The sequence below is a fragment of the Pseudarthrobacter sp. MOO13 genome (assembly GCF_058267655.1).
Map to the genome: position 1 here is coordinate 283899 of NZ_CM177848.1, position 57098 is coordinate 340996.

Below are 57098 nucleotides of genomic sequence, written 5' to 3' on the forward strand. Positions count from 1 at the left end.
ACCAGGACCACCGTGCTGGGGACGTGGCCCATCGCCTCCATCTCCTGCGTGAACGAAGCCAGGTGCAGCGTGGACTGGACCGGGGAGTCCGCCACGAACGTCCCCTTCGCCGGAACCCGCACCAAGTGCCCTTCGTTGACCAGGCGGCCGATCGCGGCGCGCACGGTGATGCGGCTGACGCCGTAGGAATCCATGAGGGTCCGCTCGCTGGGAAGCCGGGCGCCGGGCTCCAGCTCCTCCTTGGCAAGTTTGAGGATGATGAGCCGGAGCTGCTCATGCTTGGGGACCTGGGTGTTATTGATGGGCGCGGTGGCCGCCTGCGCCGTGTTGCCGGGTGTGGCGGACATCCAGCCCCTCCTTCGTCTGGAGCGGTCCGGTTAGGACCACTTCCTCGGATTATTCCACACGGAGCCGTCCAGGGAGAGGCGTGTTGGCGGCGGGCTGCCGGACGCCTGGCCGGCAGCGGCAGTAAAGACGGAAAGGCCAGGACCTCGCTGTCCTGGCCTTCCCCTTTTTTGCCTTTACCTGCCGGGCAGGATGCCCTACTGTGCCTTGCTGCCGAACCCCACGCGGGCACTCCCATCCGCCGGGAGTTCGGGGATGACGTCGCGGGTTGGCGCGCCGCGGAACTTCGGCGAAGGATCCTGGCCTTCGGTCAGGCGCTGCAACTCCTGGCCTTCGAAATCCTCTTCCTTGCCGAGCAGGATGGCCGAGTCGTGGTTGGTGATTTCACCTTTGAAGGCCCGCACCATGACGCTGTGGTCAAACTGGCCCTCCCACTTGGACACCACGAACGTTGCCACGCAGTTCCCCAGCAGGTTCACCACAACACGCATCGAGTCCATGAGCCGGTCGGCGCCGAGGAGGAGCGCGACGCCGGCTACCGGAAAGATGCCCAGAGCGGCGGCCGTGGCCGACAGGGCCAGGAACGACGACCCCGGGACCCCTGCCATGCCCTTGGATGTCAGCAGCAGTACGCCCAGGGCTGCCAGCTGCTGGCCCAGGTCAAGGTGGTGGCCGAAGGCCTGGGCAAGGAACAGCAGGGAGATCGACAGGTAGATCGCCGCGCCGTCCAGGTTGAAGGAGTAGCCGGTGGGAACCACCAGGCCCGTGGTGGCCCGGGAGCAGCCCGCGTTGGTCAGCTTGGTCATGATCCGGGGCATCACCGCTTCGGTGGAAGCCGTGCCCAGGGCCAGCAGGAATTCTTCCCGGGTGTATTTGAGGAAATGCCAGAGCGGCACCCGGGCAAAGCCCCAGGCCACGACGAACAGCAGGCCAATGAACACCAGCGCAGCGCCGTAGCAGGCAGCAATCAGGACCGCATACGTGCTCAGCGTATCCAGCCCGTATTGGCCGATGATGAAGGCCATGGCACCGAACGCGCCGAGGGGAGCCACTTTCATGATCCAGGCCATGATCTTGAAGATCAGTTCCAGGATCGTTTCCATGACGTTGACCACCGGCATGCACCGCTCGCGGCCGATCACGACGATCGCTGCCCCGAAGAAGACGGAGAAGAAGAGGACCTGGAGGAGGCTGTTGCTGGCGAAGGCGCCGATGACGCTGGCGGGGATGATGTCCAGGATGAACGACGCCGCATCCTTGGGTGCCGCGGACCCGGTCTTCGCATCCAGGTCCGCCTGGGAGAGGGTGGACGGGTCGATGTTCAGCCCGGCGCCCGGCTGGACGATGTTGCCCACGATCAGGCCGAAGACAAGGGCGAACAGTGTGGCCCCGGTGAAGTAGAGCAGGGCCTTGACGCCAACCCGGCCGACCGCCTTGACGTCGCCAACGGCCGATATTCCGGTGACGATCACCAGGAAGATCAGCGGCGCGATGATCATCTTGATGAGTTTAATGAAGCCATCTCCGAGGGGCCTCAGTTGGGATCCGAGGTCCGGCCAGAAATGCCCGATGAGCACACCTGCCACGACGGCGATCAGAATCTGGAAGAAGAGCGACTTGTACAGCGGCTTCCTCTTCGCGGGCACCGAACTCGCCTTCAGTGCCTCAGGGTTAGGGATCTTCATTGACCTTTGCCTATCAATTGGGAACAGCCCGTTTTCGGGGCTCGTTTCCAACGTAATCCCGGTCACACTATTCCGCAAGAGGAAAACCAAATTCCACAATACGGAAGGCTAATCCGGCTTTGTGACTGCAGGCAGGGTCAGCCGCGAGATTATGTCGGCTGCCAGTTCATGGGCCGGGACCGAAGCGTCCAGCTTCACGAACCCCGCGTACTCCGGCAGTTCCCGGTATCCCGACTGGAATGAGGCGAGGTCATCAAGGGTCTCGGAATCCGTGCCACGTGCAACGATGCGGCGGTATGCTTCGGCGGGTTCGATGTCCAGGTGGAAGATGGCGTCCGGTTCCGGGAGGCGGGCGAGCAACCATGGAAGCAACCGGCCCCGTGGCAGTCCATTGGCGGTTCGCAGCGCCAGCTGGCAGTAGAGGTGCCGGTCCATGACAACCAAGCCGTCGTAGCGGCTGGCGCGCAGGTGTGAAACCAGCACGTTGCCCACCCTGAGGACGGTTTCGACGGCGTCGGACAACCTGGCGGGCAAGCCAACTCCCAACCTGGCGGCCAGCAGGGACATGACACGCCGGCCCGCATGGTTGTTGAGCAACCGGGCCCGGCCTCCCCGGGCCCGGACACCGGCGACCAGGGCACGGGCCGCCGTCGACTTCCCCGATCCGTCGATGCCTGTCAGCACAATGATCATCCGGCCTCCTCCGATGCCCCGTTTAACGCCGCGCCGGGGCGCAACGTCCCGGGTGAGGCGCAATTCACAGGGTGGGGAACGGCCGGGGCCCGGGCAGGCCGCCCGGAGCCAGCCGCCTACATGACCCCGGTAGGTACCAGCAGTGCCCACGCCAGCGCCGGCGCCACCAGGACCACGCCGCCCGCATAGAACATCAGCTGCTTGTAGACCCGCGGGCGGTCGTCGTCGCGGGCGTTGGCCACCACCAGGGCGCCGTCGGTGGAGAAGGGGGAGACATCGACGACGGTGGCGGCGACGGCCAGCGCGGCAATGGTCCCGGAAGGGCTGAGCGAGCTCGTGGCCAGCAGCGGGCCGGCCAGCGGGATGAAGGCGGTCAACAGGGCGGTGGAGGAGGCGAAAGCGGAGCCGACGCCAATCACGTAACACAGGATGAGGGCGATCAGCAGCGGCGCACCGAGTGCCAGGGCCTCCCCGGCGAGAGTGTCGATCACGCCTACATGCTGCAGCAGGGACACATAGGTGATCATGCCGGCCACCATCAGGACGGTGGACCAGGAGATCCCGCCGATGAACGACCGGTGTTCCCTGACGTTGATGAAGGCCAGCAGGAGGCCCGCGGAGAGCGCAACGAAGCCGATGGGCATGTGGAAGCCGAGGGTACACACGAGCATGCCGGCAATCAGTGCCAGCGTCAGTACCTGCTCGCCATGCGGGCGGCCGGTAGCGGTGTCGATGTCCTGGCCCCGGACGCCCGCGCCGTCGCGCAGCCTGCCCAGCAGGGCGAACAAGGCGATGGTCAGCACCGAGAGGAGCAGGTTCAGCGCGAAGCTGGCCAGGAACAGGCCCGCCTGGGAGATCGGGAAGCCGTTCCGGAGGGCAATGTCGTGGACCAGGACGCCGGCCACGGACAGCGGTGAGAACCCGCCTGCGTGGGCGCCGTTAACGATGAAGGCGCCCATGACCACCGGGTGGATGCGGGATTCATAGGCGAATCCGATGGCGGCCGGTGCCAGCAGCGCAATCGCGGCGGGGGAGAACGTGCCCAGGGAGGTGAGGGCGGCCGCGATCAGGAAGAACACCCATGGGAGCAGCAGCATCTTGCCGCGGACCATGCGCACGCAGCCCTTGACGATGAGGTCGATCGTGCCGTTCCGCTGGGCCATGCTGAAGAAATACGTGACGCCAATGATGGTCAGGACGATCGTGGCCGGGAAGGCCTCAAGGATCTGCCTGTCCGACATGCCCAGCATGAAGTACCCGACGCCGAAGGACGCCACGAGTCCCATCACACCGATGTTCAGCGGCCACTTGGTGGCGGCAACGAACATCACCACGAGTATCACCAGCGGGATGATCTGGACTGCAGTCATGCTCGGCTCCGGGTTCTGGGTGGCCGGCTGGCCATGCCGGCCATCGTCCACAGCAGGATACGACGCCGGGCGGAGCCGGACCGGGATGACGTCAAGGTTTCATCGAATACGAAATCCCAGGCCGTAGGCTGGAAGCCGGTCGGGGGTTCCCCGGCCGGTACAGCAGTTCCCAGGTGAAAGGCAGGACCATGACCGTTTCCAGCGACGATCCCCAGAACACCGCAGACCTCCGCGGGCCGGGCGACCCGGACGGGGCCAAGGACGAAACCAAGGACGACGTCACCAAGGCCCCGCAGTCCGGCCAGCACCTGGAACAGCCGGGAGCATCCAACATCCGCGAGGAACAGCAGGGCCATGCTGCCGGAACGGTCCCGGCATCGTATGTGGGGGGCGAAGAGGCTGACCCGGAACAGAAGCCCGAAGAGGCGCTGGCGGAGCCGGGCACCTGGGATGACGAAGTCTGACAATGATCACCCGCGCTGACATCGACCAGGCCGCGCAGCGGACAGCGGGCCTTGTCCGCAGGACACCCGTCCTGCAGGCGGATGCCGGCACCGCCGCCGGCCCGGTCTGGTTCAAATGCGAATTCATGCAGCACACGGGCACGTTCAAGGCCCGTGGCGCGCTGAACCGGATCCTGGCCAGCACGGAACGGGGTGAACTGCAGGCGGACGTGGGGGTGGTTGTGGCATCCGGCGGGAACGCGGGCCTGGCAAACGCCTATGCGGCGGCCCAGCTCGGGGTGCCTGCAACGGTCTTCGTTCCTGAAGCGGCACCGGCCGTCAAAGTCGGCAAGCTCAGGGCCATCGGTGCCACCGTGGTCCAGGGCGGTTCAGAGTACGCGGCCGCCTATCAGGCCGCCATTGCGCACGCCGAGAAGACCAGCGCCGTCTACTGCCATGCTTACGACCAGCCGGAAATTGCCGCCGGCGCCGGGACCGTGGGCTCCGAGTTGCTGGAACAGGTGCCGGAGGTGGACACCGTCCTGGTGGCCGTGGGCGGCGGGGGACTGATGGCCGGCGTGGCTGCCGCAGTGGAAGGCCGCGCCAAAGTGGTGGCTGTGGAACCGGAAACTGCGCCCACCCTCCACGCCGCCCTGGCGGCAGGGGAACCGGTGGACGTCGCGGTATCGGGCGTCGCCGCGGACTCCCTGGGTGCCCGCCGCATAGGCGACATCGGCTTCTCCGTCGCGGTCCGCTGCGGCGTCAAAAGCGTCCTGGTCTCCGATGAACAGATCGTCGCCGCCCGCTCCGCGCTGTGGAACGACTACCGGATTGTGGTGGAGCATGGTGCCGCAGCCGCCTACGCCGCGCTGGCCTCCGGGGCTTACGTGCCCGGGAAGGATGAACGTGTTGCCGTGATCCTGTGCGGCGCGAATACAGACCCGGCGACGCTCTGAAAGGTCACCGGCCGCCCGGAGGGGCGGCCGGTTCCTTCACCCGGCAGCCTAGCCGGCGGCCTGGCCGCAGAACTTGCTGTAGGTGCTGCCGGCCTCCTGGTAGCCGGACTGGAGATCGGCGAGCTTGTCCTTGTCCGGGTTCTCCTTGGCCTGCTCATCCGTGTACGCAAGGATCGAAGCGAGGGCGGGCTTGAGATCGTCCGACGCAACGGCGTGGATGGGGCGGATCTGGTTGGCGAGGTTGTTCATGCCCGTCTTGCCGGCGTTGTTGGCGGGGTTCGACACAACAGCCTGGATCCGCTCACAGGTTTCAGCGGTGGTCAGTTGGTGCGAGGCGGAGCAGGCCGTGGCGGAGGCAACGAGGCCGGCGGCAAACAGGGCTGTGGCGAGTTTCTTCATGGGTCCCTCAGTAGTGGTCAGAGGTTTCGATTGTAAGCAGATCGGGTACCTCCCCGCCTTCGGGGCGGCTTTCATTGCTTCTTCCCTTGGTCCCTTTCTGCCCTGCAGTCGGCTCATCGAGGACCCGCCACGCGCCACCGAGCGCACCACTGGCCGGCAGGAGGACCTGCCGGCCAGTGGTTGAACCCGCTGCTGCAGGGTCAGATGGTCCGCGGGGCCTTGGCCAGGTTGGCGGTCAGCTCAGCGGCCGTCTGCCGCTTCACGTAGGCCGGGCGGTCACGCTCCACCCGCCAGCTTTCCGAGAGCGGCCCGACGTTGACCGTGTCGAAACCGAACTCGTCGTACAGGCGCGTGACCAGTTCGGCGGCCTCCGGGTAGTCGCTGGCGGTGGCCAGCGCACGCCGGTTTTCGGTTCCCGCCGGAGTTCCGTCTGAGGTGATGTCCTTGGCCATGATGTGGTTGAATCCCTTGGCCACCTTGGACTCGGGCAGGTGCTCCTGGAGCAGGCCGGAGGTGGTGGCCTCGCCGTTGTCCAGGGCGGGAATCCTGCCGTCCCGCTCCCAGTAGTAGTTGTTCGTGTCGATGACAATCTTGCCGGCCAGCGGCTCGGCCGGAATGTCCTTGTAGTTCTTCAGCGGCACCGTGACCACGGCAAAGTCCCCGGCGGCTGCAGCCTCGGCTGCGGTGGCGGCGCGGGCCTTGGGGCCAAGCTCAGCCACCAGTTCCTGGAGGGTTTCCGGCCCTCGGGAGTTGCTGATGACCGCGTCGTAGCCCAGCTCCACGGCCTTCCGTGCAACCTGGCTGCCAATATGTCCTGCACCGATGATTCCGATTGTTGTCATACGGGCGGCAACACCGGGCCGCGCCAGGATATTTCAGGGCCCTGCCAGTGCGTCAGTTCTGTGGGCTGCGGGAATGCTGTGCGGCCCGGTCCACGATTTCGTGCGCAATCGCATGGACCTTCTTGTTCAGCGACTGGCTTTGTTGGTTGATCAGCTCATAGGCTTCGTCCGCGGTGACGCCGGTGCGGCCCATCAGGATGCCTTTTGCCTGTTCGATGACCGCGCGGTTGCGGGCCGACGCGGCGACTGCTTCCGTTGCCAGCTGGTGCCGGTCCGTATGGATCGATTGGGTCAGATCCACCACCACACCCCAGACGCCCACCGGGGTACCGTTTTCGATGATGAAGTCCGCCGAGAAGAGCAGCTTGTGCTGCCGGTCCTTTCGGTCCCGGATGGACACGTAGATCGATGACGGGCCGCCCGATGCCGCCACGCGGTCCCAGAACGCCTGCACGGTGGGCCTGTCGTCCGGTTCGATGTGGGCGAGGGCCATGTCCATTGAGGGGATGACGTCGCCACGCTCGTAGCCGTAAATTCGGTACAGGTCATCAGACCAGCGGAAGATGCCGTCGGAGAAGAAATATTCCACCAGCCCGGTGGGGCAGTTGAGGTACGCGGGGCTAAGATCCTCCGCTGATTCCGGAAGTGAAGAGATGCTGTTGGAGGTCACAGTGGGGCCGTTCGACGTGCTGTATCCGGGCTCCCCTGGCCCGGAAATTCAAGTGAACAGAATATAGCAGTTCCCGTCTCGCCGGGATGGGCCCTTGTGCGCTTACATTCCCAGGTAGCGGCCGGGCCGGTGGTTCAGGGCCAGGACCAGGTTCAACAGGGTGGCGCCCACCGCGGACAGGACCACCATCAGCGGAGCAACGAGGACGAGGGATGCCAGGACGATGGCCACGTCAAGCATCATCTGGACGTAGCCTGCGCGCCACGCGAACTTCTCCTGCAGGAGCAGGGCCAGAATGTTGAAACCGCCCAGGCTGGATTTGTGCCGGAACAGGATCAGCAGCCCGACGCCGGCGAGCAGGTTTCCGCCCAGCACGCCGTACAGCGGGTCCAGGTGCACGGAGCCGAACGCGGCCGGGTGCACGCCGGCCAGCACCGAGACCAGTGCAATGGCCGCCCCCGTGCGAAGGGCGAAATCCCAGCCTTTCTTCCAGACTGCAAGGGCGAAGAACGGCAGGTTGACCGCAAAGAAGATGATGCCGAACGGCAAGGGCACGGTGTAGCTGACCAGCAGCGCCAGGCCGGCGGTTCCGCCCGTCACCGCCCCGCTCGACTTGAGCAGGAACAAGCCCAAGGACGCTGCGAAGGTGCCGGTGAGGATGCCCAGGACGTCCTCGACTGCCGAATGACGGACGGCCGACGACGGCCCTGGACGCGCCGCCGTCGGCCCTTCCTGGTGCCCGCGGCCGTCCATGCTGGGTGCGGCGGCGGTGGTTTCCGCGGGGGCGCTCACTGGGCCGCGCCCGACTGGGGCAGGAACCGTCCGCGATTGGCAAGGACGGCAAGCACCCTGTCGTTCGTGTCCGGGTCCGCAAGCGTAATCCGGACGCCGTCCTTGGCGTAGCCGCGGGCCAGGATGTCGGCCTCACCCAGGGCGGCGAGGACCTGTTCGCGGAGCTCGTCGGATGCGCGGAGCCAGTAGAAGTTCGCCTGGCTGTCCGGTACGTCCCAGCCATGGCCGCGGAGGGCGTCGATGACCCGGCTGCGTTCCGCCGCCACCGCCTCCGTCCGCCGGAGGATTTCGTCCCCGGCCGCAAGGGAGGCAACCGCGGCGGCCTGCGCCATCCTGTTCACGCCGAACGGCACGGCGGTGCGCCGGAGGCCCTCCGCGATTTGCGGCCGGGCGATCGCGTAGCCGATCCGCAGGCCGGCGAGTCCGTAGGCCTTTGAGAAAGTGCGCAGGATACAAAGGTTGGGGTACCGGCGGTAGAAATCCAGGGCATCAACGCCGGGTCCGCGCTGGAACTCGATGTAGGCCTCGTCCAGCACCACCAGCACCCGCGGCGGGACGGACTGGAGGAACTCCTCCAGCTGGCTGGCGCTGATGGAGACCCCCGTGGGGTTGTTGGGTGAACACAGGATCACCAGCCGGGTGCGGTCCGTGATGGCAGCCGCCATGGCGGGAAGGTCGTGCTGCTCATTGGCGAGGAGCGGCACGGGCACCGAAACGGCGCCGGCCACCGCCACCAGGATGGGGTAGGCCTCGAAGGAGCGCCATGCGAACACCACTTCGTCGCCGTGGCCGCACACGGCCGAAATGATCTGCTGGAGCACCCCGGAACTGCCCGGGCCGGCAGAGACTTCCTCGGCTGCGACACCGAAATGCCGGGCAATGGCTTCCCGGGCCTCCGGCGCTCCCAGGCCGGGGTACCGGTGGATCCGGCCCGCTTCCGCCGAAATCGCCTCCACAACCGACGGCAGGGGAGCGAAGTGGCTCTCGTTGGCGGCCAGGGCGGCCGTCAAATCAGTCTGCGCGCCCCTGCCTGCCACGTAGGCGGGCAGCTGGGCGACGGCGGCACGGAGTTCCGGCATGGCGGCATGGGGAAGGGTAGCGGTCATGGACAGCATGGTGGGGTGAGGCAGGACGTCTGCGCAACACAGACGTCCCGGGCAGGACAGATCAGGCACCTACTTGCCGGGAAAGTGGCAAAATGCTCACTATGCACCACATTGATGCCCTGGACGCCGAGATCCTCCTCACACTCGACCAGGACCCCCAAGCCACCGTCCTTTCACTGTCCCGGACGTTGGGCGTGGCCCGTAACACCGTGCACGCCAGGCTGAGGCGGCTGGTGAACGACGGCAGCCTGGCCCCTTTCAGCCAGCGGGTGCGCACAGCGGCGCTGGGGCTGCCGCTGGTTGCCTTCATCTCGATTTCCATCAGCCAGTCATCCAGCGACCAGGCCGTAGCGGCACTGCAGACCATCCCGGAAATTATCGAAATGCACGCCACGACCGGGGACGCGGACCTGCTCGCCAAAGTGGCTGCGAAGGACCCCGCCGATCTCCACCGGATCACCAACGCGATGCTGGCCATCGACGGCGTCGTCCGCACCAGCACCGCGATGTCTCTGGTGGAAGTGATGCCCACCCGGACCCTGCCCCTGCTGCGGGCAGCCGCGCGGAAGTAGCGGGACCGCCGTCAGGCAAGCTGGTCCAGGGCGTCGATGAGCGCGTCCACGAATGCGGTCAGGATGGCCGGCTGGGTGCGGCCGGTGATGGTCTGGATCTGGCCTTGGCGTTGCCGCAGCACCGGGTGCTCCAGGGTGACGGTCACCAGGTCCTCCTTGTCGCGCCGGTCCAGCGACAGGCCACCCACCAGCGAAACGCCGGCGAACGGAAAGAAACGTAACAGAACAATTTCTCCCATTCGGATCCCGTCAAAGCCTTGACTGAAATTGTCAGGCGCTGATAGACGTTAAGGGCAGAAAGCGTTTCCTCGCAGCAATCCTCCTCAAAATCACTCGTGAGGGGGACTGTCCACTGTGAATGAAACGTTCCAAAATGGCTGGGCGGTGCCCTGTGCTGCCGCCGCATCAAAGGAGATGTTCTTTTGGCAAACCCCTCAATGTATTCCCCGACGCCCCGGACAGGCAGGGCGCCTAAGGCTGCTGCCGCCGCCCTGGCGGCTGCAGCGATTGCGTTCACCGGCCTCCCGGCCGCGGCTGCGGACCCCGCGGCGCCGGCAAATTCCGGCTCCCCGGCTGTCCCGGCAGCGCCGGCAGGGCAGCAGCTGAAGCGGCAGGTGGAAAGCCTTGACCGGGCCCCGGTCGCCGTCCTGACGGACCAGGGCGTCTCGCTGGGCTGGCGGATGCTGGGCCTGGACAAGGACAGCGTGGGCTTCCACGTCATCCGCGACGGCGTCCAGATCACCGATCAGCCCGTCCGTGGCACCACCACCTACGTGGACCCCGCAGGTAAGGCGGACTCCACGTACGTCATCAAGACCGTGGGCAACGGCGAGGGGCAGGACAAGCTGAGCGCCGGGTTCAGTCCGCTGGCCCAAAACTGCCTGCCCATCAAGCTGGACAAGCCGGCCGACGGCGTCACCCCGGCGGGGCAGGCCTACACCTACAGTGCCAACGACTCGAGCGTGGCGGACCTGGACGGCGACGGCGCCTACGAAATCATCCAGCTGTGGAATCCCTCCAACGCGAAGGACAACTCCCAGTCCGGGTACACCGGAAACGTCTACGTGGACGCCTACAAGATGGACGGCACCAAACTCTGGCGCATCGACCTGGGCCGCAACATCCGCGCCGGCGCCCACTACACCCAGATGCTCGCCTACGACTTCGACGGCGACGGCAAGGCCGAAGTTGCCTTCAAGACCGCGGACGGCACCACGGATGCCGCGGGCACCGTCATTGGCGACCCGGCGGCTGACTACCGCAACAGCGCGGGCTATGTCCTGTCCGGGCCGGAATTCCTCACGGTGTTCAATGGGGCTGCCGGCACCGCCATGGACACCGTTCCCTATGATCCGCCCCGCGGCACCGTCACCGCCTGGGGGGACGGCTACGGCAACCGCGTGGACCGGTTCCTCAGTGCTGTGGCATACCTCGACGGCGAGCATCCGTCCATGATGTTCAGCCGCGGCTATTACACCCGTACCGTCCTGGTCAGCTATGACCTGGTGAACGGCAAGCTGGCCAAGCGGTGGAAGTTCGATTCCGACGCTGCCGGGGCTGAATACAAGGGCCAGGGCAACCACAACCTCTCCGTGGCGGACGTGGACCAGGATGGCAAGGACGAGTTCGTCTTTGGCTCCATGACCATCGACGACGACGGCCAGCCGCTGTACAACACCAAGCTTGGCCACGGCGACGCCATCCATACCGGCGACCTCGATCCCTCCCGGCCCGGCCTGGAAACGTTCGCGGTGCACGAGGACATGCGGTCGAGTGGAAACCGCGGTGCCACCTTCCGTGACGCCGCCACCGGTGAGGTCCTGTGGAGCATCCCGGCCTTCAAGGACACCGGCCGCGGCGCCACCGGCGACATCGACCCCCGTTTCCCGGGTTCGGAGAGCTGGGCGGTGGGTGGCGACGCCGCGTGGAACTCCACCGTCGGCTACCTGATGTCCGCCAAGGGTGAGCGGATTTCCGACAAGATTCCCGCCGCCAACTTCATGGCCTGGTGGGACGGCGACCTGCTGCGGGAGATCGTGGACCACGATTTCGACGCCGTGGCCGGCTATGGCGTGCCCACCATTTCCAAGTGGAATTGGGAAACGGAGTCCAGCGACCGGCTGTTGACCGCCACCGGCGCCCGCACCAACAACTACACCAAGGGCAACCCGTCGCTGCAGGCGGACCTCCTGGGCGATTGGCGCGAAGAGCTCGTGTACCCGTCGGCTGACAGCACAGAGTTGCGGATTTATACCAGCACCTCACACACCGACGTCCGGCTCCGCACCCTGATGCACGATCCCATGTACCGGACCGGCGTAGCGCGCGAGACCGTGGGCTACAACCAGCCCCCGCACCCGAGCTTCTTCCTCGGTGAGGGCATGCAGGCCCCGGCCTTGCCGGCGGTCTACTACGCCGGCAAGGCCAAGTAGCACGGAGAAGAAAGCGCGGCCGCTCCGCCCCATCCGGGGGCGGGGCGGCCGTCTTTTTATGTGCTCGGCCGCGGATGCATGATCCGCATCTGGTCCCAGGTCCGCTCCGAGGCCGCAATGCTCCGGGTGGACCGTTCACGGTCCAGGGAGGCCAGCTCGACGGCCACCGCCTGCACTGCGGCAACGGCTCCCGTGAGGGAGGGGAAGAAGCCCGCGCTTTCGGCGGGGACCACGATCTTATGAACGGCGTGCGCTGCCACCGGCGAACTTGCGGTGTCGGTGATGCTGACGATCCGGGCCCCGAGCTGATGGGCGATGTCCACGGCGCGGACTGTGCTGTCATAGACCCGCCAGAGGCTGATGGCAATGACCAGGTCGTCCGGGGTCAGGCGCGCGACCGCATTGGTCAACGCTGCCACATCGGCATCCAGCAGCCGGACGTCATAGCCGGCGATGATGCCGTTGTGCTCCAGCGCCTTGCCCGGAATGGCATAGCTGCCGGCGGCGACGATGAGGGTCTGCCGCGCACCTGCCATGGCCTCCGCAACGGCATGGATCACGGCAGGGTCCACGGTCCGCTCCAAGTGGGCCAGGTTGGACCGGTCTGTGGTCAGGGATGCCTGCGCCGGGCTGCTCACATGGCCGTTGTGTTGTGCGGCGATCTCCACGGCACTCAAGGAGGCCAGGAAGCGGGAGCGGAGTTCGAACTGGAACTCCGCCCAGCCCTTGAACCCAAGTGTCTGGGCGGTCCGGGTCACGGTTGAGGCATTCGACGACGCTGCGGCGGCTATGTCGCTGACGGAGCCGTAGGAAGCCAGCCGCGGCTGGGAGCGAAGGACGCCCAAGACCTGCAGCTGGCGGGCCGCAAGCTTCCGCCCCTGGGCCTGGCCATCGAGCCATTCGGTCAAGGTGGCGCTGTTAACTTCTTGTTTCACCTATTGACCTCCGCAAGTGATGCACGTAACTTCAATCTACATGCACAGATCTGTGCAAATCCTAAAAACTGTACAACTTGGCCCACTTCGGCAGGATTCCCAATGTCTCTCACAGCACGCCTGGACCGGCTCCCACTCAGTCGTCCACACTACAAGCTCCTCCTCATCGGAGGGCTCGGTTACTCCTTTGACGGCATGGATGGCGCCGTGGTGGCCTTCCTGCTGCCGCGCATCCAGGAGATCTGGGGCCTGAGCACCGCAAGCCTGGGCCTGGTCGGCTCGGCGGCGCCGCTGGGCTTCTTCTTCGGTGCCATCCTGTCCGGCTGGCTGGGTGACCGGTTCGGCCGGAAGAAGGTCATGCTGTGGGCGCTTGCCTTTTACTGCGCCATGTCCGTGGTGGCCGCCGTCGCCCCGAACTTCGAAGTCTTCCTTGTTGCCCGGGTCCTGGCGGGACTCGGGGCCGGCGCGGAGAGCGTCATCATCGCCCCGTTCCTTTCGGAGTTCATTCCGCCCAAGCGGCGCGGCTGGTTCATCGGGACCCTGGCCGGGTTCTTTTCGTTCGGCTTCGTGGCCGCGGCACTCATCGGCCGGTTTGTGGTTCCCCTGGGTGACGACGGCTGGCGGTGGGCCCAGGTCATTACCGCCGTCCCCATCCTCCTGCTTCTTTGGTGGCGCCGCAGCCTTCCCGAATCACCCCGCTTCCTCATGAGCCAGGGCCGTGCGGCGGAGGCTGAACGGGTGGTGGAAGGGTTCGAGCAGAAGGTGCTCCTCGCCACCGGCAAGGAGCTTCCGGTGGTGGAAGCCGGTGGGGAAGACATCACCAAACACGGGCAGAAGATCAGCATCTGGAACGCCCTGAAGGTCATGTGGTCTCCCGCCCTGCGTCGGAGGACCGCCGTGATCTGGCTGATCTGGTTCGTGATCACCTTCTCCTACTACGGATTCTTTTCCTGGATCCCCACCTTGTTGGTGGGGCGCGGAATTACCGTCACCAAGAGTTTCGAATACTCCATCATCATTTACCTTGCGCAGATCCCCGGCTACTTCTCCGCGGCCTGGCTGTGCGACCGGATCGACCGCAAGAACACCATCGCCCTGTACCTGGCGGGCTCGGCCCTCAGTGCGTTCTGGCTGAGCCAGTCCAACGATTCCGGGATGATCCTGGTGGCCGCGGCAACGCTGTCCTTCTTCCTCAACGGCACCTACGCCGGGGTTTACGCCTACACCCCGGAACTCTTCCCCACCTGGATGCGCGCCACCGGCGTCGGACTGGCCAGCGCGGTAGGGCGCGTGGGCAGCATCCTGGCGCCGTCCATCATCGGTGTGTTCGCCGCAACGCTCGGCTTCGGCGGCGTGTTCACCATGACCACAGTGGTCTTGGCCGTGGGCGTTCTCGGAGTCGTCATCTTCGGAACGTCCACGGCGGGCAAATCGCTGGAAGACATCAATGCCCGCACCGAACCCGAGCAGGCAGCCGTGTTGGGAGGCGGCAAATGACGCAGGATCCCAACCCCGCCTTCCAGGAAATCTACGAGCACCTCCGCCGCGAACCGGGCGTCATCCTGTTCACCGCGCTGCGCTGGCTGCCGGGGCCCTCCGTGCTCCGAAGGGTCTCCACCAGCCACCCGGTGGACTACCCGCTGGGTGCCGAAAAGTCGGTGGAAATCTCCGAAGGCTGGCTTGACACTGTCATAGCCAACCAGCAGCCGTTCCTCGCTCCCGATGCCGCCGCCCTCGCGGAGGTGTTCACGGACGTCGCCTTGATCCAGTCCCTGGGCTGCGGCGCAGTGATCAACATCCCGGTGACAAGCCACGGCGAGGTGGTGGGCGTCTTGGCATTGCTCGACGCCGAGGGGCAGTACACCGGCCACAGCCTGGACGCGGCGTCCGCGGCAGTGTCCGCTGCCTCCGAAAGGCTTGCCGCAGCCTTCATCGATTCAGACCAAACCATTACGACAGGAAAGGATGCAGTCCTCCCGTGACCTCCTCCACCGAACCACTCGTCATCAGGAACGCCCACGTCCTGGATATCCATGCCGGCACCTTCTCCTTGGCCGACGTCGTGACCTCCGACGGAAAAATCCGCAGCGTTGGGCCTGGTGCGGAAGCGCCGGATAATGCGCGGGTCATCGATGGCACGGGCAAATACGTCATTCCCGGCCTCATTGACGCCCACGTCCACGTGGTGGCTTCCAGCGCGGACTTCCGGTCCTTGACCTGGACGCCCGCCTCGTACGTGTACGCCCAGACTGCGAGGATCATGCAGGGCATGCTGAGCCGGGGCTTCACCACCGTGCGCGACCTCTCAGGCGCCGACTTTGGCCTGGCGAAAGCCCAGGCCGAGGGGCTCCTGGAGGGGCCGAAGCTGCACTTTTGCGGCCGCGCCCTCAGCCAGACCGGTGGCCACGGCGACATGCGCCTTCCCGGCGAGGACCACGAACCCAACGGCCGGGGATGCTGTGGCATCGGGCGGGTGGCGGACGGCGTGGACGCCGTGCGCGCCGCCGCCCGCGACGAGCTCCGCAAGGGGGCCCACCACATCAAGATCATGGCGTCCGGAGGGGTGTCTTCCCCGACGGACCGCATCGACTCCACCCAGTACTCGCTCGAGGAGATGCGGGCCGCCGTCGAAGAAGCGGAAGCGGCCAACCGCTACGTGGCAGCCCACGCCTACACGGCCCGGGCCATCAACCGCGCCCTCGAATCTGGGGTCAGGTCCATTGAACACGGCAACCTCCTTGACGACGAGAGCCTGCGGCTCTTCCTGGAGAGGGATGCCTTCCTGGTGCCCACCCTGGTGACTTACTGGGCGCTGAAGGAAGAAGGCAAGGAGTTTGGCTTGACCGAGGAGATGTGGGCAAAGGTGGATTCAGTCCTCAGCAGCGGCCTGGAAGCGATCGCCCGGGCGCACGAGGCCGGCGTGAAGATGGTGTACGGCTCGGACCTGCTGGGCGGGATGCACCGGCACCAGAACGAGCAGTTCCGGCTGCTGGGCAAGGTCCAGCCGGCCATCGACGCCATCCGGTCCGCGACCACCACCGCCGCCGAACTGCTGGGCCGCCCGGGTGAACTGGGAGTCATCGCCCCCGGAGCGGACGCTGATGTGCTGGTGCTCTCGGCGGACCCGGTGGAGGACATTGCCGTGCTGGCGGACATCGCCGACCACCTGGAATACGTAGTCCAGGATGGCACCGTCGTCGGCGGACGCGCCTGACGCTCCTGCGAACGGAAACGGGCGACGACGGCACCTGGCCAGGTGCCGTCGTCGCCCGTTTGTCCGCGGCGGTGGACTTGTCAGTCCAGGTACTTGCCCACCAGTGCCAGGTTCTGGATCACCGCCAGCCCGAACTGCGCCGTGTCATTGGTGGAGACGGTGGGTGCCTCGTCCACGGGCAGCAGTACGTGGGGTGGCTCGATCCGGCGCAGCGTGAAGGCGGACCCGTGGTTCAGGTGCTCGCCACCCTCGGTGAACTTGTCCCAGGCCCGGGCTGCGAGGTCACGATCCTGCAACCTTGCCGCCGCGTACGCCGTCAGCCGGCTGTGCGCCTGCGTCAGGTAGACGCCCTCCAAGGGCTGGCCGACCGCTTCCACTTGCTCCTCCTTGGTGGCCAGGAACAGGCGGCAGTACTGCAGCCAGGCCCGTTCGAAGTCCGCATCCGGCACCAGGTCCACCAGTTCGCTGCAGATCTCCACCAGCCCGAAGACGGCGCTGAGGTGTGAGACCTGGATCTGTTCGCGGCCAGTGTCGAACCGGCCTTTGTCCAGGTCGTACAAGGCTTCGCCGGTGAGGAAGCCGTACTTCAGCGCACCGATGTCCGCCATGGTGCCCAGCAGCCGGTCCCGGGACCATGGGTTACCGGTGCGTTCCCAGTCGGTGAGCCAGGTAGCGGCCAGGGATCCCCAGTCTGTCCCCAGCCCGACGCCCAGGGCGCCCCGGTTGGGCCGGTAGGTGGCAGCATCCGGGCGCACCTTGCGGACCGGATCCAGGCCCAGGAAGTTCCGGTCGCTGTCCACCAGTTCGCTCAGCAGGTCTCCGGTGCGCTCGTCGGCCGTGAGGTAGTAGTAGAAGCGGCGGTAGGCGGGGGTGCTGATCCGCAACTGCTTGGCGCTGCAGCCCCAGTGCTGGACGTTGTGCCGGGAACCCAGGCCCTTCCATGGCCCCAGGTGGTACACGTCCACCTCGCCGGTATGCCGGGTCATTGCCTCGGCGAAGCGGAAGATGTCTGCCCGGCCCGAGCGGAGGTAGGAGTACCACAACCACAGGTCGGGGGAGAGCTCGGAGTTGTCCCAGGCGTATCCGCCCACGTCGTAGCGCCACACGTGCCGGTCGAAGTCATACGTGTGCATCACGTCGCCGAAGTTCCAGAAGCCGTACCAGCGGCGCTGCTCCACCTGGCCGGCGTAGAAGTCGAAGAGGAAGTCCAGCTGGTCTTCCAGCCGGGCGCGTGCGGGAGTGCTGCGGTCCACCGGGTCCCAGTCACCGAAGACGCCCACGGAGTGCAGGTGTTCCGGCGTGGCCTGCAGCAGCGCCGGGGTGGACGCGGCGGCGGCGTCGGCGGCGAGGCCCACGGTGGACGGGGTGGCGTCATAGGCGAACAGGGTCACCTCGTGGGTGCGGGCAATGCCGGTGGGATTGCCGAATCCGGGTTCGTAGTCCTCGTAGGTGATCTCGAGCCCCTCGAGCTGCTCCTCGAACGTGTCCTGGCCCAGGCCGTCGTGGTAGAACCGCAGGTCCATGGGCTGGGCTTCCGGGGAGAACAGCCATGCCGTCAGGGTTGCCTCGCCGGTAGCAGCGCCGCGGATGTCCAGCTGGCCCGGGTGGGACTGCCAGAAATCCTTGATTCCCACGCCCAGGCCTCCGCGGGTGTCGCTCAGGGAGCAGAAGCCTGCCGAGCGGGTGCCGCCGGAGATTCCCACCCAGCCATGGCCGCCGGTGGTCCGCTTGCGCAGTTCGAATCCGTCCGCGTTGAGCTGGGTAAGGGTGTAGTCGCCCCAGCTGGGGATGAGGTGCAGCCGGCCTGAGACCTCGGGGTTCCATGCCTCCGCGGGGGGAGTGGCGCGGCCGGCGATTTGCGCCTCCCGTACGTCCGCGCCGGGGTCCCGGCGCAGCCCGGTCAGGCCGCGCACGGCCTCGGTGAGGAACCCGCCGTCGGCCCCGGCGATCCGGACGTGCCGGTCATGCAGTTCAGCCTCCAGCGGCACGCTGAACCGGACGCCGAGGCCGGCCAGGAAGTCCCGCTCCGGGTCCCCGTCCCAGATGAAGGAGTGCACCATGCGCACGCTGCGGGCGTTGGCGTGGAAGTAGAAGCGCACCACAAACGGCAGCCAGTCGCGATGCGCGATGTCCGCCAGGTCGGGGTGGTGGCGCCCTTCCAGCCGCACCACCGCGCGCACGGGCCCGGCTTGTTCCAGGACGACGGCGGTCACCTCGCCGGTGAAGGCCTTCCGGCCCGCGGTTCCGGCCCCTTCGGGAACGCCGTCCTGCAGCAGGCTGACCAGCCGTGCGTCGCGGGCAACGGGTCTGCCGTCCCTGGACAGGCTGCTGAACAGGGTGGATCCGCTGCGGTTGATCACCATCTGCAAGACGCCGGTATCAACTGTCAGCGCGCCGGCATCCTCGGTGACCGTGACGGCCGTACCTTCCGGCGCCTGCCGGCCTGCTGCTGCGGGCGTACCGGCGCCGGTCCGCACCCGGTAGGTTTCCGACGGGGTGTCCGTCGCCGGGAGGGCGATTCCCGCCCATTTCAGGGAGCCGTCCGGCCACGTGGCCAGCGGCCACGCCTGGCTGGGGAGGGGAGTGCCGGCGGCGTCCGCCACCGAAAGTGCATCAGCGCCGGGCACTGAGCCGCGGGCGAACGGCATGCCCCACGTTGTACCGCCGCTGATTTCTGCCGGGGCCTGTCCATCGATCCACCTGATGAGGGTGCTGTCCGTCATGTCATCCGATTCCACTGGTGATTGCCGCGCTCAGGGGTCCCGCCAGAATGCAGGAAAGCGCTTTCTCGATTATGACTACAACGTAATAGACGGCAATGCCGGGCGCAAGGGGTTTCTGCCTTCCGGACTACCTGCCCGGCTGGTGACGGTCACATCTGATGAGTGTTCGGTCTTCGTGGCCAGGGTCCTGGCGGCCCATGCGCCCGGACGCATCGACGCTTGAACCGGACAATGCCAAGCTTTCACGCTGGCGTCCTGCCGCGGGCGTGAATACGGATGGCCGCCGTCCCAGCGACAGCGGCCATCCGAGCTTGTTAGTCCAGCGGCAGGGTTACCGTCACGCTGGTGCCGCTGCCCGGTGTGGATGTGATCTCCACTGTGCCGCCGGCTTCCTGGACGGCCACCGCCATCAGCCGCAGCCCGTACCCGTGGTGCCGCCCGCACGTGGCGGCGTCCCGGTCAAAGCCCGCACCGTCGTCGGCCACCACCAGGCGGATCCCGTGGTCAACGGCCAGCAGCTGGACGGTCACTGTGGATGCGCCGGAGAACTTAAAGGCGTTGCTGAGGGCTTCCCGGGCCGACTGGTACAGCAGGGAGGCACAGTCCGCCGGGATCTCGATGCCCCAGTGCGGAGTATCCCAGTGGACCGTAATTCCGTGCTGGCGAAGCGGTGCCGTGAGCCGGTCGATGCACCCGGCCAGCCCCAAAGTGTGGAAATCCAGCGGCTGGAGGTCGGTCAGCACGCCTCCGACCGTGGTGACTTCGTTGTCCAATGCTGTCTTGGTTCCCATGACTTCCTGCTCCCCAAGCTGGTTTTGTCTGATACCTCCAGCGTGGACCTCAAATGTCTAGGGGGTGCAAGATTTGCCTCAAGATCGGATCAATTCTGCGCAGGGCACCATGAGGCGAAGGTGGTCTGTGGTGCGTGCTCCCGGAAGCATGAACGAAATAAGACGAAGGACGTCCCATCTCCTGTACACTAATGGAAGACGAGAGGCCGCCGCCCGGTGCGGTCAAAGGAGATGACGTGACAGTAGCATCCGCAGCGGTACCGCCCGCAAGGTTCAGTGCACAAATCCGGTCCCATGCCCTCCAGACCCGAATCATGGAGCTCATCCTGGAACGTGGCCTGGACGTTGGCGATGCGCTGCCCACCGAGAGCGAGCTGTCCGCAGAGCTCGGCGTCGGGCGGAACACCGTCCGGGAATCCCTCAAGGTCCTCCAAGCCCTCGGCGTCATCGAAATCCGCCATGGCTTTGGCATGTTCGTGGCACCCAACAACTTCAGCGCCCTGGTTTCCGGACTGACGTTCCGCGGCCGGCTGTCCCTTCGGCACAAAGGCGAAGAAGCCATGGAGCTCATCGACGTGCGCCAGGCCCTCGAGTCAGGGCTGATTGGTTCAGCCATCGACCTGCTGACGGAGGAACACCTCGCGGACCTGAAGTCCTCGATGGAGGCCATGCAGGCCGCCGCAGCCCAAGGTGAGCCGCTGGCCGAGCACGACGCGGAATTCCACCGGAAGCTCTATGCCCCCCTGAACAACGAACTCCTGATCAATCTCATGGATGTGTTTTGGCAGGTCTACCGGCAGATCCATGAGGCCCTGGGATCGGGGCCGGTCAACCTGGAGGAACAGGCCCGGATCCACTGGCACATCTACGAGGCCGTGGCCAACCGGGACAAGGCGCTCGCGGCCGAACGCCTGCAGCGCCACTTCGACGGCATCCGCCAAAAACTCAAGGACGTCGCGTCCGCCTAGCGGCGCAAACCCGGATCCACCACGCTTCCGCGGCAGGCGGCCCTACGCCGGCCGGCCCGGCTGCCGCATGCCCTGCTTAAGTCCTTCCTTACGAGAAAGCCCAGCCTTGGAAATCTTTGTCGTTCCCGATGCCGCCGCCACCGGTGTGGTCGCCGCCGGGATTCTTGCCGCCGTCGTCCGCTCCAAGCCAGCCGCCGTGCTGGGCGTGGCGACCGGAGGCTCTCCGCTTCCTGCCTACGCAGCCCTTGCGGGGCACCGGCTGGACATGTCCGGGGTCCGCGCATTCGCCCTGGACGAGTACGTCGGGCTGCCTGCCGGACACCCGCAGAGCTATGGCGAGGTGGTGCGGCGGGAGGTGACCGAACGGCTGGGAATGGACCCGGCGCTCGTTCGGGTACCCGCCGGCAACGCGGCGGACCCCGGGCAGGCAGCCGAGGACTACGACGCTGCCATTCGTGCTGCCGGCGGGGTGGACGTGCAACTCCTGGGCATCGGGCACAATGGGCATCTTGCCTTCAACGAACCAGGATCCGCTTTCTCCTCCCGCACCCGGGTGGAAGTCCTGGCCGAACGCACGCGCGCCGCCAACGCCCGGTACTTCACGTCCGAATCCGACGTGCCGCGCCGGTGCATCACGCAGGGACTCGGAACCATCCTCGAGGCCCGGCACTTGCTCCTGGTGGTGGCCGGAACTGACAAAGCCGGCATCCTCGCCCGCGCCCTGCACGGCGAGGTCTCGGAGGACTGCCCCGCATCCGCGCTGCAACTCCACCAGCACGTGACGGTGGTGGCAGACGAAGCCGCGGCGGCACTGCTGGCTCCCGGCAGCGGCCAGGTTCCCGTGCGCGTTCCCCGGGAGGCTGTTGGCGTCTAGGACCGTCCCTCCGTGTCCCGGCCGCCCGGCCGCCACCACAGGATCCTGCCCGTCGGCCCGTTGCTGCGGCACGACGGCGAAGGCTGCGACACGAAGGCAAAGCAAAAGGGCGCCCGCCTGCACGGTGTAGCGTGCAGGAAGATCAACAGCCTGAGGGGGCAGCGCTTGAATATCACCGAGTCCGTCACAGCCGTGCGTCCGGCGCACGGAGACCTCGGCAGCGGGCATCCATGAACGCCAAACGGCAGGCGCAACCGTTGACGTTGTTCTGGAAACTCATCATCACCCTCTCCGCCGTGGTGGGCGTGGGTACCTGCGCGGGTCTTTGGCTTATTTACACGCACTTCCTGATGGCAACGCCCGGGACCATGGCAGTGCTGGAACGGCAGCTGACCAAGAGCGACGCCATCCCGGCCATCCAGGACGAGGACGGCGAAGCGGTCATCCGTGAATCCCGGAAGCTCGCCTCCTATGAGTCCATGACCTACTACGCCGCGCCGGCCAGGACGTCAGGCGTCGCATGCCTGGTGGGGAAGTATGACCTGGACCAGGTGTCCTACTGGGAGGCCTGCGACTACATCCCCGACGGCCGGGACATCCTGGCGGAAGTGCAGGACCCCGACGGCAGGGACATTCTCTTTGTCCCCGACCAGTTTGATCACGGCCCGATGGAACGGGACGGCTGGGTCACCCTGCACCGCAACCTGCTGGTCATGCCCTTCACTGAACCGCGGCAGCCCCAAGCTCCCGAACTGCTGACCCGCAACGCAACGTTGCAAAAGACCGGTTAGCCGCGGTTAGGCCAAGGCGTCCACGAACCAGCCGGTGAGGGTGGCGGGGTGCGTTATGGCCGTGCCCACAACCACCGCGAAGGCGCCGGCGTCGAGGGCCTGCCGGGCTTGCGCCGGCGAATGGACACGGCCCTCGGCGATCAGCGGGACACCGAAACCGGCCGCTGCGATATCCGCCAGCAACTCCAGGTCCGGGCCGGCGGTCTTGGGGCGCTCGCCGGTGTAACCGGCCAAGGTGGTGCCGATGAGGTCCGCACCGGCCTCGGCGGCGGCGGCGGCATCCTGGAGCGAACCACAGTCCGCCATGACCAGGGCGTGGGATTCCTGGTGGATCCCGGCGACAGTCTGCGCCAGGGTCAGCCCGTCCGGCCGGTCACGGCGGGTCCCGTCCACCGCCACCACGTGGGCGCCGGCGTTGGCCACGGCCAGGGCGTGCCTGAACGTGGGTGTGATGAAGACCCCGTCATGCCCGTCTTTCCAGAGCCCAATGACCGGAACCTCGACGGCGGCGCGCGTGTACTGGATATCTGCCAGGCCTTGCACGCGGACCGCCGCGGCGCCGCCGATCACGGCGGAGGCAGCCACCTGGGCGGTGGTGCGGGGATCCCGCATGGGTTCGCCGGGGTAGGCCTGGCAGGACACGATGAGCCGGCCCCGCAGGGATTCCAGGGCTTCGGGGGACAGGATCATGGAGTGCTTCCTTGGCTGGTGTGGAGGGGCAGAAGAACCAGGCGGGCAGCGCCCACAAGGGCAGCGGCATTGCCCAGGGCCGCGGGTACCACCGGCAGGTCTCCCAGCGCCGGCAGGAGTTCGGCCCGGAGCGCTACCCGCATGGGCTCCCACCACCGCTCCCCGGCATCGGCCAGGCCGCCGGAGACCACAACGATTTCGGGATCGAGGATGTTGGCCAGGCCGCCCACCGCCTGGCCGGCGGCCGCAGCGGAGGCGTGGATGGCCTTGGCGGCAGTGGAGTCGCCGGCGCCGGCCAGGGCGAAGACGCCGCGGGCGTCGCGGGCAGGGGCGGTGCCACCCAGCCGGAGGTAGGCCTCCAGGACGGCCGGGCCGGAGGCGATCGCTTCGACGTGCCCTGACCCGCCGCAGACGCACGCCAGCGCAACGCCCCCGTGAAAGGCGTGCGGTGAGGCGAAATGGCCCACATGGCCGCCGGCATGCCGGTGTCCCAGGACGGGCCGGCCGTCCACCACGAAACTGCCGCCCACGCCCGTGCCGAACGCCACCAGCAACGAACTTGCAGTCCCTGCGGCCGCTCCGGTCCAGGCCTCACCCAGGGCGTGGGCGTGGACATCGTTCACTGCCCGGACGGACGACGCCGGCAGGTCCAGCCGGGCGGCCAGGCCTGCGGTCAGTGCCGTCCCGGCCCAGCCCCGGATGGCATCCGTGGCCGAGACCACCACGCCGCGGGCGGAATCGATCACACCGGCGGAGCCGATTCCAACCCCCGACACGGCCAGGCCCTCTTTGCGGGCCCGGCCAATCAACGCGGTAACCAGCGCAGCAGTGGCATCGAGGATGGCGGACCCGCCGTCACGGTTCAGCGTGGGGATGGTCTCCGAAAACAGGACCTCCCCCGCGGCAGAGACCACTCCCGCTGCAGTCTTGGTACCGCCAAGATCAACACCAACGGCGTACATCACCAGCGTTTTACACCAGGCCGTTGCGTTCGAGGATGACCTTGATCGCGGTGGTCTCTTCTTCGTTCAACGCCTGCATGGGTGCGCTCATGGTGTTGGATTCGATGACGCCCATGAGCTGCAGCGCCGTCTTGAAGGCACCCAACCCGGCCGCCCCTCCGGAGACTCGTCCGTTGGGGGTGTAGACGATCTCGAAGAGGTCGGCCAGGCGGTCTTGTTCGGCGGCGGCTTTCGCCCAGTCGCCGGAAGCTGCAGCGTCCACCAGGTTGCGGTAGCCGCGGGGATCCACGTTGCCCAGGCCCGGAACCACGCCTTGTGCGCCGCCGAGCAGGGCACCGTCCACCACCACTTCGTGTCCGGTGAAGATGTCGAAGTTTTCGATGCCACGGGCGGCGAGCAGGAGCTGGCGGAAGGCGACGTCGTCCCCGGAGGAGTCCTTGACGCCGGCGATGACGCCGTCGCGGCCCAGCCGGACCAGCAGGTCGGTGGGGAGCTTGAAATGGGTGCGCACAGGGACGTCGTAGGCGAAGACCGGGGCGTCAACGGCTGCATGGATGCTCCGGAAATGCGTTTCGGTTTCCTCGGCGTTGCCGATCGCGTAGTACATGGAGGTGACCACGATGGCATCCGCGCCAAGGTCCACCACCCGCTTGGCTTCCTCGATGACGCGGTTGGTGGTCTGTTCGTTGGCGCCCACGATCAGCGGCACGCGGGCTGCGCCAGCAGCAGAATTCGCCTCGGCGATGGTGCTGACCACCTGTGCGCGTTCGGCGTTGGTCATGTAAGGCACCTCCGCTGAGGAGCCCAGGACGAAGAGCCCGGACACGCCGCCGTCGAGCAGGTGCTTGGTGAGGTTCTGCAGCGAGGCGGTGTCGATGCTGCCGTCTGCGTGGCGGGGGGTGACGACAGGGGGAATGACGCCCGAGAACTGGGAAGACACGGAAAACTCCAATGCGTGGTTGTAAGAGGTGGGGTTGAAAATTTCAGGTGTGCAGCAAACTGGGCGCGGCACCGAGGAGTTTGCGGGTGTAGTCGTTCCGGGGGGTGTCGAACACCTGGGCCGCCGGTCCTTCCTCCACGATTTCGCCGAAGTACATGACGCAGATGCGGTCGGAAACGTAGCGGACGGTCTGGATGTCGTGGGAGATGAACACCATGCCCAGGTTCAGTTGGGTCTTCAGGTCCGAGAGCAGGTTCAGCACCTGGGCGCGGACGGACACGTCCAGCGCCGAGGTGGGTTCGTCGGCAACGATGATGTCCGGGTCCAGGGCCAAGGCCCTGGCGATGGCAACACGCTGGCGTTGCCCGCCGGAAACCTGCGACGGCGTTACTTCCGCCGCGGAGGCTGGCAGCCCTACCAGCGCCAGGAGTTCCTTGACTTTGGCGGCCCGGGACGCGGCGTTGCCGATGCCGTGGACCTGGAGCGGGTCGGTCAGGATGTCCTGGATGGTCATGCGCGGGTTCAGTGCCGTGGCGGGGTCCTGGAAGACGACGGAGACGGCGCGGCCAAACTCCTTTCGCATGGCGGCGTTGCGTTTGATGGCCGGTTTGCCGTGGAACAGCACCTCGCCGGATGTGGGCGCCTGCAGCCCCACCAGGACCGAGGCCAGGGTGGACTTGCCGCACCCGGATTCGCCAACGATGCCCACCGTTTCGCCGCGGCTGATGGTGAAGTCAACCCCGTTGACGGCCTTGACGATGTTGGGCCGGAAGAGCCCCCCGGTGCGTGCGCGGTGATGGACCTTTACGTCCTTGAGTTCGATGACCGGTTTGCCGGTGGATACGCTCACTTGGCGTCCTCCTTAAGGTGGCTGGCCCAGTAATGGTCCGAGTCCCCGCCCACGGCGGTGAGGACCAGTGCCTGGTTGGGGTCGGCATCGCTGCGCAGCGACCGGGGTGCGAAGCGGTCGCCGCTGGCGAAATCCTGGGGCGAAGGCACGGTGCCGGGGATCTGGTGGAGGCGGGCAGCGTCCGCTTCGATGGAGAGCACGGCACCCAGCAGGCCGCGGGTGTATTCGTGTTTCGGGTTCCGCAGCAGTTCGGAGGCGCGGGCGGATTCAACCACCTGGCCGGCGTACATCACCGTGATCCGGTGGGCCAGCGAGGCCACCAGCGCCAGGTCGTGGCTGACGAACACCATGGCGAAGCCCAGCTGCTCCCGCAGTTCGTTGAGCAGGTCCACCACCTGCTTCTGGACCGTAACGTCCAGCGCGGTGGTTGGTTCGTCTGCCACCACGATCTTGGGCGAGCGGGAGAGCGCCATGGCGATCAGGACGCGCTGGCGCTGGCCGCCCGAGAGCTCGTGGGGGTAGCTGGCCAGGGTGCGGACGGGGTCCAGTTTGACCATCTCCAGCAGTTCGGCCGGTGTCTTCCGGCCGCCGCGGCGGGTCAGCTGCGTCATCTGGTCCTTGATCTTCATGGACGGGTTCAGCGAGCTGAGCGCGTCCTGGTAGACCATGGCGATCTGTTCGCCGCGAAGCCCCTGGTAGGCCTTGACGTTGCTGTGCCCGGTTTTTGGATCCAGCAGTTCCTTGCCGTCGAAGGTGATGGAACCGGTGATCTTCGCTGTCTTGGGCAGCAGGCCCATGATGGCCAGCGACGTGATGGACTTGCCGCAGCCGGATTCACCCACCAGGCCCATGGTTTCGCCTTCGCGGACGGTGAAGGAGACGTTGTCCACGATGGCTGTGTCACCGAAGCGGCCGGGGAACCGGATGGACAGGTTCCTGACTTCCAGGACGGTGCGGGTGTTGGCGGGAACCTGGGGCAGCCGGTCGGTGCGGGTGGCCTCGACGGCGGCGAGGAGTTCCAGCTCGCGGTCCAGCAGGGCGTGCGGGGTGGCGGCCGCCGCGCGGCGGTCGGTCAGCAGGGCGGAATGGGCCAGCTCGCGCTCGCCGGCATTCGCAGTTGTTGCCTCGCGGACGCCGTCGAGCTCGTGTTCCTCCACGACTGAGGGTTGCGCAACCGAGGTGGCTACCTCGGTGTCCACCGCGGCGACAGCCGCGCCGGCCACCGATGCCGCGGCGCCGTCGTCGTCCTTCACCGCAGGTGCCTTGCGGAGCCGCGGGTTCACCATGGCATCGGTGAGTCCTTCGGCCAGGATGTTCAGCGCCAGCACGGTCAGCAGGATGGTGAGGCCAGCGAAAGTGGTGGCCCACCACCCGCCGGAGAGGACCAGGTTGCGGCCGTAGGAGATCACATTGCCCCACGACGGGGCCGGATCCTGCACGCCGGCGCCCAGGAAGGACAGCGAGGCTTCGAGGATGATCGCGTCGGCCACCATCACCGTGGCGAACACCAGGACGGGGGCCGCGGTGTTGCGCACGATGTGCTTGGCCAGGATGTAGAAGCGGCCGGCGCCGATGACCCGTTCCGCCCGGACGTAGTCCTCGCCGTACTGGGCGAGCACGTTGGCGCGGACCACCCGGGCCAGCTGCGGGGTGTAGATGATGGCGATGGCCACGATGATGGTGGGCACCGAGTTGCCGAATGCCGCCAGCAGGACCGCCGCCAGGGCGATGCCCGGGAACGCCATGAGGATGTCCATGAGGCGCATGAGCAGTTCGTTCACGGCCTTGCTGGATGTCGCGGCGAGCGAGCCGAGGAACGCGCCGGCGAGGACCGCCAGTGCCACGGCGCCCAGGCCGATCATCAGCGAGGACTGGGAACCGTAGAGCAGGCGGGAGAAGATGTCGCGGCCCAGCCGGTCGGTGCCGAAGAAGTGCTCGGCGCCGGGAGGCGTGGCCGGCAGGAAGGTCTCCAGCGGGTCGTGCGGTGCCAGGACCGGGGCGAAGACGGCCGCGAGGGCGATCACCACCAGGAAGGAGAGGGCCAGGCGGGAGCCCCAGGGCAGGGCCTTGAAGCGAAGTCCGGGGGCGCTCAGACGTTCAGCGAGTTTGCTGCGCATGGGTCACACGGTCCTGATTCGGGGGTTGATGAGCAGGTAGAGGAGGTCCACGGCAATGTTCACCAGGACGAAAGTCACGGAAATGGTCAGGACCACGCCCTGCACCAGGTTCACGTCAAGGTTGGTGATGCCGTTGAGGATCAGCTGGCCCATGCCGGGCAGCGCAAAGATCATTTCAATGACGACGGCGCCGCCCAGCAGGTAGCCGATCCGCAGTCCCAGCACGGTGACCGGAGTGACCAGGGCGTTGCGGAGCACGTTCCTGGAGACCACTTCCCGGTACGGGACGCCGTTGCCGATGGCGGTGCGGACATAGTCCCGGTCCAGCTCCTCCACCATGGAGGTGCGGACCACCCTGATGAGGGAAGCCGAGACCGGGATGCCCAGTGCCAGGGCGGGCAGCGCCATCGAGTTGAGCCAGCCGCCGAACCCGGATTCCGGGGTGGCAATGCCGCCGGACGGGAACAGCGGTGCCGGACCAAGGGCGAACCACTGGATCAGCAGGATGCCCAGCCAGAACGACGGCGTTGCCACCGCGGCGATGGAGAAGACCCGCACCAGCTGGTCCTGCCATTTGTCCCGGTACAAGGCGCCGATGATGCCGAAGACCAGCGAGACCACGACCGCGATGATGACGCCCAGGAGCGTCAGCTGCAGCGTCAGGGGGAAGGCTGAGCCGATCATGCTTGCCACGGATTTCGCCGGCGGAGTGGTGACTCCGAGGTCGAGCTGGAGGAGTTTTCCAAGGAAGCGGAAGTACTGCAGCAGCAGCGGATCGTTCAGGCCGTTCGCCTGCCGGTACTGCTCTTTCGCTTCCTCGCTGGCCCCTTCGCCCAGGGCGCTGCTCGCCTGGTCGCCGGGAGCGGCCTGCAGGACGAGGAACACGAGCAAGGTGATGCCCAGGACCATCAGCGGCAGGGCTGCCAGCCTCCGGCCCAGGAGGCGCAATATCGTGGTCAATGTAGTCTCCGGTTGGTGTGGCTAGGCGGTGCGGCCCACACCAACGAAGGAAACTCCGGTGGTGGGAAGGGGCTTGAAGCCGCTGAGCTTCTTTGCATCCCAGGCGCTGGGAAGCTGGCGGTGGAACAGCGGGTAGAGGGGCACCTCTTCGGAGACCAGGTCCACGATCTGCCCGGTGAGCTTCTTGGCGTCATCCTTGGACGACTGGCCGGCCTTGGTCATGAGGTCCACGAGCTGGGCACGCTCAGGCGTCGAGCCCCAGTAGGCGCGGTTCTTCATCCAGGTGTCACCGGCGTAGAACCAGCTCAGCAAGAGGTCTGCGTCGTTGCCGAAGACGGACGGATCGCCTGGCGCCGCAACCACCTTGTAGTCGCCTTTGCCGACGCGGTCCGTATACAAGGCGCCGGACTGCAGGTTCTTGAGGGTCACCTTGACACCGGGGATCTTGTTCCAGGATTCCAGCATCAGGGGAGCAACGTCCTTGACCCACGCGGTGTCCGTGGTGAGGAGCTCGAACTCCAGGCTGGAGACGCCGGCCTGCTTGAGGAGGTCTGCAGCCTTGTTGGGATCGTAGCTGTAGACGTTCTTGGCCTTGACGTAGTCCGGGTGGCCCTCCTGGAAGTAGGAGCTGGCCGGCTTGGCGTTGCCGAACAGGGCTTTCTTGATGATGGAGTCCTTGTCCAGGCCGTAGTGCAGGGCCTGGCGGACCAGCTTGTTGTCGAACGGCGCGGCGGAGCAGTTGAACATCAGGAACAGCAGGCCGAACGACTGTACGGATTCAACGGTGGCTGCGGACTTGAGCCCCTGCATGTCCAGGTAGGGGACGTCCTCGATGGCCTGGACCCGGCCGGACTGCATTGCGGTCACGCGGGCGGCGGCATCGGAGAGCAGCAGCCAGGTCATGCCCTTGGCCAGTGCCGGCATGGGGCCGTTGTAGGCCTGGTTCGCCTCGAAGATGATCTTGTCGTCCTTGACGGCGGAAACCAGCTTGTACGGGCCGGTTCCAACGGGCTTGGCATCGAAGGATTTCAGCTGGTCCGAGCCGGCCGGGAAGTTGGTGAGCGCCTTGGGCACCACCTTTACCACAGAGATCCGGGGTCCGAAGCCGGGGAAGGCGTACTTCAGCGTGAATTCCACGGTCTTGGCGTCGAGGGCCTTGACGTCCTGGATGAACGGGATGAACTGCGAGAACAGGGACTTGTTGGCGGGATCCATGACCCGGGTAAAGGAGAAGACCACGTCCTCGGCGGTGACCGGGGTGCCGTCGTGGAACGTGGCGCCTTCGCGGATGGCCACCTGGTAGGTGGTGGGGTTGACCATCTTGGGATCAGTTGCAGCCAGGGCGTTGTAGGGCTCCCGGGTTGCCGGGTGGAGCTCAACCAGGCCCTCGAAGACGTGCAGGTTGGCGGCCATGGGGGTGGCGCCGGAGGAGGAAATGGGATCGAAGCCGGTGGAGAGGGCGTAAGAGATGCCGGCCTCGATGGTGAGGTCCTTGTTGATCGGCGAGGTGTTGGTGGTTGAGCTGCTGGTGGTGGCGGCCGGTCCACCGCAGGCGGCCAGGGAGCTGGCAAAGGCTGCGGCCAGGCCCATGGCCCCGCCGAGTTTGAGGAAGTTCCGGCGGCTGGCGTCATTGACCAGCGGCAGGTTCTTGATGTTGTTCATTGGCCTCACCGTTCAGGAGATGTTTATCGGATGTAGGATGTCCTAGCTCGTATGGAAAACTGTAAGTCCCATCACAGCCAGCGTCAAGTGGACTAATGTTTCTTGCATTTACGCTTGGCCTGACGCCATACCCTTCGCGAATGGAGCTTCCTTGTCCTTGATTGTCGGCGCCTACCCCGCCCAGCCCGTCGAACTGCAGGAGCAGTTCTACCGGGGCCTCGCTGCCATTTCCCCGATCCGCGGACTTGAGCTTCCCTATGGTCCGCATGGCGGGACCGGCTGGCCCGCCGGGGCGCCGGAGACCTGGTCCGCGGTGGTCACCGCCATCCCCGGGACCATGCAGCGGCTGGCCGCCAACGCGGCGTTCGGCCTGGCCTCCGCTGACACGGCGGGCCGGCGGGAAGCCCTCGACTTCGCGGCGGGTGTCCGGGAGTATGCCCGCGGGCTGCAGGATGCCGGGCATGAGGTGGAGGCTGTTGAACTCCATTCCGCGCCTACCGGGGGCGCCTCCGCCCGCTGGTTCGAGGAATCGCTCAAGGAAGTCCTGGAGTGGGACTGGGGATCGGCGCGAGTGCTGATCGAACACTGCGACGCCCCACGCCCAGGGGCAAGTCCGGAGAAGGGGTTCTTGTCCTTTGCCGAAGAGGTGGACATCGCCGTTTCGCTCCGGAACCAAGGTTTGGAGCGCGTGGGTGTGACCGTTAACTGGGCGCGCTCAGTCATCGAATCAGGCAGTCCTGAAACGGCAGTTGAACACCTGTCGCTCGGCCGTGAAGCAGGCGTCCTCGAGGGCCTGGTCTTTTCCGGCTGCTCGCCGGAGGAAACCGGCTTCGGCTATGCGTGGATCGACGCACACCTCCCCGCAGTGGAGATCCAGGGCGCCCCGCCCAGCTCCATGCTGAACCGCCACGAAATTGACCGGTGCCTTGCCGCAGCGGGTCCGCTCCCCATCCTTGGGTTCAAGGTCGGGCTTGGTCCTGATGAGCTGTCGCCGGAAGAACGCGTGGAGCGGCTCCGGCACATGTCGGTCCTGGTGGGGGAGTAGCGGCTCAGCGCCCGGTGCTCCCTGTCACGGTGATGGCTCCCGACGCGACGTCGCAGCGGAAGGTCCGGGAGGGTTGTTTCCTGCCGCCGCCAACCGCAGCTTCCACTGCAAAGCTAACCTCAAAGTCGTCCTGTTCCATGTCCTCCGCCGTCACGGTGTAGGTGGGCGTGAAGTAGAGAACCTCCTGGCCCGGCGGGAGGTCGGTTGCCGGAAACTCCCCCGCCCCCGGACCGTGCAGGCGCACGTCCCGGACGGTGTGGCTGCCCTCATTCCGGGCCCTGCCGGTGAATGCCAGAATGTCCCCGGCCTTGTATCCGGGAGTGACCGGACCGTAGTTCAGGTCCTGCGCCTCCCGGGTGCCCAGGACCTGGGCCTGGTCCGGGGAGTAGGCCTGGCCGATCTCCTTCCATGACTCGGCGCCCCAGCCATCTCCGCCGGATGCCATCACGTGGAATTCGCCGGCGTTTAGCCACACGGGGGGAAGCCCGGGGGTGATGGACCGCAACTCCATGTCGAAGGCCAAGCCCGGCTCGGACGGCGGCAGGCCGTCGTCGGGCCCTGCTGTATCCGGTGACGAAAGCTGGCCGGTGAGCTGGCCGGACGGCACCGAGGCAAAAACGATCTCGCGGTAGCCCTGGCGTTCGTACAGCACACCAATGTTGCCGTCCGGCAGGCGGGTGGCGGTGGAGTACGCCGAGCTGCCCGGGCACAGCACCAGCTTGGCAGGCCAGGTGGCGCCGTCGTCGGGGGACAGGCTCAGCACGGTGTTGCGGCGCAGATTGGGGTCCTGGTTGTTGGTGGCCAATAGCCAGGAATCCGTGGCCGGCGCGGCGAGGCCGGTGACGGACGGCAATCCGTCGAAGCGGGCCAGTGAACCGTTGTCGCTGGGATCGGGAAGGTCCGCGACCGGAACCGGCGTGCTCCAGCTGTGGCCGCCGTCGTCGGAGGCGGCCGCAAGGCGCTGCGGCGTGGCCCGGCTGTGCAGGAGCAGCCTGCCATCGCTGAGCGCGGCCACCTTGTTCTCGTTGGGGGCGCCGCCGTCGGCTGTCCCCTCAATCAGCCGGCCAAGCCGCCAGGTATCGCCATGGTCGTCGCTGTAGGCCGAGGCTGCCATGATCCTGCCCCCGCTCAACACCACATACTGCTGCACCAGCCGCCCCTGGTGCGGGCCGCAGTGGATCTGGATCCCTTGGCCGGCCGCGGCGAAGATGCCCGTGATCTCCCGTCCGCTGCTTGCCTTGAGGTCCGCCGTAATGCGCCGGTGCTGCCAGGTCAGGCCGTCGTCGTCGGACATGCTGAGATCGCAATGCTGGACCTGGTGGTCGTGGTGGTCCATCCCCGCTGTGGCCTCGAAGAAGCCGGCATGCGTCCCGGCGGCGTGGAAGAGGAAGATCCGTCCGGTCTCGGCGTCAACGAGCAGGCTGGGGTCCCCGAATCCTTCCAGCCCGGTTCCGGTCCGCACCACTTCCTGGCCACTCCAGGTGCGCCCGCTGTCCGTACTGCGCCGGATCAGCAGGTCGATGGGACTTGGGAGATCGTCCAGGTTGGGCCGGCCGTCATAGGCCGCGAGCAGTGTCCCCCTGACGGTGACGGCGAGGGCGGGGATCCGGTACTGACGGTAGCCGCCGCGGCCGCGGGCCGCCAGGACATGCTCGACGGCGGGCCGCGCGGCGGGGATGGCGGGGCGTGCGGCGCGGGTGGCGGGAAGGAGATGGGATGTCACATCTACAGCATAGCCACCTCTGGCTTTGTGACTGTCGGCACATTACATTGGTAGGACGTCGTACGTAGTAGGAACAACATTTGAAGGTCCTGAACGACGACGCCCTGCCGAGAGCCGCATCGCCGCGGCATCCAGAAAGGTCAGTCCCTTTGCCACATTCCCAAAGACACCGCACACCCCTGACACTGTGCAGAACCGCCGGATCAGCCGCCCTGGCCCTGGCACTGCTTGCCGGAGGTGTTGCGGCGCAGGCGGCGCCCATTCCTGGCAACAGCCCCACCAACCCGCCCGGAACCTTCCAGGAAACCAACCTGGGGTCCGACCGCACCGCGGACAACTTCTTCTACCGCATCCCCGCGCTGACCTACCTTGGCAACGGTGTGGTCCTGGCGGCCTGGGACGGGCGGCCGGGCAACTCCGCAGACGCACCCAACCCCAACTCGATCGTCCAGCGGCGCAGCACGGACGGCGGGCGCACGTGGGGGCCGGTGCAGGTGATTGCCGCAGGCCACGTGGCCGATGCCGCGGGGCCGAAATACGGCTACAGCGATCCCTCCTACGTCTACGACGCGGAGGCAGGCAAGGTCTTTGCGTTCTTCGTCTACTCAAAGGACCAAGGATTCGGCGGCAGCCAGTTCGGCAATGATGACGCGGACCGCAACGTCATTTCCTCCGCCGTGATCGAATCCTCCGACGGCGGCCTCACGTGGACCGGGCCGCGGCTCATCACCAACGTCACCAAGCCGGGCGCCAGCAGCACCAGCCCGGTTGCGGGCGATGTCCGGTCCAACTTCGCCTCCTCCGGCGAAGGCATCCAGCTCAAGTACGGCCCATACAAGGGCCGGCTGATCCAGCAGTACGCCGGTGACGTCCGCCAGGCCGATGGAACGAACAAAATCCAGGCGTACAGCGTCTATTCGGACGACCACGGTGCCACCTGGCACAAGGGCGCCAACGTGGGTGACCGGATGGATGAGAACAAGACCGTTGAGCTTTCCGACGGCAGGGTCCTGCTGAACTCCCGGGACAACGCCAACCAGGGCTACCGGAAGGTTGCTGTTTCCAGCGACGGCGGGGCCACCTACGGTCCCGTCACGCAGGACACGGAGCTGCCGGATCCGGCCAACAACGGTTCCATCGCCCGCATGTTCCCCAACGCTGCCCCGGGCACGGCGGACGCCAGGAAACTGGTCTTCACCAACGCCAATTCCAAGACCGCGCGCGAGAACGTCTCCGCCCGGGTCTCGTGCGACGACGGCGCCACCTGGCCCGGGGTGCGCACCATCCGTCCCGGGTTCTCCGCCTACTCCACCGTGACCCGGCTGGAGGATGGCAGGTTCGGCGTCCTCTACGAGGGGAACTACACGGACAACATGCAGTTCTCCACCTTCGACGACGCCTGGCTCAACTACGCCTGCGCACCGCTGTCCGTCCCCGCCGTCACCACGGCGCCCGGTGCCACCCAGCAGGTGGCGGTCACCGTGACCAACCAGGAAGCCGCCACCCTGTCAGGGGCCACCGCCACCGTCTTTACCCCCACGGGCTGGTCCGCCACCACGGTGCCCGTGCCCGACGTCGCCCCCGGCGCCTCGGTTGCCGTCAACGTCGCCCTGACTGCGGCGGCCACGGCCAGCGGGCCGCAGAACCTCAACGCAGCGCTAACGACGGCGGACGGCCGGGTCTCGCAGTCCACGTTCACCGCCACCGTGCCGGTGGCGCCGCAGGTGGGCCTCAGCATCACGGGAGCTGCACCCGCCCGGGACGTGGCGGCCAATCCCTACAAAGCCGGCGACGTGCTGGGGTACACCTTCGCCGTCAAAAGCACGGCGAACGTGACGGCCAACTCGGTGCCGGTCTCGGGGAACTTCGATGCAGGTTTCCTGCCGCCGTCGGCGCCCAACTGCCGGTACAACAACCTGGCCGCCGGCGCCTCCTACAACTGCACCACTGCCAAGCACACGCTCACCGCGCAGGACATCGACCGCGGCTACTTCGTCCCCGAGGCAACCTTCAGCATCACGGCCAGCGCGACGCCGACGCTCACCAAGACCGTTGCCTTCAGCGGGGCCGCGGTGCCGCTGCGGGACGGGCTGGTGTCCGCCGGTATCGCAGGCAGCCGCAACGACGCCGGCCGCGACCTCGCCACCCAGCCGTACACGGAGGGCGAAGCGTTCCCGTACAAATTTGATGTGACCAACAGCAGTCCGCTGGTGGAGAAGGTGGTCCCCACCGCCGGCAACTTCAGTCCGTTCCTTCCCGAGGGGCCGGGCAACTGCCGTTACAGCGTCCTCCCCGCCGGACAGGGGTACACATGTGCCACGCCCCGCCACACCGTGACGGCCGCCGAAGCGGACCAGGGATTCTTTGTCCCGGACTCCACCTGGGAGGTCAGTGCGGCTGGCCAGACTACCCGGACCTACGCGGTGAACAGCGGCGAAACCGACGTGAAAGTCCGGGACGCCAGGCTTGACGGCACCGTTGCGGCCGAGTGGACGGACCTGGACGGCGACCGCTATGCCTCCGCAGGCGACGCCATCACGTACACCTACACCTTGGGCAACGCCGGAAACGTCTCCCTGGACAATGTGGACGCCCCGGATGCCGGCATCGCGGCACCGCACCTGGCGGCGGGCGGCACCCTGGCGGCAACCCGGACGTACAGCCTGACCGCCGCGGACGTCGCGGCCGGGAAGCTTGGACCGGTCACGTTCGCTGCCACGGCAAACAACGGTGCCAAAGGCGTGTCCGCCACGGTGACCGGCGGTGCCATCCAGTTGAATGTGCAGCCTGCCCAGCCGGACCTGGTTCCCGCGCTTGCGGTGCAGGACCTGGACGGACAGGTGGCACCGTTCGACCTCGGCACCGCGGACAAATACCGCAACGGCCAAAAAGTGGTCCTCGCGGGGCTCGACTACGGCCAGTGGTATTACGTGTACATGAACAAGCGCAGCTACCGGTTCGGCTGGATCTTCCCCACCACGGACAACACGGTGGAATTCATCCTGCCCGCCGGCGTGCAAAACGGCCGCGATGACGTGGTGGTGCTGGACAAGGACGGCAAGCAGGTCTCGTTCGACCGGCTCCAGGTGACCCCGAAAGGTTAGCCCGGCTGCCCAGCGGGCACCATCGATGAGGATGGCCCCGGCGGTGATCCCGCCGGGGCCATCCGGGGTGAGGCCCGTGTTCAGGCTCCCGCCAGCACAGGCGCGGTGAGCCTGCCGTCGCGCATGGTGGCCACCAGGTCCGTCAGCGGCACGAACTCGGTGTCGTGGGTGACCATCACAGTGGCAACCCCGAACTCGGTGGTCACCTGGCGCAGCAGCCCGATGATCGAGGCGCTGCGTTCGTGGTCCAGGGCGGCGGTTGGCTCGTCCACCAGCAGCAGTTTGGGATTGCCCATGAGTGCCCGGGCAATGTTCACCCGCTGGCGCTGGCCACCGGAGAGCTGGTGCGGCAGTTTTCGGGCGCTGCCACCGAGCGCGACGACGTCCAGCAGTTCCGCAGCCTTCGCCCGGGCCGCCTTGGCGGACCTGCCCCGCAGGTGGTCGCTGATGATGAGTTGCTCGGCGGCCGTGAGCGATGCCAGCAGGTTGGGCTGTTGGAAGATGATGCCCACCTTGTCCCGGCGCAGGGCGGTGAGTTCCTTGTCCTTGAGGCCGGCTGTGTCCGTGCCGTCAATGAGGACCTGCCCGCGGGTGGGGCGGACCAGGGTGGCGGCGGTGGCCAGGAGGCTGGACTTGCCCGAGCCGGACGGGCCCACCAGCGAGACCAGCTGACCGGCCCGGGCCGTGAGGCTGACCCGGTCCAGGGCCGTGGTGGTCCCGCCGCCGTCGGGGTATTCGAGGGTGACGTCGACCAGGCTCAGGGGAGCAGGGGTGGGGGAGGACATGATGGCGTTCCTTTCGTAAGGGTGGATCAGTTGCCGCCGAGCGCCAGCAGCGCATCGACCTTGGTGACGCGGCGGACCGCCAGTGCGGCGCCGGCCAGGCCCAGGGCAACAATCCCGACGACGGGAAGCACCGTGGTGCCGGCGTTCAGCAGGAACGGGGCAGCCTGGGCCGCCAGCGCACCGGCGGCCACGCCCACTGCTCCACCGATGGCGGCCCCGGCCACGAGGACGATCGCGGCCTGGGTCATGGCGTCCTTAAGGATGTAGGAGCCGGAGGCGCCCATGGCCTTCAGGACGGCGATGTCGCGGGTGCGCTGGATGGTCCAGACCGTCAGGAAGGCAACGATCACCAACGACGAGATCCCGTACAGGAAGGCCTGCATCAGGGTCAGGGACCCGTTCTCGCTCTTGAAGGAGCCCAGGGCCTGGAATGATCCGGTCCGGGATTCGCTGACCGTGCCTGCGGCCGCATTGGCCTCGGCCCCGTCCACCGCGGCCCCGGGCACGGAAGTGACGGCGATGACCGTGGCCAGCTGGTCGCCTTCGGACACGTGCGCCACCTTTGCCCACGCGGGCAACGCAGTCCACACCACGCTGGTGTGCGCGTACCACTGGTCCGGCACCACGGCGGCTACGCCCAACTCGATACCGCCAACAGAGACCTTGTCGCCCTGGCCTGCGGACAGCGCTTCCGCCGTCGAGGCACCCAGCACCGCGGTCCCGGCGGATACCTCCACCGGTGCCAGCGGGCTGCCCGGCGAGACCCCGAACACGGCGACGTTGGCGGTCCCCGCGCCGCCGGCCGCCTGCGCCCGGGTCTGGGTGATGCCCAGCGGTTCGGCGGACTGGACGCCGGGCTGGTTCCTCCACCGGGCCACCTGCCCGGCCGTCACGGAGCTTTCCGTGTAGGACGCCTTGGGCGTGCCGGCTCCGGGGGCGCCGAAGGCAATGGCGTCCACCGGCCGGGCGGCGGACGCACCGAGCTTGCCGATTGCCGACGTCGACTGCTCGGCGAGTCCCGCCGTCAGGCCGGACAGCATGACCAGCAGGAGGGTAATCAGGGCTACGACGCCGCCCATCATGGCGAACCGGCCTTTGGCGAAGCGGATATCGCGGATTGCCAGGAACACGTTGTTTCTTCTCTCAGCAGGGGTGGATTCTCTTGTCCTTCCACTCTCCCGGCGGAAGCCTGCGGCGGCATCGCGGGGACGGTTGATCCGCGGGAATGGAAAGGTTGAGCCCGCAGTCAACCTTTTGGTTGATCCCGTCCCGGCGGGCCCGGCATAAGCTGATGAAATGCCTGCCACGCCCCTGCCGCCGTCACCGCAAAAAACCGGCGGCGCCCCGGCCAAGGGGCCGCTGGCCGCCCTGGAAAATGCGTCATCGGCCGCGATCCTCCGGGTCCTGCGCGTCACCTTGCACGCGGGGTTCGCCGTCCTGTTGGCCGTCGCCCTGGTCCGGTTGTTCCTTGATGGCGGTCCGCTGCGCTGGCTGTGGGCGGCAGCCGCCGTCGTCCTGGCCGTCATCTACCTGGCGGGGACCGTCCTGGAAAAGCGGCACGCCGAAGCCAGGATCGGCTTCAACCCCCGCCGCTACGGCCTGCTGTGGCTGGGCCTGGTTACGGCCCTGTGGGCGGTGCTGCTTGCCGGGAGTGCGGACTTCGCCTGGCTGGCCTTCCCCATCTTCTTCCTGCATCTGCACCTGCTGCCGCGGCGCGCGGCGCTGCTGACGATCGCCCTGATGACAGCGGCGGTGATCGTCTCCCAGTGGGCAGTGAGCGGCGCGCCGGTCCCGCCTGCGGCCGCCGTGGTGGGGCCCGTGCTGGGCGCGGTGTTCTCCGTGATCACCGGCCTCGCCTACGCGGCCCTCTACCGGGAGGCAGAGAACCAGCGGCGTGCAGCGGACGAACTGCGGCGCACGCGCGAGGAACTGTCCCGGTCCCAGCACCAGTCCGGGGTGCTGGCGGAGCGGGAGCGCCTGGCCCGGGAGATCCACGACACCTTGGCGCAGGGGCTGTCCAGCATCGTGCTCCTGGGGAGGGCCGCCGAACAGTCGCTGGCCGACGGTGACGAACCGACGGCGGCCGCCCGGCTGGCGCTGGTGCAGCAGGCCGCAGCGGACAACCTTGCCGAGGCGCGGAGCTTTGTGCGCGGGCTGTCGTCGCCGCACCTTGAGGGGACCACGCTGGTGGAGGCCCTGCGCCGGCTGTGCGGGACCACGGAGACCGGCGCCGCAGCCGCCGGGCTTGCGCTGCGGTGCCGGCTGGAGGTGGACGGTGAGCCGCAGGATCTGCCCCAGCCCGTGCGCGTGGCCCTGCTGCGGGCGGCGCAGGCGAGCCTCGCCAATGTCCGCGACCACGCCCGGGCCGCGAACGCCGTCGTCACCCTTGCCTTCCTTGGCACGGAGGTGACCATGGACATTTACGACGACGGTACGGGCTTTGAGCCGTCCCGAGCGGCCGGTGCCCCGGACGCTGCGGACGGCAGCGGGTTCGGGCTGCGTTCGCTGCGGGAGCGCGTTGCCGGCCTTAACGGCTCGCTGGCGGTGGAGTCCGCACCCGGGGAGGGAACGGTGGTGGCCATCCGGCTGCCGGTGGAGAGTCCCGTTTCGGACGGTGCTGCCCCGCTGGAAGGACGAAGCGATGGGTGAGGTCCGGGTCCTGCTGGTGGACGACCATCCCGTGGTGCGTGCCGGCCTGCGGGCCATGCTGACGGGGTTCGACGGCATTTCCATTGCCGCTGAAGCCTCCGACGGCAGGGCTGCGCTGCACGAACTGGCGCGGCTGGCAGCGCTGGGCGGTATGCCGGATGTGGTGCTGATGGACCTGCAGATGGGGGAGGGGATGGACGGCGTCACCGCCACTGCCGAGATCCGGAAGCTCCACCCGGCTCCGCCGGTGCTCATCCTCACCACCTACGACACCGACGCGGACATCCTTGCCGCTGTCGAGGCCGGTGCCAGCGGGTACATGCTGAAGGACGCACCCCCGGAACAGCTGCGGCAGGCGGTGCTGCAGGCCGCGGCCGGCGGCACGGCCCTGGCGCCGCGGGCGGCAGCACTGCTGATGGACCGGATCAGCAACCCCGGAACCTCGCTGACACCGCGGGAAGTCCAGCTGCTGGAACTGTTGGCCACCGGCCTGTCCAACCGGGGCATCGCCAGGCAGGTCTTCATCTCGGAGGCCACGGTCAAGACCCACCTGGTGCACATCTACGGCAAGCTCGGCGTGGACAACCGCACGGCCGCCATCGCCGCAGCCACCCAGCGGCGCATCATCCGGCCGCCGGGCGCCAGGGGCTGAGTTTTGATGCAGCGACGTGTCGGGCCACGGGACCTTGCCGCGTGCCTGCCACACAGTGCCGGGGGACGCCCGGTGGCCCTACTGTGCAGTAGGTTTATTTCACTGCCCCCGTGCCACGCTGTTCAAAGGAGAACGAATGTCCCGTCCGGTTCCCGCCGTTGATGCCCTTCTTGCCACTTACGGCGCGGCCGATGCCTGCGCAGCGGAGCTCCTGTGCGACAGCCACGATCCGGGCGCCGTTGCCTTTACGGTGGTTGCAGCGGACCTCTCCGCGGAGGACATCACCTACGGGGAGCTCCGGGAGCGCTCGGAGCGGGGTGCGGCAGCATTGGCGGAACTGGGGATCGGGCCCGGGGATGCCGTGGCCACCCTGATGGGAAAGTCGGCAGACCTGGTGGTCATGCTCCTGGCCATCTGGCGGCGCGGGGCAGTCCATGTCCCGCTGTTCACGGCCTTCGCGTGGCCCGCCATCGAACTTCGCCTCACAGCCTCCGGCGCCAAGGCTGTGATCACCGACCCCGACCAGCGGACGAAGATCCAGGAAACCGGGGCCGCCGTGGTGGTGGCCGGTGCGGAGGCCTCCCTTCCCGACGTGGCGCTCGGCCCGCTCCTGGCCAGGCAACAACCCGGCATCGCGGCCGAAGCCGTGGGCGGTGAAGGTGCTTTGGTGCTGATCTTCACGTCCGGAACCACCGGCGCTCCCAAGGGTGTGCCGGTGCCGCTCCGGGCGTTGGCCGCTTTCCGCCAGTACGTCGAACTGGGTCTGGACGTCAGCGAGGAGGATGTGTTCTGGAATGCCGCAGACCCCGGCTGGGCCTACGGCCTGTACTACGGGATCCTCGGCCCGATGGCGGCGGGGCGGCGGAACCTGCTGCTGCGACCGGGTTTCTCCCCGGAACTCAGCTTCAAGGTGCTGGAGGCTTTTTCCGTCACCAACTTCGCCGCTGCTCCCACGGTGTACCGCACCATGCGCGCGAAAGCCGGCGCCGGAACAGGTCCTTTCCACCTTCGGCGCGCCTCGTCCGCCGGCGAACCGTTGACCCCGGAGGTGATCAGCTGGGCCCGGGAAATGCTTGGGGTTCCGGTGCGGGACCACTATGGACAGACCGAACACGGGATGATGATCATCAACGCCTGGCACGACGACGTCAGGACGGAGCTGCGGCCAGGTTCCATGGGACGGCCCCTGCCGGGGTGGAGCTGCGAGGTCCTCAAGGACAATGCTGACGAACCGGCCGCGCCGGGTGAGCTGGGCCGCGTTGCCGTAGACGTGGCGGGGAGCCCCATGATGTGGTTCCGGGGGTATCAGGACGCGCCGGAGAAGACGGCCGGGAGGTTCAGCGCGGACGGCAAGTGGTACCTGACCGGTGATGCGGGCATGGTGGACGAGGACGGCTTCTACTTTTTCTCCTCCCGGGATGACGACGTGATCATCATGGCCGGATACCGGATTGGTCCGTTCGAGGTGGAGAGCGTCCTGTCCACGCATCCGGCGGTGGCGGAAAGCGCCGTGGTGGGCGCCCCCGACGAACTGCGCGGAGAAGTCCTGGAAGCCTACGTTGTCCTGGCCGGCGGGACCACCGGAAGCGACGCCCTGGTCGCTGAACTCCAGGCCCTGGTCAAGACGCAATTCGCCGCACACGCATATCCGCGCCGTATCCACTTCGTCGAGGACCTGCCAAAGACGCCGTCCGGAAAGCTGCAGCGCTACATCCTGCGGCAGCAGCGGGCCGCTTCCTCCGGCAGCTAGAAGCACCCGGACGGACGACGGCGGTGGCACGGCACCCGAGGCTGGGAACCATGGGAGCCGCGCGCCGCCGTCGTGGTTTCCTTATCCAGTCAGCGTTCCCGCTTGCCCCTGCCGGTCAGGCGGGGCCGGGGAGCAGGCCCTGCCTGGCGAGGTCGCCGGCGACGAGCCGGGCCAGTTCGCCGGCGCCGGCCCGGCTGGGGTGCAAGGTGTCGCCTGTCATGAACAGTGTCAGCGTCGCCTCGGGACCGATTTCCGTGAAGTACGCCGAGGACAGGACGTTGAGGTCCACCAGCGGGACGTTCTCCTCTTGGGCCAGGGCAACCGTGGAATGCCGGTACCAGCGGTCCACAGCGGAGTGGACGCCGTCCACGAAGTCCGTGGCACGTCCCTGGGGCGTGACCAGGACAGGGGTGGCGCCGGTGGCCGCCACCTGGCGGAGCATGTCCCGCATGATCTCCTTGAACTCGGCCTCGGAGGTGGCGTTTTTTGCGGCGGTATCGTTGATGCCCATCTCAAGCAGGAACAGGTCGCCGGGCTTGATGTATTTCAGGATGGCCTCGAGCTGGCCGTCGTTGCGGAAGCCGCGGGCGATCTGGCCGCCGGTTGCCATGTTCCGGACGTCGAAGGCCGCCGGGTCGATGTACTGCGGGAGCAGCTGCCCCCAGCCGCCCTGGACACTGGACTCCAGGGGGTAGTAGTTGGCCACGGTCGAGTCGCCGCCCACCCAGATGGTGGGGTCCATGGCCGGGTGGCGGGACACCTTCTCGATTTCCAATGAGCTGAGCGTGAAAGCTGTCCCCGCCTTGCCCTCGGTGACCAGGAGGTTCAGTTGGCCGTCTGTCACGGGGATCTCGAAGGAATCGGTGGCCCCGTTGCCGGTCATGTTCATGACCTGGAAGACGCCTTCCGCGGCGATGCTGGCCCGTGCTGTGTCGCCCAGGGTGACCGTGACCTTGTAGAGGCCTTCCTTGAGGTCCACGTTGAAGGTGTTGGTGCTTTTGGTGCCGTATTCAAGGAAGCGCACGGCGGCGCTGCCGGCGCCGGTGCCCTTGGCCGGGACGTTGGCCATGTGTTCCGGGGTGTTGAAGCCGTACCGCTTCCCGGGGCTGTATGCGTCAGTTGCGCTGACCCCCGTGTATCCCTGTTCCACCGGCCCGCCGCCGAAGTCGAAACGGTAGTTGCTGGGCTCTGCGTTTGCGGCAGGGGCCGTGACGGCGAGCCCGGCGCCTGCTGCCAGGACTGCCGAGGCCAGGCAGCAGGCCAGCGGTGCGCGGACGGCAATGCGGGTAGCGGCGCGTTGTGCGGTCACATTCATCTCCTTTGATGACGGGCGGACTTGATCCATTTTGTATCGATTCAAAAGTTGCCGAATCCCACGCCTTGGCAGGGAAGCCTGAAGGTGTGGGAGGTGCGTTACAAGATTTGTAACAATGTTCCACGTTCCAAGTCAAGATATTTTGTGAGTTTGCTGTGCGCTTTTGATACCCAATGGTGCGGTCGGGGCCTGCCTGTCCGCGCTCAAGGTTGGATCAAGATTGGCCAAAGAAGTCCGGGACACGGGTTGGTGCCGCCCGCCGGCCGGTAATTCTTAAGTGCTTCCAGGCCAGTTCCCCGGCAGGAAGTACTGGAAGCCCCCGCGCTGGAGCGAGACTCGCGCGGGGGCTGTCCCAATATTGCTTAACTCAGTGTCCTGCGGAGGACACCGCCTCGAAGTGTTCCACCACCGGAAACGGCTCGTAGAAGTGGTGCAGCAGCTGGCGCCACTGCTGGTACTCGGGGGATCCGCGGAAGCCGATGGTATGGTCCTCCAGGGTCTCCCACTCGACGAGGAGCAGGTAGGTGCCCGGCGACTCCACCGATCTGGAAAGCGACAACGCTCGGAAACCCGGCATTGAAGCGATGATCGCCCGGGCCTGGTTGAAGGCCGCCTCGAAATCCGTTTCCCGGCCCGGCAGCACCGGGAGCAGGGCGTGTTCGGTAATCACCTGGCAGGCCCTGCAGTTTTCCCGACGCCGATCCAGTACCGCCGTTTGCCGTTACGGGAGTCCTCATAGCGGCCGCCGTTCTTTTCGATCGTTGCCCGTGACCCGGCGTTGTCCTCGTCGCAGGTCAGGAGAACCCGTTCGATTCCGAGCGTTCGGGCCACCGGGAGCGCATCTGCCAACGCCTTCGCAGCGTGCCCGCGGCGCCTTGCCGACGGCCGGACGCTGTAGCCAATGTGGCCGCCCTCGTTGAGGAGGAACTCGTTGAGGTGGTGCCGGATGGCCAGCGAGCCGAGGACGGTGGTGCCCTCCACGATCCACAGGTAGGTGCACGGGACGTACCCGGGTCTACGCACTGTTTCCGGTTTGGCGTCGTTGATGAGGGTGCCGACCAGCTGCGCAAAAACGGTGGGGTCCTTGAAGTCCTCCAGCGCCCAGCCGTCAAGGCCGGCGCCATCCATGCGGGCTCCGTCGAATTCCGTGGCGGCCTCCATCCACGAGGCGTGCAGGGTTGCGTCGGGGCTGGTGAGATGGGCCATTCAACGATCGTAGCCGAGCCCCAAGGGCGGGCGCGGTGGGCCCGGAGCAACGGGCCGGGCACGCCTGCATTCGCCATGGACAACGGAACACGGCCGAACTTAAAATCGATCGCTGGGACCCCCGAGAAAGATGACGGAAAGGGTTCGAGATGGGAATTGAAGAAGACGCGGCAGTAGTGCGGCGCGGTTACGAAGCCTTCAATACGGGCGACGTGGAAACCCTCAAGGGGCTGTTCGCCCCTGATGCCGTCTACCGGGTTGGCGGCAATGGCGGCCTTGCAGGTGACAAGCATGGCCAGCAGGAAGTCATGGGCTATTTCGGCGAACTGTTTTCCCGGTCCGGCGGAACGGTCAAAGTTCAGTTGCGGGACGTGATCGCCGGTGAACACCACACCATTGGCCTGCAGACCGCTGAAGCGCAACGAAACGGGAAATCGATGAAGCAGGACGGCGTCCTGGTCTTCACCTTGAAGGACGGGAAAGACACCGAGGTCAGCGAGTTCCAGGAGGACACCGCCACCGCCTCGGAGTTCTGGTCCTGAATCCGAAGCAGCCAGGGAAACTGCCATCGTTCCGGGCCGGCCGCACAGGCGGCCGGCCCGGAACACGGGCCAATCAGTTCAGGTCGAAGCGGTCCAGCTCCATGACCTTCGCCCAGGCGGCAACGAAATCATTGACGAACTTCTCCCCGGCGTCCTCGCTCGCATAAACCTCGGCCAGGGCGCGCAATTGCGAGTTGGAACCGAAAACCAGGTCCACCGCGGTGGCGGTCCATTTCAGCTCACCGGTTGCGGCATCCGTGATCTCGTAGGCATTTTCCTCCGATTCAGAGGCCTTCCACTTGGTGCCGGGCGAGAGCAGGTTGACGAAGAAGTCATTGGTGAGAACCTGAGGCCTGTCGGTCAGCACGCCGTGGCTGGAGCCGCCCACGTTGGTCCCCAAGGCACGCATGCCGCCCACCAGGACCGTCATCTCCGGCGCGGAGAGGTCCAGCATGTACGCCTTGTCCAGCAGGAGCGTCTCCGGCTGGAGCTTGACGCCGGCACGCAGGTAGTTGCGGAAGCCGTCTGCCCTGGGCTGCAGGTATTGGAAGGATTCGACGTCGGTTTGCTCCTGGGCGGCGTCGGTGCGGCCGGGCCGGAACGGCACCGTGACGGGGAACCCGGCGTCGGCGGCTGCTTTTTCCACGGCGGCGGCCCCGCCGAGGACGATCAGGTCGGCGAGCGATACCTTCTTGCCGCCGGTTTGTGCCGCGTTGAACTCCTCCTGGACGCGCTCCAGCACGGGCAGGACGGTGGCCAGCTGCTCCGGCGCGCCGGCTTCCCAACTGCGCTGCGGTTCCAGCCTGATGCGGGCGCCGTTGGCGCCGCCGCGCTTATCGGTCTTCCGGAACGTCGCGGCTGAGGACCATGCCGTCCCGGCCAGCTGCGGAATGGTCAGGCCTGAATCCAGGAGCTTGGCCTTGAGCTGGGCGATGTCCTGTTCGGTGACCAGTTCATGGTCGACGGCGGGAACAGGATCCTGCCACAGCTGCGCCTCTGGAACCCACGGCCCGAGCATGTGCGGACCCACCGGTCCCATGTCGCGGTGCAGCAGCTTGTACCAGGCCTTGGCGAACGCCAGGGCGAACTCGTCCGGGTTCGCCAGGAAGCGCCGGCCGATCTGCTCGTAGGCGGGGTCGAAACGAAGCGACAGGTCCGTGGTGAGCATGGTGGGGCGGTGCTTCTTGTGCGGATCGTGGGCATCCGGGATGATCTCCGGCGCGTCCTTGGCAACCCACTGGTGGGCGCCGCCCGGGCTCTTGACCAGCTCCCATTCGTATTCGAACAGGATCTCGAGGAAGCGGTTGCTCCACTGCGTGGGCTGGTCCGTCCAGGTGACCTCCAGTCCTGAGGTGATGGCGTCGCCACCCTTGCCGCTGCCGTAGGTGCTGAGCCAGCCCAGGCCCTGTGACTCCAGGTCGGCGGCTTCCGGCTCGGGGCCCACATGGGCGTCGGCGGGACCGGCGCCGTGCGTCTTTCCGAACGTGTGGCCCCCGGCGATCAGCGCGAACGTCTCCTCATCGTTCATCGCCATCCGCTTGAATGTTTCGCGGATGAACGCTGCGGCGGCCACGGGGTCCGGGTTGCCCCTGGGACCTTCGGGGTTGACGTAGATCAATCCCATCTCGGTGGAGCCCACGTCCTCGGCCATCGTCGCGTCACCGGTGTACCGCTCATCGCCCAGCCAGGCGTCCTCGGGCCCCCAGAAGATCTGCTCGGGTTCCCACACGTCCTCCCGGCCGAAGGCGAAGCCGAACGTCGTGAAACCCATGGACTCGAGGGCAACGTTCCCTGCCAGAACCAGCAGGTCCGCCCAGGACACCTTCTGGCCGTACTTCTGCTTGACCGGCCACAGCAACCGCCGGGCCTTGTCCAGGTTGGCGTTGTCCGGCCAGCTGTTCAGCGGCGCGAACCGCTGGCCGCCGTCGCCTGCTCCGCCGCGGCCGTCGTGGACGCGGTAGGTGCCGGCGGCGTGCCAGCTCATCCGGATCATCAGGCCGCCGTAATGGCCGAAGTCCGCCGGCCACCAATCCTGGGAGGTGGTCAGGACCTCCGTGATGTCCCGCTTGAGGGCCTCGACGTCGAGCTTCTCGAATTCCTTGCGGTAGCTGAACGATGGTCCCAGGGGGTTGCTGGACTGCCCGTGGGTGTGGAGGACGGAAAGGTCCAGCTGGTTGGGCCACCAGTCCTGGTTGGTCCGCGGCCGGGTTCCCTTGGGCTGGGGTGTATCGATTGCCGGGTTTTCACTCTCGCTGCCCTGGGCTGTGGCGCTTCCATGGGCCACCGGGCACCCGTCCCCGGCGTTCTGCTTCGGGCTTTGCGCGCTTTCGGGAGCGGGTACCGGGGGATGGTCTGGGCGTTCGGTCATGTGCTTCTTCCTTCCGTTGGGCCGAGGCCGCGGTTGGACTCGGGCAGCCGGTGCAACCCTCCCATTGGAACATAGAGGCACGGGGGAGGCCCCCAATTTGATGGCCCATGGCCCCGTCCCGGAGTATCCGTAACAGTTGGTCAACCGGCGTAAGCCCGCATTTCGGAGCCGTTGGTCCGTCCTGCGTGGCCGGCTGGCGAGTGCGCTCCACCGGCTTGCGTGGGCGATCGAGCCTGACACGACGGGCACCTTCCAAGCCCTGCACCTCTGCCTGGCCCGGGGACTCGGACAACCCGGCCCTGGCGCCGGTCATCGCGCTCGCCGAACGGGTCTGGCCCGATGCGCCTGGAACGGCTGCCGGCTAGGGACGGAATATCTGTCGGAGGCTGCGGCTTGTCGCAAGAGGGCCGTCGTCGGCACAAGCACGCCGGCCCAACCTCCGGGCGCGATGCAGCGCGCGGGCCTTCCGCCGCAGCGGAAGGCCGCGTCGGCGCGCGGAGACTCCCGGCACCTAGAGAAGGAGCACCATGACCATCGGATCAGGAACAACGGCAGGCAACGGACGGACCGCCCTGGTGGTGGGTGCCACCGGCATCGCAGGGTCCGCCCTGGTGGACACCTTGGTGGGCGAAGGCTGGGCAGTCCTTGCCTTGTCCCGCAGGCCCGGAGCCGAGCGCCCCGGCGTCCGGTGGCTCTCCGCAGACTTGACCTCGGCTTCGTCGCTGGCCGCTGTGCTTGGTCCGGAGAATCCTTCCCACGTCTACTTCACCGCGTGGTCGCGGCGGGCCACCGAGGAAGAGAACATCGCCGTCAACGCAGGCATGGTGCGTGACCTCCTCGCCGCCCTCCGGGGAAAGGACGTGGCCCACGTCGCCCTGATGACCGGGCTCAAGCACTACCTTGGACCGTTCGAGGCGTACGCCGCAGGGGAAATGCCGGACACGCCCTTCCACGAGGAGGAACCGCGCCTTCCGGTCCGGAACTTCTACTACGCCCAGGAGGATGAGCTCTGGGCGGCAGCGGCCCGGCAGGGATTCACCTGGTCCGTGCACCGCGCGCATACGGTGATCGGGCACGCGGTGGGCAACGCCATGAACATGGGCCTCACCCTGGCGGCGCAGGCCACCCTGTGCCGGGACAGCGGGGAGCCGTTCGTCTTCCCGGGCTCCGAGACGCAGTGGAACGGCCTGACCGACATGACGGACTCAGGGCTGCTTGCCGAGCACATGCTGTGGGCTTCCACCACGCCGGCGGCGGCCAACGAGGCCTTCAACATCGTGAACGGCGATGTGTTCCGCTGGCGCTGGATGTGGCCGAAACTCGCGGCCTACTTTGGCGTGGAGTGGGAGGGCTACCAGGACGCACCCCGTCCGCTTGAGCAGTCCATGGCGGGGCGGGCGGACCAATGGCGGAAAATTGCCGCCGACCACAACCTCAGCGAACCGGAACTGGACCGGGTGGCGTCCTGGTGGCACACGGACGGCGACCTGGGGCGCGGCATCGAAGTGGTCACGGATATGGGCAAGAGCAGGGACGCCGGCTTCACGGGATACCGTCGGACGCTGGATTCCTTCACGGCATTGTTTGACCGTTACCGCGCCGACAACCTGATTCCCTGAGGGGGACGAAAGGCCTCACAAAACGGCCTGCCGTACGCCGTCAGTGAACCCTGAAAGTTCTGGCGGAAACCCCCGGCCAAGTCCCAGTTTCCGGACGTACACTGACTGTCGCACCACGTTTGTGGACACACCGTCAGGTTGGAGCCGCCCATGCTCTGGAAGCTACTCGTTGAATACCTCCGGCCGCACCGGCCGCTGCTGGCCGCCGTCGTGGTTTTCCAGCTGGCGCAGTCCATCGCATCCCTGTACCTGCCCACGCTGAACGCGGACATCATTGACCAAGGCGTGGCCCGGGGCGATACCGGCTACATCCTGTCCACCGGCAGCTTCATGCTGCTGATCACGCTCGCGCAGATCGTGTGTGCCGTCATCGCCGTGTACTTTGGCGCCAAGGCGGCCATGGGCCTGGGCCGGGACCTGCGCGGCGCCATCTTCGAACGGGTGGGTGAGTTCTCCGAGCAGGAAGTCACCAAGTTCGGGGCTCCCAGCCTCATCACCCGCTCCACCAACGACGTCCAGCAGGTCCAGCAGCTAGTGCTGATGTCCGCCACGCTGATGGTTGCCGCGCCTATGCTCAGCATCGGCGGGGTGATCATGGCCATCCGGCAGGATGCCCAACTGTCGTGGCTCATTGCGGTGTGCGTCCCGGTGCTGCTGATCGCCGTCGGGCTCATTGTCACGCGGATGGTGCCGCTGTTCCGCAAGATGCAGGCCCGGATCGACACCGTGAACCGGGTGCTGCGCGAGCAGCTCACCGGTATCCGGGTGGTGCGGGCGTTCGTGCGCGAGGACATGGAGACGGAACGGTTTGCCGGTGCCAACAGGGACGTCACGGAGGTCGCGTTGCGTGCCGGCCGGCTGATGGCGCTGATGTTCCCCGTGGTAATGCTGGTCCTGAATATTTCCAGCGTGGCGGTGATCTGGTTCGGTTCGTTCCGGATCGAGGACGGGTCCATGCAGGTGGGCACCTTGATCGCGTTCCTGAGCTACCTGATGCAGATCCTGATGTCAGTCATGATGGCCACCTTTATGGCCGTGATGATCCCGCGTGCGTCGGTGTCAGCAGACCGGATTGGCGAGGTGCTGGGCACCAGTTCCAGCGTCCTGCCGCCGGAGAACCCGGTCACCAGCGCGGCGTTCGCCGGCAAGCCGCGGCGCGGCGAGCTGGAAATGCGCGACGTCGGGTTCGCCTACCCGGGTGCCGACCAGCCGGTCCTGTCCGGGATCAGCTTCACCGCCCGCGCGGGGGAGACCACGGCAATTATTGGCAGCACGGGCTCGGGCAAGACCACCCTGGTGAACCTGATGCCGCGGCTGTTCGACGTTACTTCCGGGGCGGTCCTGATGGACGGCGTCAACGTCAGGGACCTGGATCCGGACCTGCTCTGGGGGCACATCGGCCTGGTGCCGCAGCGGCCGTATCTGTTCTCCGGGACTGTGCGCAGCAACCTGCTGTACGGCAACCCCGACGCCACAGAGGACGAGCTCTGGACCGCGCTGGAGATCGCCCAGGCGCGCGACTTCGTGGAGCAGATGGAGGAGGGCCTGGACGCGGCCATCTCGCAGGGCGGCACCAACGTCTCCGGCGGGCAGCGGCAGCGGCTGGCCATCGCCCGGGCCCTGGTCAAACGGCCCGAGCTTTACATCTTTGACGATTCGTTCTCGTCCCTGGACACCGGCACGGACGCCCGGCTGCGCCAGGCGCTTAAGCGCAACACCGCGGGGGCCACCATGGTGATCATCGCCCAGCGCGTGTCCAGCATCGTGGAGGCGGACCAGATCCTGGTGCTCGACGACGGCAGGATCGTTGCGCACGGCACGCACCACGAGTTGCTGGAGACGTCGGAGACGTACCGCGAGATTGTCTCGTCCCAGCTGGCAGCGGAGGAGACGGTATGAGCACGCACCGCGCAGGAACCCGCCCTGCCGGAGCCGGCCCGGGCGGAGGTACGCCCGCTGGAACCGCAGGTGGCGGCAAAGGCGGCCAGGACGCCGTCGTACGCATTCCGCGCCCGGCCGGCGGACCCGGACGTGGCGGACCGTTTGCCGGGATGAACGTGCCGGCGGAGAAGGCGATGAACTTCAGCGCCTCGGCCAAGCGGCTGCTGGCCACCCTGCGGCCGGAGCGGCTGTGGCTGATGCTGGTGCTGGTCATGGCCGTGGCCGGCGTGGTGCTGCAGGTGATTGGTCCGCGGCTGCTGGGTGAGGGCACCAACCTGATCTTTTCCGGCGTGGTGTCCAAGCAGCTGCCGCCGGGCGTGACGCAGGCGCAGCTGATTGCGCAGCTGCGGGCGGCGGGGGAGAACCAGAAGGCGGACATGCTCAGCGCCATGACGCTGACGCCGGGTGCGGGGATCGATTTCGCGGCGCTGGGCAGCGTGCTGACCTGGGCGCTGGTGCTGTATGTGCTGGCGTCGGCCTTCATGTGGGGGCAGGCGTATGTGCTCAACGGCGTGGTGCAGCGGACGGTGTTCGGGCTGCGCGAGAAGATCGAGGCGAAAATCAACCGGCTGCCGCTGCGTTATTTCGATTCGATCCAGCGCGGTGAGCTGCTGAGCCGGGTCACCAACGATGTGGACAACATCTCGCAGAGCCTGCAGCAGTCCATCAGCCAGGCGGTGACCTCCGTGCTGTCCGTGGTGGGCGTACTGGTGATGATGTTCATCCTCTCGCCCACGCTGGCGCTGATCGCCCTGGTGACCATTCCTCTGACGTTGGGGATCACAGCGCTGATTGCCAAGCGCTCGCAGAAGCTGTTCGTACAGCAGTGGAAGAACACGGGCGAGCTGAACGGCCAAATCGAGGAGACCTACACCGGGCATGCGCTGGTGAAGGTGTTCGGCCGGCAGCGCGAGGTGGGGGAGCGGTTCCGGCAGAAGAACGCGGAGCTGTATGAGGCGAGCTTCGGTGCCCAGTTCATTTCCGGGCTGATCATGCCGGCCATGACGTTCATCGGGAACCTGGTGTACGTGGGGATCGCGGTGGTGGGCGGCCTGCAGGTGGCGTCCGGTGCCATGCAGCTGGGCGATGTGCAGGCCTTCATCCAGTACTCGCGCCAGTTCACGCAGCCGCTGGCGCAGCTGGGGTCCATGGCCAACCTGCTGCAGTCCGGTGTGGCCTCTGCCGAGCGGGTGTTCGAGCTGCTGGACACGGACGAGCAGTCTGCTGATCCCGTTGGTGCTTCTTTGCAGAGTCCGGATGGTGCCGGTCGCGGGCGGCTGGTGTTCGAGGATGTGTCCTTCTCCTACTCGCCGGACAAGCCGCTGATTTCCGGATTGTCCTTGGTGGCGGAGCCGGGGCAGACGGTGGCGATTGTGGGGCCGACCGGGGCGGGCAAGACCACGCTGGTGAACCTGATGATGCGCTTCTACGAGCTGGACGCCGGGCGGATCACGCTGGATGGAGTGGACATCACCACCATGACCCGGGACGATCTGCGCTCGCGGATGGGAATGGTTTTGCAGGATACGTGGCTGTTCGGCGGGACCATCCGGGACAACATCGCGTACGGCCGGCCCACCGCTTCCTCGGACGAGATCCTGGAGGCGGCGCGGGCCACTTACGTGGACCGGTTCGTGAGGTCGCTGCCCGAGGGGTACGACACCGTGCTGGATGACGAGGGCGCGAACGTGTCCGCGGGCGAGAAGCAGCTGTTGACCATTGCCCGGGCGTTCCTGGCCCGGCCGTCGGTGCTGATCCTGGATGAGGCGACGTCCTCGGTGGATACCCGGACCGAGGTGCTGGTGCAGAAGGCCATGAGTGCCCTGCGGTCCGACCGTACGTCCTTCGTGATCGCGCACCGCCTGTCCACCATCCGCGACGCCGACCTCATCCTGGTGATGGAGGCCGGGCAGATCGTGGAGCAGGGGAACCACGCGTCACTGCTGGCCGCCGGCGGGGCTTACGCGCGGCTGTACGAGGCCCAGTTCGCGGCGCCCGTGGCGGAGGTATAAGGCTCAGCATCGCTAGCGCGCATCGCCCCGCCGGGTAGGTTTAAAGTGACTGGCGGCCCACGGCGTCTGGGTGGACCTCGAAACCAAAAATTGTCCCCGTTTCGCCAAGAACGTGGTTACGTCCGCAAACTGCAATCGCCTTCCAGAGGCGTTCAACAGTGTCGGCAATGCGATGGTTGATCGACGTTTGCAGATAGTCCCATAAGGCGCTGTTTGTGGGATCCTCTGTCGCAGCTCTGTAGGCTGCGCCCACATGCAGATCCCGGAGAACGGCGTCCTCTATCCGCTGCCAGTGGGCGCTGGGACTTTCCCACGGTTGAGGCGTGTCTCCAAGTCGGTCCAGATGGTAAAAGCGCCCGGACTGACCATATCTGCTGAGGGTGGCGATTAGCGGGCTGACAACGGCATCAGCCTCAACCTCTGCTAACAGTCCGCGCACGTAATCTGTGCTGGCGGCCGTCCGTTGCGACAGCTCTGTCATGACAGATGTGTGCATGTCGGTAAGGTTATGACCAAATTCCTTCATCTGAGCTTTAGTCGGCCAGGATTGCGCTGCGTCCAGAGATGCAATGCCAAGCGTGAGCTTGTATAGCTTTTCGATCCCAATTGAAAGCATGGTCAAGACTGGATCCCGCGTTGTGTCCAGGAGCGCTGCCGTGCGAACCGCACGCGTTCCATATGCCAGCAAATTTCTTGCAGAAGTCATTTCTTCTATGAGCGCGAAGGACTTTTCGCCTTCTAAGTGGGGAATCGTCAAGTTTCCGCCTTTACGGAGTATTCGAGATCCGTTCCCCTCAATTTTCTGACCAGCTAGCGGACAAATTTGTCGAGGCGTCGGCGTTGCTCTAATGTCGCTGGGCAGTCGTCGAGCCGTCCAGATCGGAGACGGTTTCGGTCAAAGGTAGCTCTTCACCGTGGCCCGAAGAGCTTCAGTGTGTTCGTAAATCTCCTCGAGCGAGTTGATGGGCACACGAGTCTCTTCTTTGCTTTCGTCAAAGATGCCGATGTACTTCTGGGTTCGGTTGAAGTGCAGCCGTGCAATGGGTTTGCGGTTGTTGTCGTCGAGTAGCACAGCAAAGTAGGACTTGGCATCACGCTGCGCCACGCGAACTGGCTTTACTTCGCTGCAAACGATGGCGCGCACAATTTGGTAGCCCTCAATTTCTTCAAGCGTCGTCTCCAAACCGTCAGCTTCGGCGAGGTCCGCTTCTGCGACTGGAGCACTGGTCACGGCGGTAGCTACCGCGGCGTCCTCGGTTTGCGGGAAACCAGGGTTGCCGAGCGCCTTCTTCAGCCGTTCGTTCACCTGGTCATTGAGGAATTGCTTGGTGGCTTTCCCAACCAGCGTGGTGAACTGCTCCCGCACCTTCTGCGTGTACGGCCCGGAATAGACCCTGGCTGTAAGGAACTTGACCCATTCATCTTCTGGTTCCTTGAACTGCGCAGCCAAGGTGCGCTTCAGTTCACCGATGTATTTCAGTTCGCCCGCGGCGCTAATGATCGAGTCGAGATCGAAAACATCCTTGGACAGCTTCTGCAGTTCCGGGATCAAAGACTGGTCGATGTCGTTCAGATCCAGCACAAGGAAGGGCTTGGCGTCCATGCGGTTCGGCGCGTCGAGGTCCGTGAAGAACTGGTAGACCTCGCCATTGGTAAGGATGGCAATCCGAGCATTGGTGACCGCAAAGTAGCGGAAGAGCTGTGATGCGTGCTCGATCTTCACCGGCTCAGTGGACTTCTTGCATTCGATCAGAATCTGGACTTCGCCGTCCTTCACGATGGCGTAGTCGATCTTCTCGCCCTTTTTGAGCCCCACGTCGGCAATGAACTCGGGAACGACTTCCAGCGGATTGAAGACGTCGTAACCAAGAATTGTCGAGATGAATGGCATCACGAATGCGTTCTTGGTTGCCTCTTCTGTTTGAATCACGCTCCGCTGCTGACGCACCTTTGCCGCCAGAGCTGAGAGTTTTTCCGCGAATTCCATGTCTTACCCCCAATAAGTCCCCTGTAGCTGGACACCAATGCGTGCCCAACAGCAGTTCAAAGCTGCTGCAGCAAAACTTACATCCGAGGAGCGACATTTACACGCAACCGACTAATAGCCGCCGTCATGTTGCACGGAGTCCCCATCGAGTACCAGCCCAGGGAGTTGACCCCCGCATCCCACGCCAAAACAAAAGCGGACGACGACGGGTGCCCACCCGCCGTCGTCCGCTCCGCGCAGCCGCCCAGCCGGGGCGGCCCATAAAACTACCTCAGTGCCACAACCCCAGGGCGAACTCTGCGATCACTGTGGACAGCAGGAACGAGGCCGTGATGGCCACCAGCCCCACCGGGATGATCTTCCATCCGATGTTCTTCAGGAGCGGGATGTCCTTGCCCAAGGAGAGGCCCGCCAGGGTCAGCATCACCGTGGCGATGGACAGGAAGTCCACGGTCTTGACGGCCGCGTTGAGGGCATCGGCCCCGAAGAACCACGGGCTCGAGATGTACGCGCCGATAGTCGTGATGAACACGATCGCCGAGATCTTCCGGGTGACCTTGGCCAGCGCAATGCTCACCAGGACCAGCGCCAGCAGGACCCCATACCCCAGCACAATCGAGAGCGACAGCCCCTTCGCCGCAACAGAAGCAGTTCCAATACCTAGCACCGTCAGCACGGACAGGGAGAGCCACAGCGGCAGCTTCATCTCGGCCGAGGACTCCGCCACCCGCTCACGGAACAGCCGGTTCTCCTCAGCCTGGGCGGCCTCGCGCTCGGCGTCGGCAGCAGATACAGCGGGAGCACCAGCACCAGCACCAGCACCAACCACCTCACGGCTCGCTTGCTTCCGCGTCAGCACCCGGTAGAACTTGTCCGCCAGCGGCAGCGCAATGTAGATGCCCACATACACACCCAGCACCGTGGTGATCAGGTTGGACACGGCGGCCATGCCAAGGACAGCGTCCTGGTCGCCCGGGTACGCGGCGGTGATGCTCGCGACGGACGCAGCCATCATGGAACCGGACCCCACGCCGGCGCCCATGGCCAGCGCCAGCGGATCGAAGATCTTCCAGTTGGCCACCAGCGAGGTCAGCAGCGTGATGAAAACGGCACCGAACAGCGTCCCGAACACATACATGGCAAGCACGCCGCGGTACTGGTCCGAGTCCGGCCCGTACTTCTCGGACACCATGGCGAAGGACGGCTCACGGTCCAGCGAGAACGTGGCACCCACCGTCGCCTTGCCCATCCGCAGCAGCACAGCCAGCGGCAGCGCCAGCACGATGGTGCCCAGCAGGTGGCCCACCTCCTGCAGCAGCAGCGCCGGGCCCGCCTTCAACAGGGTGGGCAGGCTGGGGCCGATGTTGAACGCCAGCCGCGCCACCAGCAACAGCACGGCCACGCCCACCAGCGCCGCCGCCACCCGCTGCAGGTCGATGCCCAGCGGCTTGAACTTCTGGATGGACACCAGCAGGCCCAGGATCAGGCCCCACACCATGGGGAAAATGATGATGGCGCCGATGCCCAGGTCGATCTTCGCCTGCCCAATGAACTGGACGGCGAGGGCAATCACGAACGCCAAAGCTGCAATGGGGATGGTCAGCTTGGTGCCGGCCTT

49 protein-coding genes (2 of these 49 cut by a window edge) are annotated in these 57098 nt (G+C 66.5%); 19 read left to right on the forward strand and 30 right to left on the reverse strand.

Going from position 1 to position 57098, the window contains the following annotated elements:
* The 4 genes from AC4EEO_RS01235 to AC4EEO_RS01250 form a co-directional block, all read right to left on the reverse strand.
* On the reverse strand, nt 1-347 hold the start of the coding sequence (locus AC4EEO_RS01235; RefSeq protein WP_018760889.1) for a GntR family transcriptional regulator. 406 nt of this gene lie to the left of the window's left edge; 347 of the gene's 753 nt are visible here — the first part of the coding sequence; its start codon is at nt 345-347; the stop codon falls past the left edge of the window.
* 195 nt (nt 348-542) lie between these two features.
* Nucleotides 543-2030: a cation:dicarboxylate symporter family transporter gene (locus tag AC4EEO_RS01240; protein ID WP_491339693.1), complete on the reverse strand. Its 1488-nt coding sequence runs from the start codon at nt 2028-2030 to the stop codon at nt 543-545.
* Between the two features lie 108 nt (nt 2031-2138).
* On the reverse strand, nt 2139-2723 hold the full coding sequence (locus tag AC4EEO_RS01245) for a dTMP kinase (protein WP_491339694.1): 585 nt from the start codon (nt 2721-2723) through the stop codon (nt 2139-2141).
* Between the two features lie 116 nt (nt 2724-2839).
* Nucleotides 2840-4093: an SLC13 family permease gene (locus AC4EEO_RS01250; RefSeq protein WP_133831827.1), complete on the reverse strand. Its 1254-nt coding sequence runs from the start codon at nt 4091-4093 to the stop codon at nt 2840-2842.
* Between the two features lie 188 nt (nt 4094-4281).
* On the opposite strand from AC4EEO_RS01250, the gene AC4EEO_RS01255 reads away from it, so the two are divergent.
* Nucleotides 4282-4557 (forward strand): hypothetical protein, encoded by a 276-nt coding sequence (locus AC4EEO_RS01255; RefSeq protein WP_018760893.1) that lies wholly within the window; start codon nt 4282-4284, stop codon nt 4555-4557.
* A 2-nt stretch (nt 4558-4559) separates the two neighbouring features.
* On the forward strand, nt 4560-5492 hold the full coding sequence (locus AC4EEO_RS01260; RefSeq protein WP_491339695.1) for a threonine/serine dehydratase: 933 nt from the start codon (nt 4560-4562) through the stop codon (nt 5490-5492).
* 48 nt (nt 5493-5540) lie between these two features.
* On the opposite strand, the gene AC4EEO_RS01265 is transcribed toward AC4EEO_RS01260, so the two are convergent.
* From AC4EEO_RS01265 to hisC, 5 genes are all read right to left on the reverse strand, one after another.
* Nucleotides 5541-5891, reverse strand: coding sequence for a hypothetical protein (locus AC4EEO_RS01265; RefSeq protein WP_018760895.1), 351 nt, complete (start codon nt 5889-5891; stop codon nt 5541-5543).
* A gap of 200 nt (nt 5892-6091) precedes the next feature.
* Nucleotides 6092-6760 carry an NADPH-dependent F420 reductase gene (locus tag AC4EEO_RS01270; RefSeq protein WP_491340379.1) on the reverse strand — a complete coding sequence of 223 codons (669 nt, stop codon included), beginning with the start codon at nt 6758-6760 and terminating at the stop codon, nt 6092-6094.
* A gap of 25 nt (nt 6761-6785) precedes the next feature.
* Nucleotides 6786-7403, reverse strand: a complete 618-nt coding sequence (locus tag AC4EEO_RS01275) for a PAS and ANTAR domain-containing protein (protein ID WP_109045632.1) — start codon at nt 7401-7403, stop codon at nt 6786-6788.
* Nucleotides 7404-7505: 102 nt separating this feature from the next.
* Entirely contained in the window at nt 7506-8156 is a 651-nt protein-coding gene (locus AC4EEO_RS01280) for a YitT family protein (protein WP_491340380.1), read from the reverse strand.
* Nucleotides 8157-8191: 35 nt separating this feature from the next.
* Nucleotides 8192-9310 carry a histidinol-phosphate transaminase gene (hisC, locus tag AC4EEO_RS01285; protein WP_491339696.1) on the reverse strand — a complete coding sequence of 373 codons (1119 nt, stop codon included), beginning with the start codon at nt 9308-9310 and terminating at the stop codon, nt 8192-8194.
* An 83-nt stretch (nt 9311-9393) separates the two neighbouring features.
* Between hisC and AC4EEO_RS01290 the strand changes: the two genes are divergently transcribed.
* Complete coding sequence (locus tag AC4EEO_RS01290) at nt 9394-9873, forward strand: Lrp/AsnC family transcriptional regulator (protein WP_165838029.1); 480 nt, start codon at nt 9394-9396, stop codon at nt 9871-9873.
* 11 nt (nt 9874-9884) lie between these two features.
* On the opposite strand, the gene AC4EEO_RS01295 is transcribed toward AC4EEO_RS01290, so the two are convergent.
* Nucleotides 9885-10112 carry a hypothetical protein gene (locus tag AC4EEO_RS01295; protein ID WP_491339697.1) on the reverse strand — a complete coding sequence of 76 codons (228 nt, stop codon included), beginning with the start codon at nt 10110-10112 and terminating at the stop codon, nt 9885-9887.
* A gap of 198 nt (nt 10113-10310) precedes the next feature.
* Between AC4EEO_RS01295 and AC4EEO_RS01300 the strand changes: the two genes are divergently transcribed.
* Nucleotides 10311-12305: a rhamnogalacturonan lyase gene (locus AC4EEO_RS01300; protein WP_491340381.1), complete on the forward strand. Its 1995-nt coding sequence runs from the start codon at nt 10311-10313 to the stop codon at nt 12303-12305.
* Nucleotides 12306-12361: 56 nt separating this feature from the next.
* Here AC4EEO_RS01300 and AC4EEO_RS01305 read toward each other — a convergent pair whose 3' ends face one another.
* Entirely contained in the window at nt 12362-13240 is an 879-nt protein-coding gene (locus tag AC4EEO_RS01305) for a MurR/RpiR family transcriptional regulator (protein ID WP_018760903.1), read from the reverse strand.
* A 102-nt stretch (nt 13241-13342) separates the two neighbouring features.
* Here AC4EEO_RS01305 and AC4EEO_RS01310 point away from each other — a divergent pair, with 102 nt between their 5' ends.
* The 3 genes from AC4EEO_RS01310 to AC4EEO_RS01320 are packed head-to-tail and all read left to right on the forward strand — an operon-like array spanning nt 13343 to nt 16454.
* Nucleotides 13343-14737 carry an MFS transporter gene (locus tag AC4EEO_RS01310; protein WP_018760904.1) on the forward strand — a complete coding sequence of 465 codons (1395 nt, stop codon included), beginning with the start codon at nt 13343-13345 and terminating at the stop codon, nt 14735-14737.
* Nucleotides 14734-15222, forward strand: coding sequence for a GAF domain-containing protein (locus tag AC4EEO_RS01315; protein ID WP_133831818.1), 489 nt, complete (start codon nt 14734-14736; stop codon nt 15220-15222). The genes AC4EEO_RS01310 and AC4EEO_RS01315 overlap by 4 nt, the downstream gene beginning before the upstream one ends.
* Nucleotides 15219-16454, forward strand: coding sequence for a metal-dependent hydrolase family protein (locus AC4EEO_RS01320; RefSeq protein ID WP_018760906.1), 1236 nt, complete (start codon nt 15219-15221; stop codon nt 16452-16454). The genes AC4EEO_RS01315 and AC4EEO_RS01320 overlap by 4 nt, the downstream gene beginning before the upstream one ends.
* A gap of 80 nt (nt 16455-16534) precedes the next feature.
* Here AC4EEO_RS01320 and AC4EEO_RS01325 read toward each other — a convergent pair whose 3' ends face one another.
* Nucleotides 16535-19177 carry an exo-rhamnogalacturonan lyase family protein gene (locus tag AC4EEO_RS01325; protein WP_491339698.1) on the reverse strand — a complete coding sequence of 881 codons (2643 nt, stop codon included), beginning with the start codon at nt 19175-19177 and terminating at the stop codon, nt 16535-16537.
* Nucleotides 19178-19491: 314 nt separating this feature from the next.
* The gene (locus tag AC4EEO_RS01330) at nt 19492-19968 is read right to left on the reverse strand and encodes a sensor histidine kinase (RefSeq protein ID WP_285319675.1); all 477 of its coding nucleotides are present in this window, start codon (nt 19966-19968) and stop codon (nt 19492-19494) included.
* A gap of 236 nt (nt 19969-20204) precedes the next feature.
* Here AC4EEO_RS01330 and AC4EEO_RS01335 point away from each other — a divergent pair, with 236 nt between their 5' ends.
* From AC4EEO_RS01335 to AC4EEO_RS01345, 3 genes are all read left to right on the forward strand, one after another.
* Nucleotides 20205-20936 carry a FadR/GntR family transcriptional regulator gene (locus AC4EEO_RS01335; RefSeq protein ID WP_491339699.1) on the forward strand — a complete coding sequence of 244 codons (732 nt, stop codon included), beginning with the start codon at nt 20205-20207 and terminating at the stop codon, nt 20934-20936.
* 106 nt (nt 20937-21042) lie between these two features.
* A complete protein-coding gene (locus AC4EEO_RS01340) occupies nt 21043-21810 on the forward strand; it encodes a glucosamine-6-phosphate deaminase (RefSeq protein ID WP_285319677.1) in 768 nt (255 codons plus the stop codon).
* Between the two features lie 230 nt (nt 21811-22040).
* The gene (locus AC4EEO_RS01345) at nt 22041-22601 is read left to right on the forward strand and encodes a hypothetical protein (protein ID WP_018760911.1); all 561 of its coding nucleotides are present in this window, start codon (nt 22041-22043) and stop codon (nt 22599-22601) included.
* Between the two features lie 6 nt (nt 22602-22607).
* Here AC4EEO_RS01345 and AC4EEO_RS01350 read toward each other — a convergent pair whose 3' ends face one another.
* The 7 genes from AC4EEO_RS01350 to AC4EEO_RS01380 are packed head-to-tail and all read right to left on the reverse strand — an operon-like array spanning nt 22608 to nt 30782.
* The gene (locus AC4EEO_RS01350; RefSeq protein WP_491339700.1) at nt 22608-23291 is read right to left on the reverse strand and encodes an N-acetylmannosamine-6-phosphate 2-epimerase; all 684 of its coding nucleotides are present in this window, start codon (nt 23289-23291) and stop codon (nt 22608-22610) included.
* Nucleotides 23288-24253, reverse strand: coding sequence for an ROK family protein (locus AC4EEO_RS01355; protein WP_491340382.1), 966 nt, complete (start codon nt 24251-24253; stop codon nt 23288-23290). Before AC4EEO_RS01355 ends, AC4EEO_RS01350 begins: the two co-directional genes overlap by 4 nt.
* A 10-nt stretch (nt 24254-24263) precedes the next feature.
* Nucleotides 24264-25193 (reverse strand): dihydrodipicolinate synthase family protein, encoded by a 930-nt coding sequence (locus AC4EEO_RS01360; RefSeq protein ID WP_491339701.1) that lies wholly within the window; start codon nt 25191-25193, stop codon nt 24264-24266.
* Between the two features lie 43 nt (nt 25194-25236).
* On the reverse strand, nt 25237-26043 hold the full coding sequence (locus AC4EEO_RS01365) for an ATP-binding cassette domain-containing protein (RefSeq protein WP_285319683.1): 807 nt from the start codon (nt 26041-26043) through the stop codon (nt 25237-25239).
* Nucleotides 26040-28160 (reverse strand): dipeptide/oligopeptide/nickel ABC transporter permease/ATP-binding protein, encoded by a 2121-nt coding sequence (locus AC4EEO_RS01370; RefSeq protein ID WP_018760916.1) that lies wholly within the window; start codon nt 28158-28160, stop codon nt 26040-26042. The genes AC4EEO_RS01365 and AC4EEO_RS01370 overlap by 4 nt, the downstream gene beginning before the upstream one ends.
* A gap of 3 nt (nt 28161-28163) precedes the next feature.
* Nucleotides 28164-29120, reverse strand: coding sequence for an ABC transporter permease (locus AC4EEO_RS01375; RefSeq protein ID WP_285319686.1), 957 nt, complete (start codon nt 29118-29120; stop codon nt 28164-28166).
* Nucleotides 29121-29141: 21 nt separating this feature from the next.
* Nucleotides 29142-30782, reverse strand: coding sequence for an ABC transporter substrate-binding protein (locus AC4EEO_RS01380; protein ID WP_018760918.1), 1641 nt, complete (start codon nt 30780-30782; stop codon nt 29142-29144).
* A 151-nt stretch (nt 30783-30933) separates the two neighbouring features.
* Between AC4EEO_RS01380 and AC4EEO_RS01385 the strand changes: the two genes are divergently transcribed.
* Complete coding sequence (locus AC4EEO_RS01385; protein ID WP_491339702.1) at nt 30934-31827, forward strand: DUF4862 family protein; 894 nt, start codon at nt 30934-30936, stop codon at nt 31825-31827.
* 4 nt (nt 31828-31831) lie between these two features.
* On the opposite strand, the gene AC4EEO_RS01390 is transcribed toward AC4EEO_RS01385, so the two are convergent.
* Nucleotides 31832-33550, reverse strand: a complete 1719-nt coding sequence (locus AC4EEO_RS01390) for a sialidase family protein (protein ID WP_491339703.1) — start codon at nt 33548-33550, stop codon at nt 31832-31834.
* A gap of 149 nt (nt 33551-33699) precedes the next feature.
* Between AC4EEO_RS01390 and AC4EEO_RS01395 the strand changes: the two genes are divergently transcribed.
* Nucleotides 33700-36654, forward strand: a complete 2955-nt coding sequence (locus tag AC4EEO_RS01395; RefSeq protein WP_491339704.1) for an exo-alpha-sialidase — start codon at nt 33700-33702, stop codon at nt 36652-36654.
* An 80-nt stretch (nt 36655-36734) separates the two neighbouring features.
* Here AC4EEO_RS01395 and AC4EEO_RS01400 read toward each other — a convergent pair whose 3' ends face one another.
* Nucleotides 36735-37439 carry an ABC transporter ATP-binding protein gene (locus tag AC4EEO_RS01400; RefSeq protein WP_491339705.1) on the reverse strand — a complete coding sequence of 235 codons (705 nt, stop codon included), beginning with the start codon at nt 37437-37439 and terminating at the stop codon, nt 36735-36737.
* A gap of 26 nt (nt 37440-37465) precedes the next feature.
* Complete coding sequence (locus AC4EEO_RS01405; protein WP_491339706.1) at nt 37466-38569, reverse strand: FtsX-like permease family protein; 1104 nt, start codon at nt 38567-38569, stop codon at nt 37466-37468.
* A 166-nt stretch (nt 38570-38735) separates the two neighbouring features.
* On the opposite strand from AC4EEO_RS01405, the gene AC4EEO_RS01410 reads away from it, so the two are divergent.
* From AC4EEO_RS01410 to AC4EEO_RS01420, 3 genes are all read left to right on the forward strand, one after another.
* Entirely contained in the window at nt 38736-40088 is a 1353-nt protein-coding gene (locus tag AC4EEO_RS01410) for a sensor histidine kinase (protein ID WP_491330680.1), read from the forward strand.
* Entirely contained in the window at nt 40081-40740 is a 660-nt protein-coding gene (locus tag AC4EEO_RS01415; protein WP_133831802.1) for a response regulator transcription factor, read from the forward strand. The genes AC4EEO_RS01410 and AC4EEO_RS01415 overlap by 8 nt, the downstream gene beginning before the upstream one ends.
* A 136-nt stretch (nt 40741-40876) precedes the next feature.
* On the forward strand, nt 40877-42490 hold the full coding sequence (locus AC4EEO_RS01420) for an AMP-binding protein (protein WP_491330679.1): 1614 nt from the start codon (nt 40877-40879) through the stop codon (nt 42488-42490).
* A 115-nt stretch (nt 42491-42605) separates the two neighbouring features.
* Here AC4EEO_RS01420 and AC4EEO_RS01425 read toward each other — a convergent pair whose 3' ends face one another.
* The 3 genes from AC4EEO_RS01425 to AC4EEO_RS01435 form a co-directional block, all read right to left on the reverse strand.
* On the reverse strand, nt 42606-43799 hold the full coding sequence (locus AC4EEO_RS01425; protein WP_491339707.1) for a rhamnogalacturonan acetylesterase: 1194 nt from the start codon (nt 43797-43799) through the stop codon (nt 42606-42608).
* A 373-nt stretch (nt 43800-44172) separates the two neighbouring features.
* Nucleotides 44173-44475, reverse strand: a complete 303-nt coding sequence (locus AC4EEO_RS01430) for an antibiotic biosynthesis monooxygenase family protein (RefSeq protein WP_491330677.1) — start codon at nt 44473-44475, stop codon at nt 44173-44175.
* Nucleotides 44472-45011: a GNAT family N-acetyltransferase gene (locus AC4EEO_RS01435; protein WP_491330676.1), complete on the reverse strand. Its 540-nt coding sequence runs from the start codon at nt 45009-45011 to the stop codon at nt 44472-44474. The genes AC4EEO_RS01430 and AC4EEO_RS01435 overlap by 4 nt, the downstream gene beginning before the upstream one ends.
* Nucleotides 45012-45160: 149 nt before the next feature.
* Between AC4EEO_RS01435 and AC4EEO_RS01440 the strand changes: the two genes are divergently transcribed.
* Complete coding sequence (locus tag AC4EEO_RS01440) at nt 45161-45553, forward strand: nuclear transport factor 2 family protein (protein WP_491330675.1); 393 nt, start codon at nt 45161-45163, stop codon at nt 45551-45553.
* Nucleotides 45554-45626: 73 nt separating this feature from the next.
* Here the strand turns inward: AC4EEO_RS01440 and katG are convergent, their stop codons facing one another.
* Nucleotides 45627-47921 (reverse strand): catalase/peroxidase HPI, encoded by a 2295-nt coding sequence (gene katG / locus AC4EEO_RS01445; protein ID WP_491339708.1) that lies wholly within the window; start codon nt 47919-47921, stop codon nt 45627-45629.
* Nucleotides 47922-48448: 527 nt separating this feature from the next.
* On the opposite strand from katG, the gene AC4EEO_RS01450 reads away from it, so the two are divergent.
* The 3 genes from AC4EEO_RS01450 to AC4EEO_RS01460 all read left to right on the forward strand — a co-directional run bounded on the left by AC4EEO_RS01450 (nt 48449) and on the right by AC4EEO_RS01460 (nt 53493).
* On the forward strand, nt 48449-49540 hold the full coding sequence (locus AC4EEO_RS01450; RefSeq protein ID WP_491339709.1) for an SDR family oxidoreductase: 1092 nt from the start codon (nt 48449-48451) through the stop codon (nt 49538-49540).
* Between the two features lie 150 nt (nt 49541-49690).
* The gene (locus AC4EEO_RS01455; RefSeq protein WP_109045660.1) at nt 49691-51439 is read left to right on the forward strand and encodes an ABC transporter ATP-binding protein; all 1749 of its coding nucleotides are present in this window, start codon (nt 49691-49693) and stop codon (nt 51437-51439) included.
* Entirely contained in the window at nt 51436-53493 is a 2058-nt protein-coding gene (locus tag AC4EEO_RS01460; protein ID WP_491339710.1) for an ABC transporter ATP-binding protein, read from the forward strand. Before AC4EEO_RS01455 ends, AC4EEO_RS01460 begins: the two co-directional genes overlap by 4 nt.
* Nucleotides 53494-53533: 40 nt before the next feature.
* Here the strand turns inward: AC4EEO_RS01460 and AC4EEO_RS01465 are convergent, their stop codons facing one another.
* The 3 genes from AC4EEO_RS01465 to AC4EEO_RS01475 all read right to left on the reverse strand — a co-directional run.
* Nucleotides 53534-54250 (reverse strand): hypothetical protein, encoded by a 717-nt coding sequence (locus AC4EEO_RS01465; protein ID WP_491330670.1) that lies wholly within the window; start codon nt 54248-54250, stop codon nt 53534-53536.
* Between the two features lie 138 nt (nt 54251-54388).
* Nucleotides 54389-55480 carry a type I restriction endonuclease gene (locus AC4EEO_RS01470; protein ID WP_491339711.1) on the reverse strand — a complete coding sequence of 364 codons (1092 nt, stop codon included), beginning with the start codon at nt 55478-55480 and terminating at the stop codon, nt 54389-54391.
* A 271-nt stretch (nt 55481-55751) separates the two neighbouring features.
* Nucleotides 55752-57098 carry the 3' portion of a DUF3100 domain-containing protein gene (locus AC4EEO_RS01475; protein WP_491339712.1) on the reverse strand. It continues 30 nt past the right edge of the window, so only the last 1347 of its 1377 coding nucleotides appear in the window; the start codon falls outside the window, past its right edge; its stop codon occupies nt 55752-55754.

What these genes read in the sequence shown, in the direction of transcription:
- AC4EEO_RS01240 (WP_491339693.1), bottom strand. Translation starts at nt 2,030, where the DNA reads ATGAAGATCCCTAACCCTGAGGCACTGAAGGCGAGTTCGGTGCCCGCG.
- AC4EEO_RS01245 (WP_491339694.1), bottom strand. Translation starts at nt 2,723, where the DNA reads ATGATCATTGTGCTGACAGGCATCGACGGATCGGGGAAGTCGACGGCG.
- AC4EEO_RS01250 (WP_133831827.1), bottom strand. Translation starts at nt 4,093, where the DNA reads ATGACTGCAGTCCAGATCATCCCGCTGGTGATACTCGTGGTGATGTTC.
- AC4EEO_RS01255 (WP_018760893.1), top strand. Translation starts at nt 4,282, where the DNA reads ATGACCGTTTCCAGCGACGATCCCCAGAACACCGCAGACCTCCGCGGG.
- AC4EEO_RS01260 (WP_491339695.1), top strand. Translation starts at nt 4,560, where the DNA reads ATGATCACCCGCGCTGACATCGACCAGGCCGCGCAGCGGACAGCGGGC.
- AC4EEO_RS01265 (WP_018760895.1), bottom strand. Translation starts at nt 5,891, where the DNA reads ATGAAGAAACTCGCCACAGCCCTGTTTGCCGCCGGCCTCGTTGCCTCC.
- AC4EEO_RS01280 (WP_491340380.1), bottom strand. Translation starts at nt 8,156, where the DNA reads ATGGACGGCCGCGGGCACCAGGAAGGGCCGACGGCGGCGCGTCCAGGG.
- hisC (WP_491339696.1), bottom strand. Translation starts at nt 9,310, where the DNA reads ATGCTGTCCATGACCGCTACCCTTCCCCATGCCGCCATGCCGGAACTC.
- AC4EEO_RS01290 (WP_165838029.1), top strand. Translation starts at nt 9,394, where the DNA reads ATGCTCACTATGCACCACATTGATGCCCTGGACGCCGAGATCCTCCTC.
- AC4EEO_RS01295 (WP_491339697.1), bottom strand. Translation starts at nt 10,112, where the DNA reads ATGGGAGAAATTGTTCTGTTACGTTTCTTTCCGTTCGCCGGCGTTTCG.
- AC4EEO_RS01300 (WP_491340381.1), top strand. Translation starts at nt 10,311, where the DNA reads ATGTATTCCCCGACGCCCCGGACAGGCAGGGCGCCTAAGGCTGCTGCC.
- AC4EEO_RS01310 (WP_018760904.1), top strand. Translation starts at nt 13,343, where the DNA reads ATGTCTCTCACAGCACGCCTGGACCGGCTCCCACTCAGTCGTCCACAC.
- AC4EEO_RS01315 (WP_133831818.1), top strand. Translation starts at nt 14,734, where the DNA reads ATGACGCAGGATCCCAACCCCGCCTTCCAGGAAATCTACGAGCACCTC.
- AC4EEO_RS01325 (WP_491339698.1), bottom strand. Translation starts at nt 19,177, where the DNA reads ATGACGGACAGCACCCTCATCAGGTGGATCGATGGACAGGCCCCGGCA.
- AC4EEO_RS01330 (WP_285319675.1), bottom strand. Translation starts at nt 19,968, where the DNA reads ATGGGAACCAAGACAGCATTGGACAACGAAGTCACCACGGTCGGAGGC.
- AC4EEO_RS01345 (WP_018760911.1), top strand. Translation starts at nt 22,041, where the DNA reads ATGAACGCCAAACGGCAGGCGCAACCGTTGACGTTGTTCTGGAAACTC.
- AC4EEO_RS01350 (WP_491339700.1), bottom strand. Translation starts at nt 23,291, where the DNA reads ATGATCCTGTCCCCCGAAGCCCTGGAATCCCTGCGGGGCCGGCTCATC.
- AC4EEO_RS01355 (WP_491340382.1), bottom strand. Translation starts at nt 24,253, where the DNA reads ATGTACGCCGTTGGTGTTGATCTTGGCGGTACCAAGACTGCAGCGGGA.
- AC4EEO_RS01370 (WP_018760916.1), bottom strand. Translation starts at nt 28,160, where the DNA reads ATGCGCAGCAAACTCGCTGAACGTCTGAGCGCCCCCGGACTTCGCTTC.
- AC4EEO_RS01380 (WP_018760918.1), bottom strand. Translation starts at nt 30,782, where the DNA reads ATGAACAACATCAAGAACCTGCCGCTGGTCAATGACGCCAGCCGCCGG.
- AC4EEO_RS01400 (WP_491339705.1), bottom strand. Translation starts at nt 37,439, where the DNA reads ATGTCCTCCCCCACCCCTGCTCCCCTGAGCCTGGTCGACGTCACCCTC.
- AC4EEO_RS01410 (WP_491330680.1), top strand. Translation starts at nt 38,736, where the DNA reads ATGCCTGCCACGCCCCTGCCGCCGTCACCGCAAAAAACCGGCGGCGCC.
- AC4EEO_RS01415 (WP_133831802.1), top strand. Translation starts at nt 40,081, where the DNA reads ATGGGTGAGGTCCGGGTCCTGCTGGTGGACGACCATCCCGTGGTGCGT.
- AC4EEO_RS01420 (WP_491330679.1), top strand. Translation starts at nt 40,877, where the DNA reads ATGTCCCGTCCGGTTCCCGCCGTTGATGCCCTTCTTGCCACTTACGGC.
- AC4EEO_RS01435 (WP_491330676.1), bottom strand. Translation starts at nt 45,011, where the DNA reads ATGGCCCATCTCACCAGCCCCGACGCAACCCTGCACGCCTCGTGGATG.
- AC4EEO_RS01440 (WP_491330675.1), top strand. Translation starts at nt 45,161, where the DNA reads ATGGGAATTGAAGAAGACGCGGCAGTAGTGCGGCGCGGTTACGAAGCC.
- katG (WP_491339708.1), bottom strand. Translation starts at nt 47,921, where the DNA reads ATGACCGAACGCCCAGACCATCCCCCGGTACCCGCTCCCGAAAGCGCG.
- AC4EEO_RS01450 (WP_491339709.1), top strand. Translation starts at nt 48,449, where the DNA reads ATGACCATCGGATCAGGAACAACGGCAGGCAACGGACGGACCGCCCTG.
- AC4EEO_RS01455 (WP_109045660.1), top strand. Translation starts at nt 49,691, where the DNA reads ATGCTCTGGAAGCTACTCGTTGAATACCTCCGGCCGCACCGGCCGCTG.
- AC4EEO_RS01460 (WP_491339710.1), top strand. Translation starts at nt 51,436, where the DNA reads ATGAGCACGCACCGCGCAGGAACCCGCCCTGCCGGAGCCGGCCCGGGC.
- AC4EEO_RS01470 (WP_491339711.1), bottom strand. Translation starts at nt 55,480, where the DNA reads ATGGAATTCGCGGAAAAACTCTCAGCTCTGGCGGCAAAGGTGCGTCAG.